Genomic DNA, 57,671 nt, shown 5'->3' with positions numbered 1-57,671 from the left:
CGGTGTACATCCTCCTGTCGAACCTCGGGTGGGTAAACACCTACCAGGGGCTGATCGCGCCCATGATCGCCAACCCGCTCGGTATCTTCCTGCTCCGCCAGCACTTCATGAACCTCCCGTCCTCGCTGGGCGACGCGGCGAAGATAGACGGCTGTAACGAGTTCCAGACCTTCTACAAGGTCTATCTCCCGCTCGCCAAGCCGGCGCTGGCGACGCTCGGCATCTACACGTTCGTGACGACCTGGAAGAACTTCGAGTGGCCGCTGATCATCGCGAGCGACGAGTCGATGTATACGCTGCCGGTGGCGCTGTTCGCGGTGCGGAATCAGTACTTCACCGAGTGGGGACTGGTGATGGCCGCGGCGGCGGTCATCGTCCTCCCCGTCATCGTCGTCTTCATGTCCGCCCAGCGGTACTTCATCCGCGGGATGACGCTCAGCGGCATGAAGGGGTAACGGGCCGACGTCACGATTCGACGTCCGCGTCCGGGGCGACGGCCGCCGCGCCGTCGCCGACCACCGCCTCGAACGCGACGACCTCTATCACGCCGAGGACGCCCACCAAAAGCATCGGCACCGTCACCGGAACGTACCTCGCGACCACGAGGAGACCGGCGAGCGAGACGAGCCAGAGGACGGTGTACGAGACGTACTCGGTGAAGGACTGTCCGGTCAGCCGAAGCGCACGAACCGCGGACGGCGGCGGCGACGTCCGCGCGCGAAAGCTACCGACCCGGAGCGTCACCGCTAGTGCACCGACGACGCCGTACGCGCCGAGGAGCGCGAGTAACAGGAGGCCGCCGTCGTTTCGCGCCGTCCCGACGACGTAGTAGAACGCAGTCACTCCGCCGACCGAGAGCAAGAGGAGACTGAACGGGAGACCCGTCTTCAGATTCCGGCGGAAGGCCTCGACGAACAGACGAACTCGTCCGCGCTCCGTCGGCGGCGCGCCGGTGTCGCGACGGGTGACGACTGTCGTCAGCACCTCGACGGCGGCCAGTATCGCCGGACCGACGGTGACGAGCGGCAGGGACGCCACCGCCGTCAGCAGGCTCGCAACGACGATAGTGAGCAGTTCCGCGTAGAGCACGCGGATGACCGTCGTCGCCGTCGCGACGGGACTCGGCAAGGACTCCGACATTCGTCCCGGGTATCGTCGTCTCCCGGGATAAAGAGAACGGTCCGGACGACCTCGGGAACGACCGTCGCCGTCGTCTGGTCGTTCTCGTACGTAGTGACGTTCGGCCAGTCGCGCCGTTCCCGACGGCCGGGTACAGGCACCCGGCCAGTTTCGGCGACCGTTGCATCTCACAGGAGACGGGCATCGAGCGGACACGACGGAGTCGAACTCGCGAAACGACGCGAGCGTCTGCGGCGTCTCTCCTCCCTCGTTTAGTACAACCGATATTGTATAAAACCGGACTCAGACGTTTGCTCCGTTCGACAGTCGGCTCTCGTCGGGACGGAATGAAAAACCTCCGATACAGCCGTCTAAAACTCGGAAAAGATCGAATTCGAAAAGTACGGCGTCCGAGGACGAACGACGATTCGAGATTAGTCGTTCACGTTGGCCTGGACCTCCTCACTTCCGGGATTTTCTCCCGCCTCGCGCTCCGTAACGTCCGCTTCTGTTTCTCCCTGCGTCGCACTTCCGTCGTGCTCGCCGACGTCGAACTGATTCACAAGTTCTTGGAGCGACTGCGCCGAGGCGGACACGTTCTGGATGTTCTGTCTGACTTCGTTTATCGAGGCGGTCTGCTCTTCGGTCGCCGCCGAGACGGTGCTCGTCTGCGAGGTGGTTTCCTCGCTCACGCTCGACACCTCGTCGACCATCGAGACGACTTCCTCCGTGGACGTCGCCTGCGCCTCCGTCGATTCGGATATCTCCTTGACGCCGTGTTCGGCTCGCTGACTCGCGTCGGCGATGTCGTCGAACATCTCGATGGCGTTCTCGATGGTTTCGGCGCCGGTTTCGACGCGCTCCTGCATCGACTGCATGTCTTCGACCGTCTCGTCGGTGTCCTCCTGAATCTCGCTTATGAGCTCTTCGACGTCCTCGGTGGCGTCCTCCGCCTCGTTCGCGAGCGTCTTTATCTCGTTTGCGACCACCGCGAAGCCCTTTCCGACCTCGCCCGCGCGCGCGGCCTCGATGGACGCGTTGAGTGCGAGGAGGTTGGTCTGTTCGGTGATGTCCGTTATCAGCTGGACGATGTCGTTTATTTCGTCGATGCGCGATTCGAGACCCTCGACCTGTTCGACGGCGGCGTACGTCTCCGTCTCGATGGCCGAAATCTCGTCGGTGGCGTCGGCGGCGTGCTCCCGGCCGCGTTCGGCCAAAGACACCGCCTCGTTCGCCGTATCGACCACGCCGTCGGCCGACGCGGCGACTTCTTCGATGGTCGCCGAGAGGTTGTTCATCTCGTCGGACGCCGCCTGCAGTTGTTCCGTCTGCTGTTGCGCCCCGTGGGCGATCTCCTCGACGGATTCGGCGGTCGCCTGACTCGCGGACTCTATCTCCTCGGCGCTCGCGACGGTCTCGTTGCTGACCTGCGCGAACTCGTCTGCGACCTCGTGGACTTCCACGAGACTCTGTCGGACCTTCTCGATGCCGTCGTCGATGTCGGACATGATGGCCCCGAACTCCCCGGGGAGGTCGGTCCGGATGTCGCGGTCTAACTTCCCGTCGCCGAGGTTCTCGCTGACGGTCCGGAGTTCGGCCACCTGCTGTCTGAGGTTCCGTTGCATCTCGGAGAACGCCTCGACCAAGTCTCCGATTTCGTCGTCGGACGCCTCGATTTCGCTCTCGTCCTCGTCGAAGCGACCCTCCGCGAGCGCCGTCGCCCGGTCTCGGAGTTGCACGATTGGCCGGGAGAAGTACGTCGCCGCCCGGTATCCGATGGCGACGACGCCGACGCCCATGCCACCGATAAGCAGGAGGAAGATGTTCCGAGCCGAGGACGTTCTGTCGCTCAGTTCCTTCCCGAGGGCGACGCTGGGGGCCGTCACGTCCTCCTCGGGAACCGTCGCGAGGAGCGCGAACTGCTTGTCGCCGAACTGAAGCGGCGCGTACCCGACGTAGTAGTTCTCCTCACCGTCGCTTCCCTGCTTCGCGTAGGTGCTCAGACCTCGCTCTCCGGCGAGTATCCGAGACTGCGCGACGCCGGCGAGCGACCCCGCGTACTGCTCGTTCGCGATGTTCGACCCCGACGCGACGACGGACTCGTTCGGGTGACTCAGAACCCGTCCGTCGTCGTTCACGATGCTCAGGTGGCCGCTATCGCCGACGGTGACGCCGTTCGTGAGCGTCGAGAGGATGCTGTAGTTGAACCGGAGCGCGATGGACCCCGCGAACTCCCCGCCTTGGTACACCGGGGTCGAGAGGTACATCGCTTGCTCGCCGTCTATCGTCTGGACGCTTCCGACGTGAACCTCGCCTTTCGCGAGGTTCTTGCTCTCCGTGAACCAGTCGGAGTCGGCGTACGAGACGCCCTCGACCGATTCGGTGACTACCTCTCCGTTCTCCCTGTGGGCGCGGATGACGCCCTCGCCGCTCTCGTCGGTCAGGACGATCTCCTCGTACGCGGGCACTTCGCCGCCGTCGATAGAGACCGAACGGGTGTTCAGGTAGCTCCGGAACGACGCGTTGATCCTATCCTTCGCGCTCTCTCGTGCGGTCGTCTGGAGCTCGTAGTAGTAGACGTTCGGCGCGAGCACCCAGTCGAAGTCCTCGTGGTAGGTGTAGGCGATGAACTTCCGTTCGAGGGGGTTCCCTTGCTGGGTGGTGTCTTCCCAGTCGTACTCGGCGATTCCCCACTCCTCGCCGTTCCGAACGCCGGAGTTCGACTCGATGGTCGAGTCGACGCCTTCGAAGACCGTCAGTGAGGCGTCCTCTCTGAGGTTGTACCCGTCGCGGAGACTGTGGTGAGCGACGACGTTCGAGTCTCGGTCGGTGATGTAGGCGTACCCGGTGTCGCCGATGTAGCCGGGGTGGAACATCTTCGAGAGGGTGCCGGACGACTGCACTCCGTCGCCGTTCGTCCCGGTGAGTATCCGCTCGACTTTCTGCTCGACCTGTCGCTGTTGCTCGGGGGTGAGTTCCTCCCACCGCTTGCCGTCGTACTGCTCTTCGAGGACGGTCTGCTTCGTACTCTCGACGGTGCTGTGCATCTGCAGCGCCATGTGACCGAGCTGGGTCTGACTCTGCCGTTGGACGAGGTCCCACTCGCCGGCTTTCGCCGCCTGATAGTTTTGCACCGGCGAGGAGTCCGCGAGCGAACGCGCGTCCACGCGTCGCACGTCCATGACGTTCTGAATCTGCTCTTGCCGCGCGCTGACCGTGTTGTTCAGTTCGCCCGTGACCTGTTCTTCCATGTGGGTCGTACTCTGCTCTTGGGCGTACGACCCTATCTCCTGCATCTCGTATATCCCGGTTCCGCCGACGACTGAAACCGGAATCAGCGAGATGGCCAGACAGAGTGCGATGAGCTTCGTTTGTATCTTCATGTCTTCTCCCGTTTCCCGCCGTTCGTCCGACGTCCGAATCGGATATCTCGGATGCTGGTCGCTGTGACCGCATCGGTCGACTCGTCGCCCGGAATCGTATCTGAGTCGCGCACTAGATACCCAGTATTATATCTCACATATAACGTCGCGGGTGCGAATATCTCTCGTGATAATGGCCCTGTAGGCACCCGACGGCGGTTCTGAGGGGCTACCTCTCTCGAATTGGGCAGTTGGTGCGCTATCCGCGGGCGGAAAATCGGAGCTGAGCGTCGCCGTCGTCGTCGGGTCGATTCGACTCCGTCGGCCGAGGCGGCCGACGCGCCGAGGGCCGGGGGAAGACGCCGACGCCCCACCGAACGACGCGGGCGGACAGAGGAAGGGACGATGCGCCCGCCGAACCGGTCTCGCGCCTCAGCCGGGCGGGAACAGCAGGTTCCAGTACCACAGTTCCCAGCAGAGTCCGAGCAGCGAGACGACGACGAGCGCGTAGTGGACTCCGCTCGTCCGACTCCACTCCCCGGCGCTCGCCGCCCGAACGCCGACTCCGACCGCCGCGAGCGTCCCGAGCGCTCCGAGTATCGGACCGGCGAACAGCGCACGAAACGTGAGCGGAGGGTCCGAGAGCACCGCGAGCGGCGTCGCGAGGAAGTGGCCCGCTATCAGCGCCAACGCCGCGAAGATGACCACCGCGGAGCCACCGGCGACGAGTCTCGCCCGCGTCGTGCGGCGTCCGAGGAGCGTTCGCCACCCGCCTCCGGCGACGGCGTCCTGGTCCGCGCGAAGATACCGGTAGAACGCGGCCGCGGGCCACCCGACGACCGCAGAGAGCACTCCGAGGACCGTACAGAGCGCGAGTATCCCGTGGAGCCGGAGCCGTTCGAGGCCGTCGACGCGGTCGTACGCCGTCGGGCTGCCGCCGAAGAACAGGTACCGAATCTCCCCGTCGCGTTCGCCGAACGCGAGTCGCTGCCCTCCCTCGACGGCTTCGAAGACGAGCGGCTCGATTTCGACCCACCGCCGCGCGGTGTCTCCCTGTTCCGTAACGAGCGTCCCGTCCGACTCGACGCGAACGTCGACCGTCGGCGCGTTCAGGACGGAGGTCACTCGGTCGTGCCACGTGAACGATCGTTGCAGCGACCGGTAGGTCCCCTCGATAGCGTCGGCGCGCGACGGCGTCCCGTCGGGTGACGGCGACGACTCCTCCGGGTCCGGGAGCACCTCGCCGAGCACGCGGTCGACGACGTCGCCCGCGGCGGTGCTCCCGGCCGGGGCGTTGAACGACACGAACAGGCCGAAGTCGTACTCCGGGACGAGTACGAGGTGGCTGTAGAACGACATCGTCGCCCCGTTGTGCCAGAGCGTGCGAACGTCGCCGCGGAACTCCTCGAGAAGTCCGAACGCCATCCCGGACAGTTGCTCGTGGTGCGTCGCCCATCGGTCGTGCATCGCGTCTATCGTCCCCGGTTCGAGAACCCGTTCGCCTCCCACCACGCCGTCGTTCAACTGGAGTTCGAGGAACCGCGCCATGTCGGCCGCGGTCGCCGACATCGCTCCGGCCGGTCTGAGTCCGAGGAGCGGAAACTCGCCCCCGCGATACGTTCCGGTCGGGCCGTAGCCCGCCGCGTGCGCGTCGGCGAGGGGTTCGGGGAGGGGCTGTCGGAAACTGCTCTGCGACATGCCGGCCGGCGTCAGGAGCGCGTCGTCGATGGCGCGGTGAAACGGCTCGTCCGCCGTCGCGGCGAGTACCTGCCCGGCGAGCGCGTACCCGTAGTTCGAGTAGGAGCCGGCGGTACCCGGCGGTCGTACGCGTTTCTGGGCGTCGTCGCGGAGATACGACTCCAGCGATCGGAGTTTCTCGGCGTCCGGAATCCACATCCCGCGGTTCGTCGCCTCGAACCCGCCTCGGTGGGTGACGAGTTGACGGAGCGTGACCGGCTCCTCGTCGTCCCCGTCGATGGGGACGTCGACGTACTCGGCGACGCCGGCGTCGGGGTCGACGTCGCCGCGTTGGACCAGTTCCGCAAGCGCCGTCGCGACGACCGGTTTCGACACCGACCCGATGCGGAACGGCGTGGCGTTCGGGTCCACGGCCGTCCCGTCGGTCCGGTCGGCGACTCCGTAGCCTTTGGTCAGGGCGGCGCCCCCGTCTGTCACGACGGCGACGCTGGCTCCGGGGATATCGTACTCCTCTAAGCTCGACTCCATTACGTCGTCGACGAGCGGTTCGAGTTCGGACTGGACCGCTCCGTCGGCCGCGGATGTCGACCGGGCGTCGGCTGACGCCGTCGCGGGGACCCCGGCGACGGCGGTGCACCCCGCACCGGCCCCGGCGAGAAACCGCCGGCGGGAGAGGGACTGTCGCATCGTGTCTGTGGCTCACCTGCCGACGGGAAGTACCTTCGGAGCAGAGAATTACTCTTCCGCGGATTATATGTCGCTTCGGTGACATCGGGGAGTCATGACCGACGGTAACGGCGACGATTCGCCCGGACCCTCCGCACGCGCCGACGAGTCGGCGGCCGGCACTGACGAGTCGGTCGACGCCGACCCGTTTTCCGTACTGAGCAACGAAACGCGTCTCCGAATCCTCGATACGCTGTACGAGCAGACGAACGCGACGGGACTGGCCGACGGTTGTTCGTACTCGACGCTCCGCACGCGCGCGGCGGTGGCCGACAAGGGGAACTTCAACTACCACCTCGACGTGCTGCGAAACGGGTTCGTCGAGAAAGCCGGTGACGAGTACCGACTGACGTTTTCGGGCTTCGAGACGGCGAAGATGCTCCGCGCGAGCGCGTGGCGCAGTCACGAGTCCCGCGGCCCCGTCGAAATCGCGCGCTCCTCGCCGCTGGTCGACGGCGACCCCTTGGTTGCGACCTACGAGGACAGTCTGGTTCGGGTCCATCCGCCCGACGGCGACCCGGTGTTCCAGATAGCGGTCAGGCCGGCCGGGGCGACGCACCGCGACGTGCCCGGACTCGTCGACGTCATGTCCGGCCTGCTCGAAGAAGCGATAGCGAGCACACAGCATGGCGTCTGCCCTTACTGTCACGCCCCGCCCGAACGGTCCGTCGTCGCCGCCGACGGGCGGTGGACGTATCGCTTCGTCGCGGATTGCCCGGAGTGCGGTCCGTTGTTCGAGGTTCCGGTCGGCGCGGCCGTCGTTCGCCACCCCGCCGTCGTCTCGTTTTACTGGCGTTGCGGCGTGGACGTCCGAGAAGAGCGCGCGTGGAATCTCGACGTCTTCGGCGACGACGCCGTCACCCCGCTCGCGGAAGACCCCCTCCGGCTGCAACTAACCGTCGAGAGGGACGATGCGTCGCTGACGCTGACGCTGGACGCCGCCGGGACTGTCGTCGAGTCCGTCGTCGAGTGAGTCGCCGACGGCACTCGTTCGAACTGCGGGACCGCCGTGACTGAAACTGCGCTCTGAGCCTCCGAATTATTTATCACTAACCGAGAGTATCAGGGTGTATGACTGGTGTACTGAGAACGGATCTGCTGGGAACTCCGGTTGTCGGGTCCGACGGGTCGAAGGTAGGAACCTTACGGAGCGTCACGATGGACGTTCGAACGGGTGAACTGCGGCAGTTCCTCGTCGATTCGGAGTCCGAACGGCCCACTTCGTTCGAACGGAACGGAGACGGCTACCTCGTGATTCCCGCGAGTCGTGCACAGTCGCTGTCCGAGCATCTCGTCGTCGAACGGGGCGGCGGTCGGTAGTTCCGCGCCCCGCCGTCAGTAGTCGCCGAGGACGCCCAGTCGGCGGGCTCTGCGCTGGATGACGTGGAAACCGGCGAGTCCGAGAGCGAAGTACCCGCCCGCGACGGCGACGAGAATCGCGAGCGACTGAGGGCCGAACTCCCAGAGCGGGATACCACCTCGGACGGACTGCTGTAGCATCGTACTGCCTTGGACGACCGGGAGGTACCGTAGCCACGGAACTTCGAGTACCGGGGCCCCGACGAGGCCGAGGATGACCAGAGAGAACAGTTGCACGAAGCTGCTGATTCGCTTGTAGAGCACCGCCAACCCTCCCATGACGAATCCGACGCCGACCACAGAGAGTACCGTACACGCGAGTATCACGAGGACCGTCAAAACCGGAATCGTCGGTCGCATTCCGGTGACGAGAAGCATGACCCCGAATATCAACACCGACACCGCGAACGACCGCACCACTCGCGCGAACGCCTTCATCAGCAGGACGCGCTCGAAGCCGAACGGACTGAGGAAGTGACGTTCGAGCGTTCCCCAGGACGCCTCTTGGCTGATGATGCTCACGATGCCCTCGTACGACTGTCCGGCGAGCGACCAGAGGAAGTAGCCGACGACGACGCTCCCTATCGACCCTGCGAACGCCTCTCCGAAGACGGCCCGCCCGCCGAAGAACAGTAACGCGAACATGAGAAGTTGACCGATTACGACGCCGGCCGCGTTGACGGGGTAGCGGAGCCAGTTCACAACTTCGCGGTAGAACACCGCGTACGCGAGATTGGAGTAGCTCGCACCCCCGCCGGACGAAGAGCGCATCACGATTCCTCGCTCGTTACTTCGAGGAATATATCCTCTAACTCCGGCTGTACCGTGTCGACGGAGTTGAGGGTGACGCCCGCCGACCGTAGCTCGTCCATCAACCGATAAAACGTGGCGCTGTCCGCGGTGAGACGGAACTGTACCCGGCGGTCGAACCGCGCCACGTCGCTCACGCCGTAGCGGTCACGCAACCGTTCCACCACCTCTCTGTCGGCACCGCCGACTTCGAGACGGTACTCCTGCGTCTCGAACTGCTCGAGCAGGTTCTCGACGTCGTCGTCGACGATTATCCGACCGTCGTTCATGATGATGACGCGGTCGCAGACGTCCTCGACGACGTCCATATCGTGGCTCGAAATCACGACGGTCAGTCCCCGGTCGTCGACGATACGGTTCAGTTCCTGTCGAAGCGTCGCCGAACTCTCGACGTCTAACCCGAGCGTCGGTTCGTCGAGGAACACGACGGACACGTCGGCGGAGAGTACGCTCGCAAGCGAGACTTTCTGCTTCATCCCCCGGGAGAGGTCCCGGACCGGTTCGTCGGCTTTCTCGGCCAAGTCGAACGTCTCGAGGAGTTCTTCGTGCCGACGCGCGACGGCTTTCGGGTCGTCGCCGCCGACCGTCGCGAAGTAGCGGAGGTTCTCTCTGGGGGTGAGTCGCCAGTAGTCGTTCCGGGCACCTTCGAGCATCGCATCGACCCTATCGAGCGCCTTCCGCGGGTGCTCCGAGATGTCGGTTCCGTCGATACGAACCGTTCCCGAGTCGGGCCGTACGAGGCCGAGTATCGACTTCGTGGTGGTCGTTTTCCCCGCGCCGTTCGGTCCGAGTAGCCCCACGACCGACCCCGGTTCGATGGTGAACGAGACTCCGTCGATGGCGGTCACCGTTCCGTCTTCGCTCTCGAAGGTCTTCCGCAGGTCCTCCACCGCGATAGCCGGCACCGAGTCCGTGACTGTCTCCGTGAGCGCCATCGTTCTCTTCCGAGAAGAGGGTGCTGGAGGGACCATATATTTGTCGGTGAGCTTTCACTTATCGGCGTCCTCCCGACGCCGACGCTCGACTCGAATCGTGGATATCCGAGTCTCACCGTCGCGACGTAGGGCTGTCGCCGAGAGTAGAATCTCGACTGTTGCCACTCACGCGGTACCGAGACGCACGGTTCGGGCTTCGCATCCGTTTCGGAGTTGCTGTCTCTTCTCGGTGGGGCTTACAACAGGCTCGTCAGGGAGTTGAGAACCGGGACGAGAACGACGAGTCCCGCGATAAGCGCCGACCGCCACACGGCGAGGTTCCGAGCGTCGCGTATCGCGTACGTCAGCAGATATCCGATCCAGAGGTACCCCGCGACGCCGACTATCGCGTTGAACGCGACCATCCAGAACGGGAGTTGCATCTGAGTCGGCGTCACGGTCGCCGGTCCGCCGACCAGCGCGAGAATCCACGACGAAGTCGTCTTAACCGCGTTCATCAGCAAGAGCGGTAACAGCGCCCAGCCGATGTTCGCCGCGACTCGCGAGAGGGGTCCGGACCCGCCCGCGAGGGCCGACAGTACGTACACTATCGTCGTCGAAGCGACCCAGATTGTGACGGCACCGAGCAGTCCCCCGAACAGAACCGAGAAGACGAGCATCTCGGTCGTGAACTCGACCGGACTGAACTGGTCCACGTAGGGTACCGCACTCGCGACGGCGACGATTCCGGTGAGAAGCAGGATCATCGCGGCGCTACTCAGGGACGGCGACCGCTCCGCGAAGAACTCTCGCGGCTCGAACAACGGTGTGGAGGGCATCGCTAACCGGTTCACCCGACGAGAAAGTTAATCTAGGGGTCACGTTCGCGGTGTCGAGTCCCGGTTCCAGTACGCGAGTGGCGGTACGAACGACGAGGATTCTCGGTACCGAGTCGCTACCGCTCTAAATCGAACAGCAGACCGCACCCGAAAAGCGCCACCGTTACGAGCGTACTCGTCGTCAGGTGGACGGCTGCGAACTCCGACGGAGCGAAGTGGGAAACGACGGTTCCGCCGATGATGTGGCCGACCGGGAGTACGACCATCACGATCGTAGCGGCGTAGCCGGGGTGGATGTTCGATACGCTTCCCGACGGGAGGGCGCTTCGGAGCACATGACCACTACCGATATCGATCACAAGAAAATACTCAATTGGAGCGCCTTCCCCCTGTACCCGCCGAAGCGAATCAGTCACTCGGGAGGGGCGTTTACGTCTCGGAGAGTTGCTGATAGATGTACGCGTACAAGAGGACGACGAGAGCTACCACAAGTCCGAGATTGACGCTATTTAGTCCGTACACTTCCGGAAATGCCGACGACCCACCTCCCAGTCTCCACACGACGAGTACAACGACCATGTACGCACCGAACAGGTAGTTCAACAGTCGTTCGGTATCCATGGTCTGTTCTACCTCCGCCGTACGTGATAGTTTTTCCCGTACTGGACGGTTCTGTTTCCTTCTCCCTCCTCTAACCTGATCCGTGAATAGCCTCTCGATGTAACACGAGCAATACGAGTCCACCCCCGAAAACGAGGCTGTAAAATAGGTATCCCAACGCTGCGGGATAGTATCCAAAGCTACTGATATTCCGGAGTGAAAGCAACGGCGTACCTCGGTAGACCAACGATATAATGCCGACCAATCCGCTTCCGCAGACGACCCATCCATAGCACTCTGCAGTTCCCAACGTGTTGATGGGGTAGATACGCTTTTTATTATCCGCTGTCCCTCTCTTCGACGGCTGAGACCACGAAACGGTTCGTCGAATACCCCTAACGGCGTCCTTCGCTCGGTGAGCAACTGGATTTGGGCCGATGCTGGATCAGTTAACGCTGTGGCGAACGTAGAACCTGCGTTTTGCCGCTGAAATCCGAGGGTACCCTCGAAAGTGGCGTCCGTCAGAAGATCAGACTAGCGCTCGCGATGCAGACGATCTGAATCCTACTCCCGAGGTTTCGTCCGAAACGCGACAGACCGAATCGACCGATCGGTAGACGTGCTCACCGATAGTCGGTAGTCAAACGGAAGCTCTTCTGAGTCGAAGAGAGCAGAGAAGACTCAGAGCGAGAAATAGCCCCATCAGCCAGAAGACGTCCGTGTCGACCCGGGAGGAAACCGTCCAACGGCGAAAGAGACCGAACAGTCACAGCCTTGATGCGTAGGCCAGCATCGAGAACGTAAATCGAAGTTTTCTGATCCGACTCCCCTCCGGTCGGCGTATCCAGACCCCCCGATTGCGAACGGAGCAACTCCGATGAGAACGATGACGAGATCCGTAGCAGACGTTGTGAAGTCTTCGAGGAGATACGTTAACCTCTCACTTGCTGAAGCTACTCACCGCATCGAGGCGACACGCGAACCGTTCGAGGAACTCGCCGAATGGACCGTCGAGGTGAACGACCACCCCGCGTCCTCTTGATGAGATGAACCGACTGACCGACGAAGCCGTCGAGTAGGCGAGCGGACTGTCCTCAGGTCGTTGGACGATTCGCTCGCAGAACCGTCTCCAATATTGGGAAAATAACGCAATCCATCGACAAGTAACTCGCCGACTCCTCACCACTGAGATGTAAAACCGCTGACCGTCTTCACGTGTGAAACCACTTTTGGTAGCTTTCGAGCTATATAGCCGATCAGAGCGTTCGATTCCACTCGAAGGACGGCAGATCGAACCATATAGAATCGGTCCAAAATCTACACTCAATAGATGTGAGATTCGGTGAATCCATAACGAAACGCAGCTCCTAGGTTAGTTCAGTGGTGTACGAAATTTGGACGTCACGGACGGCTATTATACCGATACTATTGTATATTATACTCAATACTAGATCCAGAATTGTGATCGTGGTCACGTCGATCCTCGCTCCAGCGGAGACGCGTTTGAACTGTCTTCGGGAAGATATCCGAGTTGCATGAACACGCTCGCTTCAGTCAAACGCTGCCAGTGACGATACACCTTCGGTGCGTTGTGCTGTACGACCCGTCACCGGACACCGAGGGCGTCTCGGCAGTCGGAGAGACTCACAATCTGACAGCAGTACTACTAGAATCCGAGACTGGGACCGAACCCGGAGTACTGTTCGGAAAGAGCAGCAAAGGCACGAGATCGAGAGCCGAGCGTCTGCCTCTCTGACGCACGGTTCAGAAATCGTAGCCGGTCGTGATTCCTTGGATGAAGCGTTCTTGGGTGAGTGCGAACAGGATCAACACCGGAAGCGAGGTGAGGATGCTCATCGCCATCAGTCGATTCATCGCGAACTGTCCCTGCGTTCCTTCGAAGGTGGTGAGGCCGATGCTAATGGTGTAGAGCACTCGGTCGTCGAGGAAGACCAGCGCCCAGAAGAACTCGTTCCACGCGAAGACGAACACGAAGATGGCGGCGATGCCGATTGCCGGCTTCGCCAGCGGGAGGACGATTTTGAGGAAGATCTTCCACTCCGGAATTCCCGCGATTCGGGCCGCGTCCTCGACGTCACTCGGGAGCGTCTGGAAGAACCCGCTCAACAGGAACGTGACGAACGCGGAGAACAGCAGCGTGTACGCGACCATCAGACCGACGAAGGTCCCCGTGAGGTGGAGCTGAGCGAACTGTATGAACACCGGCAGGATCAGGATCTGCGGGGGGATCATCAGGAACGCCGTGATCGAGACGTAGATTAGCCGTTCCCCGAGGAAGTCCCGGCGCGCTAGAGCGTACGCCGCGGGGGTCGCGACGGCCAGCTCCAGTATCACCGTGCCCGTCACGACGACGAACGTGTTGACGAACCACTGGACCCACGGGCCGGACGTGAGCGCCGTTATCGTCGGCTGGAGGGTCGGATCGCTGGGGATGATCTCCGGCGGGAAGGCGGAGAGCGCCTGACTCGTCTTGAGAGCAGTGGAGACCATCCACAGCAGGGGAAAGGCGATTAGGAGGGTGGTCGCGATCAGAACCGCATACTTCGCGATCAAGTCGACGTCCAATCGTTCGCTGAACCGCGATTTCGAGTTATCGCTTGTTGCCATCGTTATCACCTCGAGTACCAGAACACCGCACCGCTCAGTGCGATCGATATCAGGAACATGAGCACGCCGATCGCCGCCCCGCTACTGAAATCGCCGGATGCGAACGCGACGCGGTAGAAGTACACGCCCAGCGTCTCCGTTGCGTTGCCGGGCCCACCTTCGGTCATGACCCAGATCGCGTCGAAGCCGCGGATCGCGCCGATCATCCCGAGGATAGTCGTGATGACCAACGGCGTCTTCAGCAGTGGCAGGGTGACGTGACGGAACGTCTGCCACCGCGTCTTGCCCGCGATCCGAGCGGCCTCGTAGACGCCGTCCGGAATCGACTGGAGTCCCGCCATGAATATCAGCATGTTGAATCCGACGTTCTTCCACACCGTGACGACGATGACCGTCGGCATGGCCAGCGTCGGCGAACTCAGCCATCCGATCGGAGTTCCGATGACTCCGATCTCCATCAGGAACGAGTTTACGATCCCGAACTCGGTAAACATCCAACTGAAGAGGACCGACGCGACGACGATAGGGAGGACGTACGGCAGGAAAATGACGCTCTGGAAGAGCGTCTTTCCGCGGATCTCTTCCGAGTTCAAGATCAACGCCAACAGCAGTCCGAAGCAGATGGAGACCACCGTCCCCAGCGAGTAGACCGCTGAGTTAACGAGCGCGTTCCAGAAACGGCCCTCGGTGAGCACGTTCGCGTAGTTCTTGATTCCGACCCACTCGACCTGCGTCACCGTCGTGAAGTCGGTGAAGCTCATCCACAGCGAGTAGGCGACCGGGTAGAGGACGAGCGTCAGGTAGATCAGGATCATCGGGAGGACGTACACGTACGGTTTCCAGTCGACCTCCCGCATGAGTGTAAGGCGGTGATCGAGCTCCCCCGTCTCGCGACCGACGCCGTCAGCCATGATCCCACCTCCGTTCGGGGTCCGGTCGGCCGGGCATTCGATCGCTTCGTCGGCTCGATTCCTCGACGCGTCGGGTCCGTATTCGGTTATACATCGTCGAATACCTCGTTGTTCACTTCGGTCGCGGCCGCCGAGAGCGCCCGTTTCGGGGTCGCGCTCCCGCTAAGCGCCCGCGACCACGCGTTGGTAAAGATCAGGTCGATCTCCTCGTAGTTGGGGTACTTCGGCGTGTTCCCCTGTTCGAGCGTCTTTCGATACCCCTCAAGAAGCGTGTCGTACGGTTCCTCGGTGGCGAGGCCGACTTCGAAACCGCGCTTGCGCCCGGGCATGAACCCGAGCTCCCACGTGGTCTTCATCCCCTCCTCGGAGTTCACCCATCGAAGGAAGTTCTCGCCAGCTCGCCTGTCCTCTTGGGGGAGAGACGTCGTAATCGCGAGGTTGTTGCCGCCGAGGAAACTCGAACGGGTTCCGCCTTCCGGTTTCGGTAGCATCGCCGTGCCGAGGTCGTTCTCGAACAGTTCTCGGTTGGAATCCGCGATGTTGTTCAGCCCCAACCCTCCGGTGAAGATAATCGACAACTGGCCGTTCGAGAACATGCTGTGCCAGTCCGTCCAGTTTGTCGACAGCGGGTCGGTCATCAGCCCGCTGTCGTTGATGTCGACCCAGTATTCGAGCGCCTCGACGGAGGGCGTCTCGTCGAACATCGCCTCCGTCCGCGCTTCGTTGACTATCCGGCCCCCGTTAGCCCACACGAACGGATAGCCGAAGAAGCCGGCGAGACCGGTCGTGAACGCCGCTCCGAGGGGGGGACGGTTCTTGTCGAGCCCCTCGTCGAGCGTTTCGAGCGCGTCGCGGAACGCTCCCCACGTCGCAGGCGGGTTCTCCGGGTCCAGCCCCGCCCGCTCGAAGTGCCGCTTGTTGTAGAAGTAGAGGCTGGTGTCGAGCCAGAACGGGACCCCCTGTCGTTTCCCGTCGTACATGCCGTACAGTTCGGCGACGTCGCCGAGGAAATCCTTCCGGTAGGGGAGCGACTGGTAGAACCCCGAGAGATCCTCGAGAACCTCGATCTCCGCGAAGTAGGGGAACCGAACGACGTCGAGTCCCAACACGCCCGGAACCCGTGCGCCGGCTTTGACCTTGGTGATGGTGTCTCTGTACCGGCTGTCCGTCAGCGTGAAATCGACGTCTAGCCCGTCTGTGGCGCTGTTGTAGTTTTCGGCGTACAGGTCGGCGGTGTCCTCTCGGTCGCCGTAGGTGATCGTGCTCGCCGCGTTCTGCTTCCTGATCGCCCTCGCGATACACCCCGAGGTCCCGACCATCGCCCCAGCGCCGACCGCTTGCAGTAGTCGGCGCCGGGGGTAGCCGTCTGTCATCTGTTCCTCCATCACAAATTAACATGGATATCATCCGGGATAAATCATTCGTCTGACTCGATTGGGCCCGGTTTCGTAGGGGGCTCCGGGCCGAGACGCCGACGATAGAGGGTCCGTGCCTAACCCTTACGAAAAATACATGTAGAATGCGCGTGTGAACTGGAACTATGCGAGTCACGTTAGATGCTATCAATAAGCGATTCGGGGATACCGTGGCGGTCGACGACCTCTCCCTGACGATCGAAGACGGTGAGTTCCTGGTACTCGTCGGGCCGAGTGGCTGTGGAAAGACGACTTCCCTCCGCATGATAGCGGGACTGGAAGAGCCGACGGACGGCCGCATCTACTTCGGAGACCGCGACGTGACGGGAGATTCCCCGCAGGAGCGCGAAATCGCGTTCGTCTTCCAGGACTACGCCCTTTACCCCCACATGACCGCGAAGCGGAACCTCTCGTTCGCACTCGAGGACGAGGGCGTGCCGGAAGACGAAATCGAGCGCCGGGTCGAGGAGACGGCGACGATGCTCGGTATCGACGAGCAACTCGACCAACGGCCCGGCGAACTCTCGGGCGGCCAGCAACAGCGGGTCGCCCTCGGACGGAGCATTATCCGGGACCCGAAGGTGTTTCTGCTGGACGAACCGCTGTCGAACCTCGACGCGAAGCTCCGGATGAAGATGCGCGCCGAGCTACAGTCGCTCCACCAGAATCTGGAGACGACGATGATCTACGTGACCCACGACCAGGAGGAGGCGATGACGATGTCTGATCGCATCGCGATCATGAACAAGGGGACGCTCCAGCAGGTCGCCCCCCCGGAGGTGGCGTACAACCAGCCCGCCAACAGGTTCGTCGCCGGGTTCATCGGCAGCCCGTCGATGAACTTCCTCGACGCGACCCTACGAAACGGACGCATCGTCGCGGACCCGTTCGCCTTCGAGTCGCCCCTCGACTCGGAGGACGTCACGGAACTGGGCGTCCGTCCGGAGGATCTCACCGTCGACTACGATCCGTCGGACGCGCAGGCGTCCGCGACCGTCGAGGTGTTCGAGCAGGTGGGCTCGTCGAACATCGTCTATCTGCAGGTGGACGGACACGAGGAGAGCGTCGTCGCCGAGACCAGCGCCTCGATGAAACTCGAACCCGGTGACACGGTCGGGGTCTCGGTCGACACCGAGCGCGTGCACCTCTTCGACCGAACCGGAGACGCGATATACAACCCGCCCCTCTACGAACGGGCGCCCGAGGCGTCCGTCTGAGGCCGTTCCGATCCTGCTGGGGCGACCGTCACCGTTCCGTCTCCGTGTGTACTCTCTGTCGACCGTCCGCGTCCGTCCGTTGCCCCCTGCAAAAAACATATCCGGCACGACAGTGAGTTTGGAGTGTACATACATGACAGACCGTAGTGGGGCAGCCGCTACCCCGATCGATTTCGCCGAGGTGGAGATCGACGACGAGTTCTGGTCGTCGCGGATCGAGACGAACCGAAACGTTACGATCGAGTACCAGTACGACCAACTCGAAGAGTCGGGCACGCTCGGGAACTTCCGGCGGGTCGCCGACGGGAAGTCGGGCGGATTTCGGGGGATGTGGTTCCAAGACAGCGACGCCTACAAGTGGATCGAAGGGGCGAGCTACGTCCTTGCGAAACGCGACGATCCCGCCCTGAAAGAGAAGGTCGACGAGGTGATCGGCCTCGTGGCGAGCGCTCAGCAGGCGGACGGCTACCTGAACACCTACTTCTCGCTAGTCGAGCCCGACAATCGGTGGACGAATCTCCACATGATGCACGAACTGTACTGTGCTGGCCACCTCGTCGAGGCCGCGGTCGCCCACTACCGCGCGACCGGCGAACGTTCGCTGCTCGACGTTGCGATCGATTTCGCCGACTACATCGACGACGTGTTCGGCGACGAGGTCGACGGCGTCCCCGGTCACGAGGAGATCGAACTGGCGCTAATTCGGCTCTACCGCGTGACGGGGACCGACAGGTACCTCGACCTCGCGAGGTACTTCCTCGATCGCCGGGGCGGGGACGACCGACTGGAGTGGGAACTGACCCATCCCGACGAGATCGGAGGGTACGAGTACGACGACGGGGCGTTAATTCCCGACTCGGAATCGCCCGAGGGGGTCTTCTTCGACGAGAACGGGGCGTACGACGGGCGGTACGCGCAGGCGCATCGGACGCTTCGCGACCAGAAGTACGTGGAGGGCCACTCCGTCCGCGCGATGTACCTGTACGCGGCCGCGGCCGAACTCGCCATCGAGACGGACGACTCCTCCCTCGTCGAACCGCTCGAACGTCTTTGGCGCAACATGACCGAAAAGCGGATGTACATCACCGGCGGGATTGGCCCCGAACACGCCCACGAGGGGTTCACCGAGGACTACGACCTCAGGAACGACAGCTACGCAGAGACATGCGCCGCCGTGGGGAGCATCTTCTGGAATCAGCGGATGTTCGAACTCACGGGCGAGGCAAAGTACCCGGACCTCGTGGAGCGGACGCTGTACAATGGGTTCCTCGCCGGTGTCTCGGCCGACGGGGCCGAGTTCTTCTACGAGAACCCCTTAGAAAGTAGCGGCGACCACCACCGGAAGGGATGGTTCACCTGCGCGTGCTGTCCGCCGAACGTCGCTCGACTGCTCGCGTCGCTCGGAAATTACCTCTACGCGCGCGGCGACGACGGCGTGTACGTCAACCAGTACATCGGTAGTTCGGTGTCCGTGACGGTCGACGGAGCCGAGGTCGAACTCACACAGCGGAGTTCGCTCCCGTGGGACGGTGAGGTAGAACTCGGCGTGACCGCACCCGAACCGACCGAGCTCTCGGTGTACCTGCGCGTGCCGGAGTGGTGCGAGAACGTCCGCGTCACGGTGAACGGGGAGTCAGTCGATGCGGAGAGCGACGAGTACGTCGAGTTGCGTCGCGAGTGGGACGACGACCGCGTAGCGCTCTCGTTGGAACAGTCCGTCGAGCGGATGGTGGCGCACCCGGAAGTGGAGGCCGACGCGGGGCGGGTCGCACTCGTTCGCGGACCACTCGTCTACTGCGTAGAAGACGCCGACAACGACCGGCCGGTGTACCAGTATCTCCTCCGGACGGACGCCGATCTGGAGACCGACCGCCGCGAGGACCTCCTCGGCGGCGTGGTGACCATCGAGGGCCCGGCGGACGTTCCGACGCTTTCGGAGTGGGGCGACGACCTCTACTTGCCGGTCGAACGGACGGACACCGAGACGGCGATGCTGACCGCGGTTCCCTACTACGCGTGGGACAACCGCGACCCCGGTGCGATGCGCGTCTGGTTGCGAACCGACCGGTGACGGGACAGACGCTCTCACCGGACGGACTGGGGAATCGCCCGACTACTCCTCTTTTACTGAACCGTCGCGTGCCCCGCAACCGCCGCGCGTAGTGCCCTTCTCGAAACGCTCGATAACTCCGGACCGACTGCGCCGGTCGTTTAATCAGGTTAAACTATCGGGCGGCTGAGCGTTCCGGGCCCCGACGTCATCGTCTCTCTGGGAAGGAGATTACAGTTATAGTAGTGTAAAGCACAAGTCCGCCGATCCGTCTCCGGGCGAGTCGATGGCGGTTCTCGTCAGGTCCCGTCTGAAACAGTGAGACGTATTTAGATATCTCACCGCGATCGTGTTTAACCTTGTTAAACGGATGTGGCGGCAGAGGTGACGATTATGGTGCGGTCCACCTCCCGGTTCGCCCGTTTGACTGCGACAGACACCTTCATGAGACAGGGGATCGAACTACGTCCGAGCAGATGGACGCCCCTCGACCCACGCACGAGACTCTCCGACCGATTCCGTTAGCTGACGTGACGATCGACGACGAGTTCTGGAGCCCTCGCCTCGACACGAATCGGGTGATCACGCTCGAACGCGTGTACGATCACCTCAAGACTAACGGGTGTTTCGACAACTTCCGTCGGGTCGTCGGGGAGGCGGGCGGGGAGTTCGAGGGGCAGATGTTCATCGATTCGGACGCGTACAAGTGGCTGGAGGCAGCGAGTTACACGCTCGCGACTCGCGAAGCGCCCACCCTCGAACGGCGGGTGGAGGAACTCATCGAGCTCATTGATCGGGTACAGGCGCCGGATGGTTACCTCCACACTTACTTTCTGCTCGCGGACTCCGCGACGCGGTGGACGAACTTCACGGTTATGCACGAACTGTACTGCGCCGGCCACCTCGTCGAGGCCGCCGTGGCCCACTACTCCGCGACCGGCGAGGATTCCCTTCTGTCCGTCGCTCGCCGGGTCGCGGACCACATCGACGATCGGTTCGGTCCCGACGGCGCCGATCGGATCCCCGGCCACCCGGAGATCGAACTCGCCCTCGTGAGGCTGTTCCGCGTCACGGGCGAGCGCCGATACCTCGACCTCGCCGAGTACTTCGTCAATCGTCGGGGGCGCGACCCTTCTCCGCTGGCGGGCGAACTCGGCCGCCTCGAAGAACTCGCCGACCCGACGATTTACGAGCGTAACCTCGACTCGATCGAGTCGGTCCGTCGGACGTACTGCGACGACACGGGCGCGTACGACGGGCGGTACGCCCAAGATCACACCCCCGTGCGAGAGCAGGAAGCCGTCGAGGGGCACGCCGTCCGCGCGACGTACCTCTACGCCGGCGCCGCCGCGCTGCTGCGAGAATCGGCCGACCCGGAACTGTTCGACGCTCTGGAGCGCCTGTGGACGAACCTGAGGACGCGACGGACGTACGTCACCGGCGGCCTCGGTTCCGATTTCGAGCGCGAGGCGTTCACCGCCGACTACGACCTGCCCAACGAGTCCACCTGCGCCGAGACGTGCGCCGCCGTCGGGAGCGTCTTCTGGAGTCAGCGGATGTTCGAACTCACGGGCGAGGCGAAGTACGTCGACCTCGTAGAGCAGACGCTGTACAACGGCGTTCTCTCGGGCGTCTCGCTCGACGGGACCGAGTTCTCCTACCGGAATCCGCTGGAGACGCGAGGAGATACCCACCGCGAGCAGTGGTTCTACTGCGCGTGCTGTCCGCCGAACGTCGCTCGACTGCTCGCGTCGCTCGGGAAGTTCGTCTACGCCAGATCGAACGATTCTGAATCGCTGTACGTGAATCTCTACGTCGGGGGCGCGGTCGAGACGTCGCTTGCCGAGACACCCGTCGCCCTGACACAGGAAAGCGAACTGCCGTGGGCCGGCGACGTCGCCCTCGACGTGTCCGTCGCGGAACCGGTGGAGTTCACGGTCAACCTCCGCGTGCCCGAGTGGTCCGACGAGGCGCGAGTGGCGGTAAACGGGGAGCCGATCGACACCGAAGCGACCGACGGGTACGTCTCGATCGAACGTGTCTGGTGCGACGGTGACCGCGTCGACGCGACGTTCCCCCCGACGGTCGAAGTACTCAGAGCACATCCGGACGTTCGGGACGACGTCGGCCGTGTCGCTCTGCGGCGCGGACCGATCGTCTACTGTCTGGAGGCGACAGACAACGCTGAACCGGTCCACCGACTAATACTCGCGGGCGCCGAGTCGGTCCGAGCCGTACACTGTCCGGAGTTGCTCGGGGGTGTGACGGTCCTCGAAGGCGAGGCCGCGACCGAGCGAATGGAGGAGTGGCGGACGGAACTGTATCGACCGATCGAGGAGATCGACCGCGAAGCGACCGCGTTCAGGGCAGTACCCTACTACGCGTGGGACAACCGCGACCCCGGCGCGATGACCGTCTGGATGCGATACGCGTGACGCCGTCCCGAGCTCTGACGGAGGTGCCGCCCTCAGTGCACTTATATCGAAACCCGCGTCACTCGTATCGCAGCTTCGTTTCGATACGCTCCGCGGTTGCGACGACTTGCCGCTGAACGTCGTTCAGATACTGGCCTTCGATCCGTTTGGTAGGACCGGTGATGCTCACGGCGCCGACGGGGGCGCCCCCGCGCAGGACGGGCGCCGCGACGGACCGGACGTCGACCGGCACTCGCCGAGACTCGGCGCGGGAGCTCTTCCGGAGGGGCGGTGCGACCGAGCTCGCGTTCGCGCCGGTCCGGTCGTCCGTCACCGCGAACCCGTCGCGCCGTATCTCCCCGAGGTCCGCCGCCTCGGCATCGACGTGAGCGCCGGTCGAGGCGGCCTCGGCATCGCGGCCGTCGGGGAGGTACGCCAGTATCGCCTTCCCGGCCGCGGTCGAGCGCATCGGAACCGTCACCTCCGGAGTGAAGTCCCGAGCGACCTTCTCGCCTCGCTTCGAGTAGGCGACCACGACGCGTTCGCCCTCCGGAACGACCAAACTCGCGAGTTCTCCCGTCTTCTCGGCCAGCGCGTCCACCTCGTCGCGTCCGTTGACGTACGCATCCGTCCCGCGCTTTATCCGCTCGCCGTACTCTACGAGTTTGAACGTCAGCCGATACCGATCGCCGGATTTCGTGACGAACGCAAGCTCCTGTAGCGTCCGCAGGTGGACGTACACGGTACTCTTGTGGTACGACGTATACTCGGCGAGTTCGGTCACCCCGGCCTCCCCCAGTTCGACGAGCGCACCGAGGATAGCGAAGGACTTCTCGCTCGACTGCAGAGTGGTGGGGTCGTCTGCGGTCATACGCACTCCTCGTCCGGTCGACCAATAAACGGACGGGTCATCGGGAAGAAGTGCCATCACCGTCGCTGATCGTCTCCCGGTGAGAACATCCGATGGAACAGGGTGGCCGCATCGACTCGTGCACTAGTCGCTTCGCTCGGACTTCGGCGGACTCGACAGACGTACCTTACGGAATCCGATGTCCCTACAGGGAACCTCCCGGTTAGTTCAGGACGTGATAAACATTTCTTCTTGTATTCGGTTGGCGATCAGACGACGTTAGATTCGATAACGTGCTTCTCTCGATTCACGTATTTAAATCTGTGTTTCCGGACCGGAGTCCGGAGTGTTGTCGTCTGTATTTGACCTGCAGTTGCTCTAACCGTATTCTGTCGAATGGTCGGCGTGCTAAACTTATAATCCAGGAGTACATTATGAATTGTGGAGCTGACAGAATAAGTACGACCGAGGCCCGATCAACAGCGGATACGATCGATGTACGACTCGGCGGTTACAGGAAGCGATCGAACGCGGATTCCGTCCTGTAGAGGATTCGGGGGTCCTCGACGAAGGGTCGAAACCCGGCATCTACACCTTCTGTCCAAAAACATTTGTACAAAACGGTGGCCTCGCACGTGGATTAGCGTGCGATAGGTCGTGTAGCCGCACCTCCGTCTCTCGATTTTGGGAGTCCGTCCGGCGTTCCCGTCTCTCGAACGCCGACCGAGCGTCGTCCGTCACGCGGGTAGAACGTCGCCGCGAACCGCCCGTCACTCGAACGCCGGAATGACCTCCTCTCCGAACAGTCGAATCTGGTCTTCGACGAGTTCCTTCGGCATCCCGGAGTGGTGGAACCGAAGCGTCAACTGGTTCAGCGCGAACCGTTCCCGCATCGACTCTATCTGCTCGATTACCTGCTCGGGCGTCCCGTAGATGAACCGGTCGTCGGCGAGTTCCTCGAACTCCTCGACGGAGTCGGCGGTCATCAACGGGTGGGAGAACTCGCCGCCGTACTCGTCGATGTACGTCCGGTGGAGGTACTCCTTCCGTTCCATCACCTCTTCCTCCGTCTCGGCGATGACCGCTTCCCGCATCAGCGGATGATCCATCGACTCCCAGTCTTGCTCGGAGCGTTCGACGTGTTCCCGTTGGAGTCGCTTGCGGTCCTCGACGGTTTCGAGGTCCGCGACGACGCCCGGTACCCACGCGTCGCTGAACTTCACCGACCGAGAAATCTGCTTGTCACCCCACCCGCCGATCCACAACGGCGGCCGGGGCGACTGGACGGTCTGCGGGAGCGGTTGCCAGTCTTCGACCTCGAAGAACGGACACTCGAACGATATCGGCTCGTCGGACGAGAGGAACTCGTCGATGAACTGGATGCCCTCTATCATCCGCCCGGCGCGTTCGTCCATCGGCACGTCGAAGGCGTCGAACTCCTTTTCGACGTAGCCGAGGCCGACGCCGAGCGTCAACCGCCCGTCGGAGATGTTGTCCAACATCGCCGCTCGCTGTGCCACGTGCAGCGGATGGTAGAGCGGGAGGATGAGGACGGACGTGACCAACTCCAACGTCTCCGTCCCCGTCGCGATGCTCGTGAGTCGCGTCAGCGGGGACGGCCAGTAGTTGTCGCCCTCCGTCGCCTGATGGTCGTTCACCCAGCAGGTCTCGAAGCCGACCCGTTCCGCCACTCGACACTGTTCGACGACGCCGTCCCAACTGTCGCCGCCTTCGACGGGAAAGATTCCGAACTTCATCGCTCGTTCGAACGTGCGCGGAGATAGTATTTAAACGTTCGTGACGGTTCGATCGCCGGTCGTCGACGCTTCGCGCACCGACGTTCAAGCGACGGCCTCGTCGGATGAGGCGAACCGTACACGAAGTGCCACGTCGTGAACGACACCGCGTCCGACTACTGCTCGCGAGCCGATTCTGCGGGCTCTACCTCCCCCCAGTTCACCGTGGCTCCCTCGTTCGGGGCGGCCCAGTCCACGGCGTTTCGAACGACCCGCCGGACCTCGTCCTGGTAGAATATCGGATACTCCTCGTGGCCGGGGCGGAACGCGAAGATGCGCCCGCGCCCGCGGCGGTAACAGACGCCCGAGCGGAACACCTCGCCGCCCTCGAACCACGAGATGAACACCGTCCGGTCGGGTTCGGGGATGTCGAACGGTTCGCCGTACATCTCGGTCGAGGGAATCTCGAAGCTCTCCCCGAGTCCGTCGGCGATGGGGTGGCCGGGGTCCGCGACCCACACCCGTTCGGTCTCCCCGCCGTGGCGGTACTTGATGCGGCAGGTCGTCCCCATCAGTCGCTTGAACGGCTTGGAGTTCTTCCCGGAGTGGAGCGGAACGAACCCCGTGCCGTCGTGGACGGCCTCCACGACCCGTTCTGCCACGTCGTCGCGCACCTCGTCGTTCGCGCAGTGGGACCACCAGACGAGAACGTCCGTCCACTCCACGACGTCCTCCGTGAGGCCGTGTTCCTCCTCCTGTAAGGTCGCCGTCCGCACCTCGTAGCCGTCCCCCTCGAAAATCTCGGCTATCGCGCCGTGGATTCCGTCGGGGTAGCGTTCCGCGACGTCCGGTTCCTCTCGTTCGTGGACGTTCTCGTTCCACACGGTGACTCGAACCGTCATATCGGCACCTCTCGGCGGGAATGTATAAGGATTGGTGGAAACGAGCGCGGTTCGGTCGACGGACGAGGACGTCCGAGTGCCGATTCCGCGCCGATTCGTTCCTCCTAGCCGAACGCCCCGTTACGATTCTACTGCTGTAACGTGGCCTTCCGTCCGACCATCGCTCGTCTCGTAGCGGTTTCCTGGGGCTCAATCCGCGAAATTCGTCTCCGTGGGCCGCCCGGCGGACGACGAACGCCCGTCGAACGCCGTTCCCGTGAGGGGAACGAACGGTCCGCCTCTCGGCGGTGAGGAGGTACCCCGTCCCCGATACTCGCCCTCGCGCCGGCCGGTGCATTCGTCGCAGGTGGGTGGCGTCTCCGTCGTCCGGTTCGTTCCCCCGACGAAAATATACTTAAGTGGTGCGAGGTGCACACCTATGCTATGACAAGCCAAGACATTGGCGAACAGTCGCGGACGATTCGTTCCGTGGAGATCGCCTTGAACGTCATCGACGTGCTCCAACGTCGGACCGACGTCGGGGTGACGGAACTGGCCGACGAGTTGGGTCACTCGAAGAGCACCGTCCACAGCCACCTTCGAACGCTCGAAGAACGGAAGATGATCGTCCGCGATGGCAACAGCTACCGGCTGAGCCTCCGCATTCTCGACATGGCGACCTACGTCCGCGACCAAGTGGGGAACTACGAGGTCATCGAGGACGAAGTCGAGTCGTTGGCCGAGGAGACCGGCGAGATAGCGCAGTTCGGTATCGAGGAGTTCGGGCGCGTCTCGTACCTCTGTAAGGCGACGGGGGACCGGGCCGTCGAAACCGCCTCCCGCGTCGGCACCCAACAGCCGATACACTCCACCTCACTCGGGAAATCCGTGCTGGCGTTCCTCCCGGAGGAGGAACGCGACGCCATCGTCGACGGCATCGACTTCGTGCGGGTGACCCCCAACACGATAACGTCGCGGACGGAACTCGTCGAGGAGTTAGCGGCGATCAGAGAGCGCGGATACGCCTTGGACGACGAGGAGAACATCGAGGGTCTCCGCTGCGTCGCCGCGCCGGTCAGAGACGGGAACAAGGTTCTCGGCGCGATAAGCATCTCCGGCCCGTCGAGTCGGTTCACCGAGAGCGTACTCCACGGCGAACTCGCGGACTACGTTCAGCGAGCCGCGAACGTCATCGAACTCAACACGAAGTTCTCGTAGCGGATTCGACTCGGACGCGAGAATGATTTATGGGCCTGTGTTCGCATACCTCGTGCATGGAGATAACCGACGTGAGAGGGTACGCTCTCTCCTCGCCGATAGACCCCTCGCAGGACCGGGCGTTCTGCGGCGGCACCCGCCGATTACACAAACGCGACGTCGTCCTCGTCGTCGTCGAGACGAGAGACGGGACGCGGGGCGTCGCCACCGCCGGCGCGAGTAGTTCCGCGATGCGCGAGTACTTCGAGGGCGACTCGCAGGGCACGTTCGCCGATATCGTCAACGGGGACGTGGCCGACGCACTCGAAGGCCGACGCATCGACCGAATCCCGGACGCTCACGACCGCATCGCCGACGCCGGACTCCCCGGTCGTCTCCGGACGGAGGCCGTCTCGGCGATAGACGTCGCCCTCTACGACATCCGCGGGCGTGAACTCGGAGCGCCGGTGTACGAACTCCTCGCCGACGAGTACGGGAGCGACCCGACGACGGAGATACCCCTCTACGCCAGCGCCGGGATGTACATGGAACCGGAGGGGTACGCCGAGCAGGCGGCGACCATCGAGGAACTGGGATTTATAGGCTACAAGTACCGCCCCGGTATCGGCCCCGACGGCGACCGGCGGACGGTCGAGCTGCTCGCCGAAACGCTCGACGAGACGGAACTGATGCTCGACGTCCACACGTGGTGGAAGATACGCGACGCCTACGACGACGACACCGTCGGCGAACTGGTCAAACACGCGGCGGAGTGCGGCGCGTACTGGATAGAGGAACCCGTCGAACCCGACGATTACGACGGGTACAGGTCGCTCGCGGAGACGGGCGCGCCGTTGGCCGGCGGCGAGAGCGAGGAGTCGGCCGCGGGACTTCTCGAACTCGGACGCACGGGTGCGGTCGAGTACCTCCAAGGCGACGTGCGTCACCACGAGGGGTACACGGGCTGTCGAGAGGCGGTCGAGTTCTGCCGCGGGCGCGACGTGGAGTTCGTCCCGCACAACTTCGGGACGTGGCTCGGCCTCGCGGCGAACGCCCACCTCGTCGCCGCCGCGCCCGAAGTGGGACTCCTCGAGTACCCGGTGTTCGAGAACGACCCCGTACTCGACGCCGAACCCGACCCCGGAATGTACCAGTTCGACGTGGCGTTCGACATCATCGAGGGGGTACCGGCCGTCGATGACGGCGTGTTGACCCTCTCGGACGACCCCGGACTCGGCGTCGAAGTGGATTTAGACGTGGTCGAGCGGTACCCGTTCGTCGAGGGTCCGTGGACGGAGTTCCGCTACGACGACCGGGAGTGACCGACCGCGGCGCGTCTGCGTCACACCTGCGCCGCGAACCGATTCGGAACCGAGCGGGTCGTCGCCGCGAACACCTGCTCTCGACCCAAACTATAACTCGCCACTCTCTGAGTGAGAGGACATGGAAGTGACCGATGCAGAGACGATTCCCGTCTCCTCGACGCTCCCCGAGGGCGAGGCGATGGGCGACGCGCGGGGGTTCGGACGGACGCGCGAGACGACGCTCCTCCGCATCGAAACCGACGAGGGGACGGTCGGATGGGGCGAGGCGTTCGCGCCCGGCCGAATCGCCGAGGCGACGTTCGACGAACTGTTCCGCGAGGATGTCGTCGGGATGGACCCCTTCGAGGTGGAGTCGCTTGCGGAACGCTCGTACACTGACCCGTACCACTTCGGCGGCGACGTGTTCGTCCAGAGCGTCCTCAGCGCCGTGGACGTGGCGTGTTGGGACGTCATCGGCAAGACGGTCGGCCGGCCCGTCCACAAACTGTTGGGCGGCGAGACGTGTCACACGCTGACGCCGTACGCCTCGACGATGTACTTCACGGAGCGCGACCGCCCCATCGCTGAACCGATAGAGGAGGCGGTCGAAGCGGGGTTCGAGGCCGCGAAGATAAAAATCGGCGCGGGCGTCGAGAGCGACGTCGAACGGGTTCGGACGGCGCGCGAGATACTCGGCGACGACGCCGCGCTCATGGTCGATATCAACGGTAACTACCGGCCGGAGCAGGCCGTGAAGACGGCGAAGGCGATAGCGGAGTACGACATCACGTGGATCGAGGAACCCGTCCCGCCGGAGAACGAGACGGGGTACCGGGAGGTGAAGCGCCGAATCGACACGCCGATCGCCGCGGGGGAGGCCCACTACGGGCGCTTCGAGTTCAAGCGCCTCGTCGACGACCGGACGGTGGACATCGTGCAGCCGAATCTCGGTCGCTGCGGCGGACTCTCCGAGGCGCGGCGGATAGCCGACATGGCGACCACGGAGAACGTCGCCGTCCGGCCCCACATCTGGAACAGTGCGGTCGGGATGGCCGCCGCCGTCCAGTTCGCCGCCAGCATTTCGACGTACCCCCACACGCGAAACGTCCCGGAACCGATGATGGTCGAGTTCGACCGCAGCGACAACCCTCTCAGGAGCGACCTGCTCGAAACGCCGTTCGACCCCTCCGGCGGCGTCCTCGACGTTCCGCAGGGACCGGGCCTCGGCATCGAGGTGGACGACGACGCCCTCGAACGCTACCGGGCCGACGGGTAGCGCGAACGGGGGACTATCTTTAACTGTCTCGCCGCGGTGACTGTGGGTATGCAACGCGGACTCGTGGTTGTAGACGACAGTGACTCGCACAGAACGCTCCTCCGAGAGGCCGCCGAGTGGGCGCGGGCGAACGACGGGGAGTTGGTACTGCTCTCCTATCTCACGCCGAAGGAAGTCGAAGAGAACCTCGACGCGGTCGAATCGATAGAGCGCATGGAGGGAGAGAAGTACAGCCAACCGAGCGCGCTCGACGCCGCGCGGCGGTTCGGGCGCGACTTCGTCGCCGAAACTATCGGCGAGGGCGCAGTCGGGTACGAAATCAGCGCCGCGGTAATCGAGGAAGACGAACTCGGCGAGACGATACTCCAAACGGCGACGGAGGCGGCGTGCGACCACGTGTTCATCGTGGGGCAGAAGCGCTCTCCGACCGGGAAAGCGCTGTTCGGCGACGTCACCCAACGCGTCATCCTCAACTTCGACGGGTTGGTGACGACGCTGATGGAGTGAGCGCGGACCGAACGAGACGCCGGGTGGACGGACGAACGGACGGACGGCGCGGGAGAAGGTGCGCCGAGACGCCGCCGCCGGGACAGGAGTCAGTAGTTCTCGTACACCGTCTTCGTCGAGGTGAAGAAGTCGAGTCCGGCGTCGCCCTGTTCGCGGTACGTGTTCGTCGAGGACTGCTTGTAGCCGCCGAAGGGGACGTGCAGTTCGAGTCCGGTCGTCTTCTCGTTGACCTTCGCGACGCCCGCCTCCACGTCGTCGACGAAGCGCTTGGCTTCGGTCATGTCCTGCGTGACGATGCTCGCCGAGAGGCCGTAGTCCACGTCGTTGGCGACTTCGACGCCCTCCTCGTAACTCGATACCGGAATCACCGCCAACACCGGCCCGAACACCTCCTCCTGTGCGATGCGCATCTCGGAGGTCACGTCCGAGAACACCGTCGGTTCGACGAAGTAGCCGTCGTCGTACCCGTCGCCGGTGAGGCGTTCGCCGCCGGTTTCGAGCGTCGCCCCGTCGGCGACGGCCACGTCGATGTACTCCAGCGTCCCGTCGAGTTCGCTCTCGGTGACGTGCGGGCCCATGTCGGCACCGGCGCTCCCGTCGCCGACGTCGAGCGATTCGGCGTAGTCGACGATTGCGTCGACGAACTCCTCGTAGACGTCCTCGTGGACGATGGCGCGGGAGCAGGCGGTGCAGGCTTGGCCGGTGACGCCGAACGCTCCGTTCCCGACGATATCGACCGCCGTCTCGAAGTCGCCGCTCGGCATCACGACGGTGGGGTTCTTCCCGCCCATCTCGCACTGGACTCGCTTGAGGTCCTCGGCGGCCTGTCGGGCGACGGACGTCCCCACGGCCGTGCTCCCGGTGAACGACACCGCATCAACGTCCTCGTGGCTAGCCAGCGCCGACCCGACTTCGCTGCCCGACCCGGTCACGTAGTTGGCGACGCCGGCGGGCAGGCCCGCCTCTTCCAGCGCTTCGAACAGCGCGCGGGAGACGCCCGGGGCAGCCGACGCGGGTTTGAACGCGACGGTGTTGCCCGTCGCGAGTGCGGGCGCGAGCTTCCACGCCGGGATGGCGATGGGGTAGTTCCACGGCGTGATGAGCGAGACGGTTCCGAGCGGTTCCGGCTTGGTGTACAGCTGTTTGTTCTCGGCGCCGGCGGACTTGACCGTGCCGCCGAGGTCGCGCGCCTTCTCGCCGTAGTACCGGAAGATGTCGATTGCGCGCTGTACTTCGCCGCCGGCCTCGCCGTGGGTCTTCCCCTCCTCGGCCGTGAGCAACTCCGTCAACTCCTCCTTCCGGGACTGGAGAATCGCGGACGTCTCGCTCAGTATCGAACCGCGCTCCGGCGCGGGCGTCGACGCCCACTCCTCCTGTGCGTCGACCGCGGATTCGATTGCGGCCTCGGCGTCGTCGCTCGTCGCCGATTGGTAGACGCCGACCACTTCGGTCGTGTCGGCCGGGTTCCGAACCTCGAACGTCTCGTCCGACTCGGACGCTTTCCACTCTCCGTCGATGTAGATGTCGTACTCTGCGGACATACGCGTCTATCTCTGCCCGTGCTACCCATACCAATGTTTTGGTGACGGCGGCGACGAACGCGCGACGCGGAGGCGACCGAACCCCAACCAATATATGCTGTCATTCCGTACCACACTACCAATGAGCTCAGTTAGTGACTCCGGCGAGTCCAGCGGATGGGGTCGCCGACGGCACGGCGTAGTCGGGACGATTCGCAACTCGGTGACGCTCACCATCGCGGTGATGGGTCTCCTCTTCTTCCTCGGGGGGTACCTCATCAACACCGGAATCTGGGCGGCGATGCTGGCCGTCTGGGGGACGGCGCTGTTCCTCTTCGGCGTGACCACGTACGGGATCATCTGGTGGCAGCGACGGTGACGCGCCGACTCCGTCGCGTCCGTGGTGCGTCGCCCCGTCTGGACACCGATACCCGACTACCGGCGCTGAAGCTGCGAGATGTCGTGTTCTCCCGGTTCGCGGTGTAACGAGAGGTCGTCCAGTTTTCTGACGGTGAACTCCCCGAGGACGTTCACCTCACATCCCGCTTCGAGGTGGCCGCCGACCGTCCGTTCACCGTCGAACGCCGTCACGTGGAGGTGCGGTTCGCCGTCGGCGACGATGCCGCCGACGTTCGTCACCTCCCACGACCCGTCGAGTCGCAGGTCGGCGTTCCGGTCGGTCTGGTCCTCCGGGAGGTCGGTCCGGTCCACGTAGTGGATGTTCAGGTTGCTGAACGTCCCGATGCCGGAGACGACGACGCCGGTGTCGACGTCGTGGTCCTCGCAGGCGTCGGTGAGCGATTCCAGCGCCATGTCGCCGCGGTCGAGACGGACGAGTACGTGCCCGTCGTCGGATTCGAACGTCTCCATTCCACGCTACCGTGCGGACGGGACGCGAATAAATCTTCACCCGGTCGGCGCGCGTTGCAGATACGACTGACGCGACGGACGCGACGGACGCGACGGACGCGGCGAGTCGGCCACACCGGCGAACTACTATGTGGGACGCGAACGTCGTCGCCTCCATGTCCGAACGACTTTCTGGACGAGTCGCCGTCGTCACCGGCGGCGGGAACGGAATCGGCGCGGCGACGTGTCTGCGACTCGCCGAGGCCGGTGCCTCGGTCGTCGCGGTGGACCGCGACGCGGAGGCCGCCGAGTCGACGGCGGAAACCGTCGAAACCGAGACGGGGCGACGCGCCCTCGCCGTCACGGCGGACGTGAGCGAGGAGGCGCAGGTGCGGCGGACGGCCGAAACCGTCGAGGCGGAGTTCGGCGGCGTCGACGTCCTCGTGAACAACGCCGCCGTACGCGTCGAACCGCGTCCCGTCACGGAGGCCGACGAGGAGAGTTGGGACCGAATCATCTCGGTCAACGTGATGGGCGTCGCGTTCTGCTCGAAGCATCTCGTCCCTCTCATGGACGAGGGCGGGGCCGTCGTCAACGTCGCCTCTAACGGCGCCGCCGTCGCGCGCCCGAACTGGTCGCAGTACGACGCGACGAAGGGAGCGATAGTCTCGATGACGAAGGACATGGCGTGCGACCACGCCGCCGACGGTATCCGGGTCAACGCCGTCTCTCCCGGATGGGTCATCACGGAGTACCACCTGCCGGACGACGAGGACGAGGCGCGGCGCTTCTTCGAGGAGCGAACGACGCCGCATCCCGACGGCCCGGGCGTACTCAAGCGCGCGGCCGAACCGAGGGAAGTCGCCGACGTCGTCAGCTTTCTCGCCTCCGACGAGGCGTCGTTCGTCACCGCGACGAACGTCCCCGTGGACGGCGGCGTCGCGGCCGTCGGTAAGGGGTTGTCGTGGGCGGCGTACGAGGGGTCGTCGGCGAGCGACGACGCGAACTGAGAGGCGGGCTCCGCCGACGGTGGATGGACGTCGGCGAGGAGACGTCGGCGAGGAGACGACGGCGACGACTCATCCGCCGCTAGACGCGGCGATTAGTCGCTCTGACGGTCCATCTCGTCCGTGATGGGGTCGCTGTGCCAGTACTCGTGGTTGTCGAGGGTGCGGAAGCACGCCGCTCGGTGACTCTCCTCGTCCGACGCCTCGTAGGAGCCGGGACTCTCGGACCGACAGACCTCCCGCGCCTCGGGACAGCGCGTGTGGTAGCGACATCCGCTCGGGGGGTTTGTCGGGTCCGGGATGTCGATCTCGCGGATGGGCGAGTCGTCCACCTCGTCGGCCGACCCGTCGCGGTGGAGTTCGGGCGTCGCCCAGCGGAGCGCCTTCGTGTACGGGTGCTGTGGGTTGTTGATTATCTGCTCCGGCGGGCCGATTTCGACGAGTTCGCCGAGGTAGACGACGCCGATGCGGCCGCCGGTCTTCTCGGCGATGTACCGCGCGTTCGCCAAGTCGTGGCTGATGAACAGGTACGACGTGTCGAACATCTCCTGCAGTTGTATCATCAGGTCCATCATCTCGACGCGGAGCGACACGTCGAGCGCGCTCACCGGTTCGTCGGCGAGGATGAGGTCCGGGTTCATCAGCATCGCGCGGATGATGGCGACGCGTTGCTGTTCGCCCCCGCTCAGTTGGTGCGGGTAGCGCTCGAAGTAGTCCTCCGGCGGCGACATCCCGACGTGGTCGAGGAGACCGAGGATGCGCTGCTTCCGGTCGTTGCCGTCTAAGTCGTCGTGCCACCGCTTGAGCGGTTCTTCGAGGCTCGTCTTGACGCGTCGGTGCGGGTTGAGCGAACTGCCCGGGTCCTGGTGGACTATCTGGAGCGACCGGCGTATCTCGCCCCACGAGAGGTCGTGGTCCCCGTTCCCGTCGTGAACGTCCCAGATGTCCGTCCCGCGGTAGTTGATGCTCCCGCCGGTCGGTCGCTGGAGTCCGACGGCCGCCTTCCCGAGCGTCGTCTTCCCGCACCCGGACTCGCCGACGAGGACGACGGCGTCCTGCTCGTAGATGTCGAGGGAGATGCCGTCGACCGCTTTGACGGTCTCGGGGTCCGAGAAGATGTCGAAGAAGCCCTTCTCCTTCTCGAAGTGCACCTCGACGTCGTCCAAAGAGACGAGCGGTTCCGCTCCCGCGGTCCGCGTCGCCTCCGTCAGCGGCGCGACCGAACTCTCCGCGAACCCCTCGTCCGTCTCCTCCGTCATCGGAATCGCGTCCGCGGAGTCCTCCCAGTGGTGGCAGTGGACGTGGTGGTCGTCGTTCACCGAGTACGGACCGGGGTCCGTCGTCTCGCAGGTCCCGTCCGAGAGCGGACAGCGCGGGTGGAACGAGCACCCGGCCGGGACGTTCACCGGGTCGGGTGCGCTCCCTTCGACGGGCCGCATCTCGTCGATGGACGACTCCAGATTCGGCGTCGACTTCAGCAACAGCCGCGTGTACGGGTGCGCGGGGAACTCCAGAATCTCCTCTGTCGGCCCCAACTCGGCGATTTCGAAGGCGTACAGCACCGCGATTCGGTCCGTCAAGTCCGCGATGAGCGGCAGGTCGTGCGTGATGAACACGATGGTGAGGTCGTACTCCTTCTGGATCTGCTGGAGGAGCGAGATGATGGAGCGCTGCATCAGCAGGTCCAGCGCCGCGGTCGGTTCGTCCATCACGAGCACCTCGGGTTCGAGGATGAGAGACAGCGCGATGAGCGCGCGCTGTTTCATCCCGCCGGAGAGTTCGTGCGGGTAGGAGTCGAGCACCCGTTCGGGGTCGAGATACAGGTCGCTGAGCAGTCGATGCGCTCGCTCCATCCCTTCCTCGACGTTGTAGTCGTGCGCGGTCAGCGTCTCGACGAAGTGCGTGCGTATCTTCCGAACGGGGTTAAAGGAGCTCATCGCGCCTTGGAACACCATCGACACCTGTTCCCAGCGGAACTCCTTGAGCCCCTGTTTGTCGAGGTCGAGAACGTCCACCGGCGCGCCGTCCTTCGGGTAGTAGGTGACCTCGCCCGTCAGGACGCCCGGGTCGACGATGGCGTCCAACAGCGCGGACGCGAGCATCGACTTCCCGGAGCCCGATTCGCCGACGACGCCGAGCACCTCGTTGCGCCGGATGTCCAAGTCGACGCTGTCGAGCACGCGCGAGTCGCCCCGTTCCATGTCGAACGAGACGGACGCGTTCTGTATCTCCAGTATCGTCTCTCTGTGCGACGTATCGCGGTCGTACTCAGTCTGTGAAACCGTCATGGATTAGATCCCTCCTCCGCCCATGTTCGCGAGGTTGGGCCTCTGTCCGTCGTCCTCTTCGTCTCCGTCCGCCGCGTCCGAGACGTTCTCGTGGCGCGCCCGGACGCGGGGGTTGAACACCCGGTCGAGCGACTGTCCGAGCAGTATCAGCCCGACCGAGATGAACACGATGGCGACCATCGGCGCGATGAACCAGTGCAGGGCCTCGGGCCGGAAGTGCGCGTCCCCTTTGTACGCCAAGTTGAGCGTCACCCCCCAGTTGAGGTTCTCGAACGGGAGGACGCCGAGGTAGTACAGCGCGGCCGCCTCGAAGATGACCCGCCGGGCGGCGTTGGTCAGGTTGATGACGACGAACGGCATCAGGTGCGGCACGATCTCCTTGAACACTATCTTCGGCGTGGGGACGCCGATGGCGCGTGCGGCCTCGACGAACGACTCCTGCCGGAGCGTCAGCACCTGCGACCGAATCGCCCGCGCCAGACCGCCCCACGACGCGACGCAGAGCAGAATACCGATGACGTACGGGTTGCCGCTGATGGGGAGCAGAAGCGCCAACACCATCACCAGCGGGAATCCGGGGATGTTGATGAACACGTCCGTGATGGAACTCAGCACCGTGTCGGTTATTCCGCCTTTGTACCCGGCGATAGCGCCGACCGACGTCCCGACGACCACGGTGAAGATGGCGCCGGACGCTATCATCTTCAGCATCTCTTGGGTCGCGTGGACGGTCTGGGCGAACAGGTCGCGGCCCATGTCGTCGGTGCCCAGCGGGTACGCCCAGTTCTCGAACGGTTGCGCGAGGGCCGGCCCCTCCGCGACGTAGGCCGGTTCCACCAGCACCGTCCCGACGGTACCCATCAGCACGTATATGAGGACGATGGTGAACCCGATGCGGGCGCGCCAGTCGCGCCAGATGATGGAGATGGGCGCGTGCACGTACGCGTCGTACAGTTTCTCGTAGCGCTCGCGGCGCGTCTCGTCGTACTGCGAGACGACGTCGAACGGCGAGTTGACGTTTCCGCCGTCGGTTCGCGCCGCGTCGTCGGATTCGCTCGACTGTTCGTCTTCGTTCCAGATGTCGTCGATGGTGTGATCGGTCATCGTTGTACTCTCCTCTTCTCGGGCAGACGGTCCGTGCGTCCCGCCGAATCGGACGGTCTGCGGCCGCCCGTACGCTCAGTACGATTCACTGTTCTGTCCTCCCGCGCGCGGGTCCACGAGCCCGTACGTCATGTCGGCGATGAACAGTGCGGTCACGACGGCGACGGTGATGAGGACGAATCCCCCCATCATCAGCGGGTAGTCGCGCTGGTACATCGCCGACAGCAGGTAGTAGCCGAGTCCGCGGTACTGGAACACCTGCTCCAGTACGACCGACCCGCCGAACATCTCGCCGATGCTGATGAGGAACGACGTGTACATCGGCAGGACGGCGTTTCGCGCGACGTACTGCGTCGAAATCGTCACGTCGGAGAGCCCTCGGAGGCGCGCGACGCGGAGGTAGTCCGCACCGAGGACGCGGATGCTGTTCCCGCGCATACCGAGTGACGCGACGCCGGAGGCGACGAGCATCGAGGCGACGGGCAGCGCGGCGTGTTCGATGATACCTTTGATGAACGGCCAGTTGAACCCGGCCGGGACGCCGGTCGGCGCGCGCCCGCTCGTCGGGAACCAGTTCAGCCGGTACGCGAGGAATATCAAGAGGAGGAACGCTAACACGTAGTACGGGATAGACCCCATCAGAATGGCCCACGAGGTGAGACCGACGTCCAGCTTTCCGCCCTCCCAGTACGCCATCAACGCCCCGACGACGATTCCGATGAAGAAGCTGATGAAGAGCGACCAACTCAGAACGAACAGCGTCCACGGCATGGCCTGCGCGAGGATTTCGGCGACCGGCTGCGCGTAGTACGTCGATTGGCCCAGATTCCCCGAGAGTACGTCGACCACGTAGTCGACGTACGCGACGGGAATGGGCTCGGTCGGGTCGACGCCCAACCGGAGTTCGACGAGTTGCCGGGCTCGAACCGGGTCTACTCCCTGTTGCTCTAACTGTCTGACCATCGCTCCCATCGGGTTCCCGGGCATCAGTCGCACCAGGACGAACGAGAGGGTCGTGACAGCCCACACTGTGAACACTGTTTGTCCCAACCGCCGTACACGCCAGTCCATTGAGGCCATGGTATGCTTACGCATAGGGTTCATTTACCATCCTAATTAATGTTGCCCATTGTTCAGGTAGGAACCGGTCGCGTACCTAACTGGTTGTGAGGCGTCGGTACGATGGAGGGGAGGAGAAACCGCGCGGTCTGCCGATTACCTCCGACGGGCCGTCACTCGAAGGGGTCCCACTGGGTGTATATCAGCACGACGCTCGCGAGGAAGGTGAGCGCCACCGGGATGAGGGTGAGTTGAGCCATGACGTACGACCGAGTGCCGGGGTCGAGGTAGAGAAACGAGAACCCCAACAGGAGCAAGAAGAGTACGTCGATCCCGAGTACCGTCCGCGATGCGGATTGTAGTATCCCCATACACGAGCAAGCGGTGCGAACGTAATAAACGTTCAGCCGCCTTTCGGTGGATTCGGCTCGACGCCGAACGGGTGAGACGACGCCGAAAGCGGACCGTTCAGTCGCCGACGTAGCGGAGCGTCCCGTCTTTCATCTTCGGCGCGATGTAGAGGGCGTCGTCGACGCCGTTCAGGATGCCGTCTCTGACGTCCATCTTCCAGTTCGTGGAGTTGTACGCGCCGGCGTCCGGTTGGTACATCATCTCCGCCTCGGGGAGAATCTGGTTCCACCACCACATCAGCTCTTTGTGGTACTGGGAGTCGCCCGTCTGCTGCCACTTGCGGATGTGCTCTTCGACGTTGATGGTCTTGGTTCCGCTACTGCCCTCGGGGTCGCCGACCGGCATCGGAACCTCCCGCTCGGGCTTGTAGTGCGTTATCGACTGCACCCAGTCCGCGACGAGGCCGAGCGACCACAGCGCGGTGACGCCGTTCGCGGAGGAGCCGTCCGGCATGATGTCGTACTCGCCGTTCATCCGCCGTTCGTCGAACGTCGCGTCGTCGACCTGCTCTTGCGTCACGTCGATGCCGAACTCGGTGAGGTTCCGCTTCAGCACCGAGATGTCGGGTCGGTCCGCGCCGTTCATGATGTTGAGGGTGAACTTCTCGCCGTCGGGCGTCATCCACGTGCCGTTCTCCTTGGAGTACCCCTCCTGTTCGAGGAGTTGGGTGGCGCGTTCGGTGTTGTTCTGGCCGTACAGCGTGAAGTCTTTGACCCACTCGGTGGATTCGTGCTCGCCCGCTCGGAGCACCTTGCCGGGGACGCGGCAGGGGGCCCACTCGAACATCCGATTGACGCCCTGAAGCAGCGACTTGACCTGTTCGCGGTCGAAGACGTGCGCGACGGCCTTCCGGACGTTCGGACTCTCGAACGGCGTGTCGTACCCCTCGACACCGTGCCCGCAGTTGAACGCGAACAGTTTGTTGCTCGAACGGCCCTCGCGGAACAGTTTGTGACCCTCCGGCAGTTGTTTCTTCACGTCGTCCTTTACCGGGAAGCCCTTGTGGGCCGCGTCCACTTGCCCCGTCGAGTAGGGCTGGGTGGGCTTGTTGGTGGAGAACAGGTTGAGGGAGAACTCCTCGAAGTTGATGTTGTCCGAGTGGGGGTGGTCCTCGTACTTCGTCATCACGACGACGTCGTCGCCGACTTCGGAGACTTGGAACGGCCCGTGTCCGATCGGATCGTCGGTTATCTTCGGGTACTTCGTCGTCGTAATCTCCTCGATGACGGTCGACTTCTCCTCCTCGGACCCGTTCATCAGTTTATCGTGCCACTCGCTCCACTGGTCGTCGTCGTGTTTGGTGAACACGCCGCGGGCGAGGTTGCCGTTGTAGATGCCGATGGTGTTCTGGACGGCGAAAATCTCCGAGAGCGGGTCGTTCAGCTTGATTCGGATGTGCTGGTCGTCAACCGCCTCGACGGAGTTGACGAGGGGGTCCGACTCCTCCTCGCCGGAGGCTTGGATGGCCAGTTCGATCTGCTGTTGCATCACCCAGTCTTGGGCGACGAACTGGTCGCCGTTGTGCCACGTCCACTGGTCGCTTATCGTGACTTCCAGCGTGGTGTCGTCGCTCATCTCCCACGACTCGGCCATGAGCGGGTAGGCCTCGTTCTTCGTCGGACTGTAGACGGCGAGGCGGTCGAAAACCGCCGCGCCCGGGTGCCAACAGCCCGTCTGGGAGGGGTTCCACGGGTTGAAGTGCCGCTCGGTCGGCGTCGCCCCGCTCGTCAACGGGTCGAAGACCCTGAAGCGGTTCCCCGACGACCCACCGCCCCCGGCCGAATTGCCGGCCGTGCCGGCGCCGCCACCGCCTCCCCCCTCGGGTGCGGGAGTCGTGTTCTGGTTGGAACACCCGGCGAGTAGCGCCGCACCGCCGACCGTTCCCATTTTCAGAAATCTCCGTCTACTGCTCGTATCGCTCCGCCAGTCACTAGAGTCTGGCATGGTATGACAATGCGAGTTGTACCATAAATATCTAACTATTGTTAATGCTATTGAGGGGGCGACGGATTCACCCGGCATCTCGCCCGCGAGACGGTTCCTCGACGGGTGAGGTGGTCGTTCGCCCCGCCGAGTGATTCGTTCGCACCCGTTCCCGCGTGCGTCGCATCGGACCGCCGCGGACGGTTTCGCGGGTGCCGCCGCTTTCCGTGGACTCTCGTCGTTCTCCGCGGGGACTCGATCTCCCCTCGGTACACCCGTCATACCGTTGGACCGTCGAACGTTCGTGAGGGGGGAACAGACGGGGCGGGGAAAGCGGGTTCCGGTAGTGCTGGAATAACAGCTGGTAACGAACGCCAACCGCGGCGGTGCGGACGAGCGAGACGTTACAGACATACTGCTGTGATGGTTCGGGAGAGGCGAGCGTACGGAGACGGAGCGTCCGAGACGAAACTGCCGACGCCGAACATCGCCGACGTTCCGGACTCGAAGTCGGTCGAAGATACCGAAAAACCTTCACGCAGGCTCTGAGATCCGGGTGTTCCGCAGAGAAAAACGCGAGCCGGACCTCCGAACCGTCCGGGGCGGGTCGACGGCCGAACGGGAACTACCGTTCGCCGATTCCGTGTCGTTCGACCGAAACAGACCGTCGATTCGTCCGAAAACGGCCGGCGTGTGGCCTCGAACGGGTTCTCCAGTCGGGAACGGTTCCGTCGGTACGAGCGCTCGGTTCTGGGCCCGACTCCCCGCGGAACGCGGGTTCGGACGCCGACGGCACCTATTCGACGACCACGTCCGTCGCGGTGTCGTCCGTCTCGACTCGTCCTTCGAGGGCGGCGTCGTTCCCCGAGAGCGAGATTCGTCGCGTCTCCGGACCGTACGCCCGCAGGAACGCGCCCTCGGTGTCGGGGGCGCGGCACCCGTGGACGCGCGTCGTCCCCACGTCCGTCACCGTCACGACCGAACCGCGCCCCTCGCCGCGGAACCGCAGTCCGTCGAGTTCGACCGACTCGACTTCCTCGAAGGCCATCGCGGGACTCTCGGGCGTTCGTATCTCGACGTTCCGGAACGAGACGTCGCCCAGCGACTTGCAGAAGAACGTGTGCGACGCGTCGTAGTTCTCCGCCATCGCGGGGGAGACGTCCGTGGCGTCCAACGGTCGCGTGGCGTCTATCCGCACGTCCGAGAACGATATCCCCTCGAACGAGCGTTCGGGGAGGCCCGCGAAGAACCCGGCGTACGACACGTTACGGGCGGTCACGTTCGAGAAGTGGACGTTCCTGACCGTCGGCGTCCCGTCGTCGACGGGCACCGGGTCGCTGTCGATGTCCGTGAAGTAGTAGCCGTTGACGACGAACGGGCACGCGACGCGCCGCATGACGATGTTGTCGAATCGGAGGTCCTCCACGACGCCTCCGCGGCCGCGTTGCGTCTTGATCCGCACGCCGCGGTCGGTGCCGGTGAAGGTGCAGTTGCTGACCGTCACGTCGCGCACGTCGCCGGACATCTCGCTTCCGACGACGACGCCGCCGTGGCCCGCCTCGACGGTGCAGTTGGTGACGGTTATCTGCGCGGCCGGGCGGCCGACCGTTCGCCCCTCCTCGTTCTTCCCCGACTTGATGCAGATGGCGTCGTCGCCGGCGTTGATGTACGTGTCGCTGATTCGGACGAAGCGCGAGGAGTCGATGTCGATGCCGTCGCCGTTCGGCGCCCCTTCGGGGTTCTCGACGTTCACGTCGTGTAGCGTGACGTTCTCGGAGTAGACGACGTGGGTGTTCCAGAACGGGGAGTTACGGAGCGTGACGCCCGAGACGGTGACGTTCTCCGACTCAGAAATCTGAAACAGCGGCGGTCGGAGGGTGAAGCTACTCACGTCGTCCCGCTTGTCGTTTCGCGCCTCGAACTCGGCCAGTCGCTCCGTGAGTCCGTCGGGGTACTCCGACTCCGGCGTGTCGTAGAACTCCCACCAGTAGTCGCCCTGTCCGTCGATGGTCCCGCGGCCCGTGACCGCGACGTTCTCGGCGCCCGCGACGAACAGACAAGGGTGGAAGCCGACCTGGTTCCACCCCTCCCACCGGCTCTCGACGGTCGGAAACGCCGAGTAGTCCCGGACGAACCGGAGCGTCGCGCCCGCGTCGAGGTGGAGCGTCGTGTCGTCGCCGACTCGTAGCGGTGCCGTGCGGTACGTTCCGGGCGGGACGCGCACCGTCCCGCCGGTTTCGGCGCAGTCGTCCAGTGCGTCCTGTATCGCCTCAGTGTCGAGTTCCGCGCCGTCGCCCGCGGCGCCGTACTCCCGGACGTCGAACGTGAACGTGTCTGACTCGGACATCAATCGATGGTTTCGGAGTGCGGACATAAACGTTACGTCGGGAAAAGAGCGGAGAACCGCCGGACCGCGCGCGGCGAACGCCGTCTCGGTTACACCGGCAGTTCGTCGAGTTCGACGCGGCGGCGTTCGTCCCACGACCGGTGGCTCGCCTCGGTGAGTTGGACCCCCCTCGCTCCGCTTCGGAAGTCCCACGGGAACGGTTCGTCGGCGACGACGTGGCGGATGAACTCCGCCCACTGCCGCTTGAACGCGTTCTCGAACTCGCCGTTGTCGGGTACTCGTTCCCAGTCGTCGGTGAAGTCGTGTTCCGTCGGCGTGTCGGGGTTCCACTCGGGCTTCGGCGTGTTCGCCCGGTGTTGGGTCTTACACTCGCGAAGTCCGGCGACGGCGCTTCCCTCCGTCCCGTCGACCTGAATTTCGAGCAGGTCGTCGCGGTTGACCCGCACCGTCCACGAGGAGTTTATCTGCGCGACGATATCGCCTTCGAGTTCGAGGATGGCGTAGGCCGCGTCCTCGGCCGTCGCCTCGTACTCGTTACCCTGTTCGTCCACGCGGCGGGGGATGTGCGTCTTCCCGAGGCAGGTGACCGATTCGACCCGCCCGAAGAGGTTCTCCAGCACGTAGCTCCAGTGGGAGAACATGTCGTCGATGATTCCGCCGCCGTCCTCCGCGCGGTAGTTCCACGACGGGCGCTGTGCCGGTTGGTCGTGCCCGGTGAACACCCAGTATCCGAAGTCGACGTCCACGGAGAGCACCTCGCCGAAGAACCCCTGATCGAGCAGTCGCCGGAGTTTCTGCAGTCCGGGGAGCCACAGTTTGTCCTGCACGATCCCGTGTTTGACGCCGCTCCGTTCGGCGGCGCGAGCGACCTCCAGCGCGGTGTCTAAGTTCGTTCCGAGCGGTTTCTCGCAGTAGACGTCCTTTCCGGCCTCGATGGCCTTCAGGAGCGCTTCCGGTCGCCGTGGCGTGACCTGCGAGTCGAAGTAAATCTCGTCGTCGCCCTCCAAGCAGGATTCGAGGTCGGGGTCGGCGGTCCAGCGCTCGACACCGTGTTCCTCGCTCAACTCCCGAAGTTTGCGCTCGTTCCGTCCGACGAGCAGCGGATTGGGCATCACCCGCTCTCCGCTCGGTAACTCGACCCCGCCTTCGTCGCGGAGGGCCAATATCGACCGGATGAGGTGTTGGTTCGTTCCCATCCGTCCCGTTACGCCGTTCATGACGATACCTATCTCTCGCATGTTCGTGTCACGTCGTTGCAGTGTGGGGATAAATAGCGTTGGGGTTACGGTAACCGACACCACGCCGGTCTCCGACTCCGCGCTGTTCACCGGCCGTCTCGACGGAAACGCGACGGCGTTACCGTTCGACCGCTTCGGTGTGGGCGGCCAACCACTCGCCGAAGCCGTCGCTCGGAACGTCCAGTTCGCGTGTCACCGGACCGAACGACGGGTAGCCGCCGACTTCGTCCTCCCGGTCGATGACTTCGCCCTCCTTGGCTTTCGTCTGCCGGACGATGGACTCGTCGTAGGAGACGCGTTGGCCGGGACGGGCGCTGGCGGCGTTCAGAACGTTGCCGAACGTCCCCTTCGGCGCGTCGAACCCCGACGGCAGGACGGGCGGTTCGTCGGCGACGACGAGTCGTTCGTCCGGGCTCTCGGAGAGCATCTCGACGGACCCCTGCGTCACGTTCTCCTCCAAGTACACGAGCGCCTTCAGGACGTCGTCCTCCTGATTGAGACCGACGACCGGGTCGTCGAGGGGGGTGTTGTCGCCCGGCCGGTAGACGTTGCGGACGAGACTGACCTGCGTCGGGTACTCCTCGCCCGCGTTGGACTCGGCGTCGTCGCCCAGTCGAACGGCCGTGTCGTAGTTGTACACGACGTTGTTCGCGACGATGCTCCGAGTGCCGCCTTTCAGACGCGGGTTCCGGTCGTTGTTGTGGGCGTAGAGGTTTCCGAGGATGGCCATCCCCTCGGTGTCGTGGCCGACGAGGCTTCCGTTCGAGTGTTCGTCGCCGTCCGGGTGGAGAGTCGGCGCCGCGAGGCCGTGGGCGACGAGATTGTTGCTGAAGGTGATATCCGAGGCGGTGTCGCCGCAGGAGAGGTTCTCGTCCGTCCCCCACGTGGCGGTGCAGTGGTCCACGATGACGTTCTTCGCCTCGTCGGCGATGGTTATCGAGTCGGCGGCGTCTCCCTCACCGCTCGCACCCGGGGCCGTCTGCGTCCCGGCCCGCGACCTGATGTGCTGGACGACGATATTCTCGCCGTCGATTTCCATGGTTCCCTTTATCAGCGTGATTCCCGGACCCGGCGCGGTCTGCCCCGCGACGAACATGTTGCTCGCTTCGGGGTCGAGTTCCCCGTTCGCCTCCGAGAGGTCGATGACGCCGCCGACTTCGAAGACGACGACGCGCCCGTCGCCGTCGACGTCGCGTTCCATCGCATGCTTGAACGACCCCTCGCCGGTGGCGTCGAGGTTCGTCACTTTCACCACCGACAGGTCGGTCCCGGCGGTCCAGTCCGTGTCGGCGAACCCGTCTACCGGATTCACCGCCGAACCGGGCGACTCCGCGCCGAGGGGTTCGTCGGGCGTTACGACCGTCTGATTCGAGGCGGCGGCCGCGGTACCGGAAAGCGCCGACCCTACGACGATGCCGCCCGTCAGTGCGAGTGCGCTTCGTCGACTGATAGTTCGCTCTGCGCTATCGCTCTCTGTACCGTGCCGTGTGCTGTCTTCCGACATGCAGCGGAAAATACACGCCATCGCTACATATACATAACGATTAATATAACTAAAACAGGTCTAGTGCGGCGAGATATCGAGATGCGAGTAAACGGTTCGGGCTCGCAGGTGGTACGTCGGACTCGACTACTCGGGCATCGGACGAGACGCTCAGAGGTTCCGTTCGACGAACGGCCAGACGCCGGCTCCGTAGAATCGGTGACCGCCCTCGCCGACGAACAGACTGCACTGCTCTTCGGCCCCCGCGCCCCGATAGATTTCGCGGATGCGGTCGAACGCGCGTCTCGTCCCGGCTTCCGGAAAGATGGGGTCGTCGTCGCCCGCGACGACACAGAGGGGTCGCGGTGCGACGAGGCCGGCAACGTCCCCGATTTCGCCGAGTCGCCGAACGCCGGGGACGTAGTTACAGAGACAGTGGTCTATCGGAACGATGGAGTGGTCGAACGAACAGACGGACGCGCAGGGGGCGGCCGGAGAGAGCCGTTCGTCGAGTGCGGCCGAAAACAGCGCGACCATCCCGCCTCCGGAGTGACCGGTGACCGCGATTCGGTCGTCGTCGAGTTCGGGGCGGCGTTCGACGAACTCGACGAGCCTGAGCGCGTCCCAGACTCGCTCTCCGACCAACGACCGCCCGACCAGTTGTGCGGTCTTCTGCCACCGGGTGCACGCCCGTCCCCCGTCCGTCGAACCGCTTCCCTCTTCGCCTTCCTCTCTCCCCCGAGCCAACTCCCCGAACGCGCGCATGTCGGGTGCAAGCGCCGCGAACCCGCGTTCGACCGCCTGCCGCGCGATGTCGCGTCGCTCCTCGGAGACGCGCCGCCGGTCGGCGTCGCTCTCGACGACGCCGGCGGCGAGGTCCTTTCCGCTCTCGGCGTGGCCGTGGAGGGCGAGAACGACGGGGTACGGCGGGTCCGCCGAACTCGGAAGGAGCAGGTGGAACGGCACGCGGAACCCGCGTTCCGTCTCGACGCTCCACGTCTGTCGCTCGTAGTTCTGGCCCGCTCCCGCCTCCACATCCCGCGTCTCCCGTCGTCGCGGGTCGAGGTCCGTCGCCCCGTTGTCGCGTATCACCGGGAATCCGAGGACCTCGCGCAACTCGTCGCGGAACGTCTTCTGCCACGCGGTGAACGTTATCCCGGTCTCGCCGCCGTACGTACACACCTGCGTGGTGCTCTCGGAGACGTGGCCCGTCCACTCGCCGTAGTCGAACTGGTGGTCGACCATCGTTCGGCACGAACGTTGCGAGCCGCCGATAAATCACTGTCGGCGGTAGAAGTACGGTACGACGAGGCGCGTCGGTCGCCTCACTCGAAGATATCGGCGGCCGCGGGGTAGAGTTCGTCGAGGGCGACGCGTTCGTTCCGACGCCCCGACTCGTAGGCGGCCATCGTGACGACCAGCGCTTTGAGTCCGTCGCGGGCGGTGGCCGGCGGAACCTCGCCCGTCTCTATCGCGTCGAGGAACGCGGTGCCCTTGCTCAGTCGGCGGTCGTAGCCGTGGTACGGGCTCTTTTCGGTCCCCTCGGCGTCGATGACGTAGCCGGTTCGGTCGTCCCACTCCCGGCCTTCGAGGTAGACCGCCCCCTCTTCGTCCCAGACGTGGACGTGTTCGCGGGTTCGGGCGACGACGCCGGTGTCGGAGACGTTCGCCACCGCGTCCTCCTCGAACTCGACGGTGGTGGAGGACTGCCGGTCGAACACCTGCTCGTCGTCGTGGAAATCGACGGACGCGTAGACGTGCGTCGGGGAGAGTCCCGTCGTCCACAGAATCGCATCGACGATGTGCGTCCCGACGTTCAGGAGGTGACCGCCGCCGCTCAGGTGGGGGTCCATCCGCCAGCCGTCCATCTCCTCGTAGCACGACCGCCAGTCGTGCGTTATCTCCCCGGTGACGAACCTCGGTTCCCGGTCGCCCAACGCCCACCGCTTCCGGGCGAGTACGTACGCCGGATTCAGATGCCGCTGGTAGCCCACCATCACCGTCCGGTCGCTCGACTCCGACCGCTGCATGACCTCGTACCCGTCCTCGACGCTCGTCGCGAGCGGTTTCTCACAGAGCACGTGCAGGTCGCGGTCGAGTGCGGCCGTCGTCTGCTCGTAGTGGAGTCCGTTGGGCGTCGCTATCGCCACCGCGTCCAACGCCTCCGAGTCGAGCATCTTCTCGTACGATTCGTACCGAGCGGACTCCGGGACGTCGAGTTCGCGTCCGGCGGCCGCGAGACTGTCGCCGTCGACGTCCGAAAGCGCGACGAGGTCCGAGCGGGGCAGTTCGACGAACTGGCGGCCGAGTCTCCGTCCGAGGCTTCCGAGGCCGACGAGTCCGACTGTAACGGGGGAAGATTCAGTCTGGCTCTCCATGGGAACGGTTACTCATACAGAAATCCGACCAATAACTGTTTTGCCGCGCCGAGTCGCTCGCCGCCGATTCTCTCGCTCCGGTTCTCCTCCCACTTTCCGTCGCGGCGTCGCCGTCAGCGACCCGACGCGCCCGAAACCGGCCGACTTCGTCTCCCCCTCCAAAGATTTTATGTTCGAGCACTCGCTGTATCGGATATGCCACTTTCCAAGAGCGGTGTGCGTCAGCACCTGCGTGGCGTCGCTGCCGGACTCCTCACCCCGTTCGATGACGAACTCCTCGTCGAACACCCTAAATTGGAAGCGAACGCGAACGCGCTTTACGACGCCGGAATCCGGACGTTCCTCGCGTCCGCGAACATCAGCGAGTACCACTCGCTCTCTCAGACCGAGCGGGTAGACGTGACGGAGACGGCCGTCGACGCGCTTCCCTCGGACGCCTGCGTCCTCGCCGGCGTCGGCGGGAGCACGCCGGACGCACAGGAGCTTATCCGAGCGTACGACAGAATCGGCGTGGACGCGATGATGGTGATGCCGCCGGACCACACCTACATCCACGAACGCGGACTCATCCGCTACTACGAGAAACTCGACGCCGCGACGGAGACGCCCCTCGTCCCGTACGTCAAGGGGTTCGACCCGTCCGTCTCGTACCTCCGCAACCTCGCGGACGTCGACGGCGTCGTCGGCGTCAAGTACGCCATCGAGGACGCGGTGAAACTCGGCGCGGCGACCAGTTCCTCCCCCGACGACGTGGTGTGGATGAACGGCCTCGCGGAACCGTTCGCCGTCTCGTTTTGGAACGAGGGTATCGAGGGGTTCTCCGCCGGCGTCAGCAACTTCCGGCCGGAGGTCGGACTCGAACTGTACGACGCCCTCGAATCGGGGGAGTGGGAGCGCGCCCGCCGAATCCGCAACATCAGCCTCCCCTATCAGAACTTCCGCGACGAAACCGGGGAGAACAACACCATCGAGGGCGCGATAAGCGTCTCCGCCGTGAAGAAGGGACTCGAACTCGCCGGCCTCCACGGCGGCGACGTTCGCGACCCCATCGAACCGCTCTCGCCCGCGGACGAACGCCGCGCCGAGGAACTCTACGAGCAACTCGACGACGACATCGAACGTGTCATCGCCTGACGCGGAGCGACGAGGGCGACGCCGGAACGACTGCCGCACCCGAACGAGCGCGGAAACTGACCGCCACCCAATGATACCGACCGAGACAGCGGACCGAACTGCACCGACGAGAGCATGTTCGAAGTAGAAGCGACCGTCGACGCGTCGAGCGTACCGTCGTGGGCGCGCCGACAACGGGAGTTGTTCGACCTGATGGCGGACGTCGCAGACCGGTTCGTCGCGGACTACACCGGTCCCGAGTACGAACCGTTCTGGCCGCCGAAGGACCACGTCGGCGTCGACGGCTTCGACGACGTCGTCGAGGGGTTCTACAACTGGCCGTTGCTGTACGCGATGGGCGGCGACGAACGACTCCTCGACCACGCCCGACGCCTGTACGAGGCGGCACTCGAACGCGGCGCGGAGACGAGTACGCCGTTCGGTCACCCGATGGTCGTAGACGAGTTCGAGCAGTGCCGAGACTGGTTCCACATGGGCGAGGGGAACCTCTACACGTACAACATGGGTCTGGCCGCCCCCGACGACGAGACGGTCGTAGACCGGGCCGAACGGTTCGCGGGCCTCTATTTCGAGGAGTCCGATACGAACAACTACGACGGCGAGAAGCGACTCGTTCGCGGCCCGATGAACGGAAGCATGGGCCCCGACTACTGCGATTTCTCCGCGTACGAGCACCACCCGTACGGCGCGGACTATCGGTGGGCGCGACACGGACTTCCGTGGCGGGACCTGGAGTTCGACGAGGCGGCGGACCTTCTGGACCCGGACAACGAGGAGCGACTGTTCGAGGTGTTGAACGACCGGTGCGCGAAGGGGGACATCCCGCTCAACCTCAACGTCACCAGTCTGATGACGAACGCCTACCTCCACACCGGCGACGACAGGTACCGGGAGTGGGTCACGGACTACCTCGCGGCGTGGCGGGAGCGAACGGCGGAGAACGGCGGGATAATCCCCGACAACGTCGGCCGGTCCGGCGAGATAGGCGAGTACACCGACGGGTCGTGGTACGGCGGCTACTACGGGTGGTCGTGGGGCGGGTGGCACTACGTCGGTATCGGCCCCACCGTCGCCGCCGAGAACGCGGTTCTGCTGGAGGGCGACCGGGAGTACCTCGAGTTCCCCCGGTCGCAACTGGACGTCCTCGTGGAGAACGGAATCGAGGTGAGCGAGGACGACGTCCACAGCACGCTCTACATCCCGCACAAGTACGGCGGCGAGGGCGACTACCACTACGCCGCCTCGGGCGTCCTCACGGAGGACGACGGCGAAGTTCTCTGGCGCGACGGCTGGTACGAGTTTCGGCCGCACAGGGACGACCCCTACGCCGTCCACCTCTGGTACATGTCCATGAGCGACGAGGACAGAGCGCGGGTCCGCCGACTCCGCGACTGGGGGAAGCGCGACTGGAAGCGGGTCGACCCCCGTGCCTCCACGAAGCACGGCGACGGCCACGAGTACGCGTGGCTGGCGTACCTCGACGGCGAGTTCCCCGACTACCCCGACCGGATTCTCGAAGCGACCCGCGAACACGTCCACGAGCGACTGGACCTCATGGAGGCGGAAGGGAACGAACCCACGACGGTCGACGAGGACTACCTCCGCGACCGGAACCCCGTCTTCCACAAGGCGTTCCTCCAACTAACGATGGGTGCGCCGCAACCCGTCTACTACGGCGGCCTCGTCATGGCGCAGGTTCGGCACTTCGACGCCCGCAGAGAACGGCCGGGACTCCCCGAGGGCGTCGCCGCACTCGTGGAGGACGTATCGCGGGACGGAGTCGAACTGACCCTCGTCAACGCGGGGGGGACGAACGAGGAGGTGGTCGTACAGGCGGGCGCGTACGGCGAACACCGATTCGCGTCGGTCGAAACCGACTGCGACCGCCGGCGCATCGAAGACGCGGAGAGCGCCCCGAACGCGGGAAGTGCCGACGGATCCGACGAGTCGAACGCGATGCGGGTGTACCTCCCCAGCGGGCGTCGAATCTCCGTGACGGCGGAGTTGGACCGCTTCGCGAACGACCCGAGTTACGCTCCGCCCTGGGACGCCACCCGATAAGAACCGGCGGAGTTTCCGCCCGATAGCCGCCTCGGCGGACGTATCGAACGGTCTCGGAGACCTGTGACTCGTTCGAGGAGGCGACGGCGTTCGTTCCGCACACGGGAACGGAACCCACGCAGACCTGTAGTGAGAGACCCCGTTCGTCCGTTCTGACGCCGACCCGACGGTGGCGAGTCGAGGATCTCCTCCGGAATCGACCCTTCTTCCGGGCCAAAAACGTTCCTCTGTCGGGAACTACGAATCTGCTTTCGTCCCCGCCAGTTGGAAATTTTCTCTCTCTGTGACCGTGACTCGATATCCGTTACGCCGTTAGGACTGTAACGCGCGTTCGACACCTCTTTTCGGGCCGTACCTCCGAGCGTTCGATTCGTCGAGTGAGCGGTCGTTTTTGGCCCGCTCGGTCGCTGAAACGGACGAACGAAGTGAGTTCCCGAGACGGGAACGGAAAAGGAGCGTCGAAACGTCGTCTCCGAACCGGAAAGGCGGCGAGGGGGGCGTTCCGGCACGAAACGAAGCATCTCGAAGCGTTGCTCGAACGCCGGTGCGGGTCGGAGATTCGGCCGACGCTCGGACGGAGAGCGCAGTCGAACGGTCGAGAAGAGCGGAGACGCCGGTTGCCGGCGGCGTCTCTCGGCGCTTACAGGCGGTCCATGTCCTGGAGGATTTCGCGGAGACGGTCGCGTTCCTCCGGGTCGAGAGTCTGGGCGGGCGGACGGACGGTGTCGTGTTCGAAGACGCCCTGCATCTGGAGGGCGGCTTTGATGCGGTTGCGGTTGCGGCCGACGGGTTCTCCGAACAGGAAGTTCGTCAGCGGGAGCATCTCGGAGCGGAGTTCCCTCGCGCGTTCTATGTCGCCTTCCCGGACGGCGCGGAGTTTCTCGACGTGCATGTCGGGGACGAGGTTGGCGTAGGAGATGAGGGCGGTTTCGGCCCCGAGGAGGTAGGAGTGATAGAGGAACACGTCCTCGCCGGTCATGAGGGTGAACTCGTCGCGGTAGGGTTCGAGGGCGCGGACGGTCTCCTCGTAGCGAGTGACGTCGAAGGTGGCGTTCTTGAGGGCGACGACGCCGTCTAGCTTGCAGAGTTCGACGTAGGCGCTGACCGGTTGGGCGATGTCGCCGAAGTTGCCGAACTGGAAGGCGATGAGCGGGATGTCCACGGCGTCGGCGATGTCGCTGTAGTACTCGACGATTATGTCGGGGTCGCCGTGGCTGTAGACGTCGATGGGGACGGGCATGAGGGCGTCGGCGCCGGCCGCTTCGGCCCGCCTCGCCTCTTCGACGGCCATAGCGGTGCTCTCGCCGTGGATGCCCGAGAACACCATCGCGTCCTCGGAGGCCTCCTGATGGATTTCGATGACTCGCTCCTTGTCCTCCGGCGGAGACATCTTACACTCGCCCGAGTGGGCATTCGCGACGGTGGCGACGATACCGTCCGTCGAGGTGAGGTTACGGATGTGCCCGTAGAGGTCGTCTTCCGCGACTTCGAGGTCGGGTGTGAGTGGGGTGACGGTCGCCGGGATGACTCCACCTTTGATCGCATCTTTCACCTGCTTGTAGCTCTCTCGCATGCTTCGGTGGAACGACGCGTAGCACCCACATAATACTTTGGCTCAGAGATACCTTCGTCAGGTCTCGTGGCCTTCGCGACGGTAGCTTGACCTCCAAATCTCACCCACACGGAGAGCATCTTCGGCAAACGTTCTTGTACCGTCGGTCGTATCTTCGAGTATGTCGAAGCAGGCACACATTCGAGTCGAGGACGAATCGGTGTTCCTCTCCGGCGAGGACCGTCGCCTCGACCTCGGGTCGCTTTCGGACTTGTACGACCTCGTCGGCGGCGAGTCGTACACTATCGAGTACGACGAGCGCGCGGCGTCGGCCCCGTGGGTCGAGACGGACGACGACCGGACGTTCACGTTCGAGGTGCGCGAGGCGATAGACGGGCTACCGTTCGGCGGAGGGTACGCCGAACGCGTCGCCGACGCGTCGATGGAACAGACGGAGTCGGGCGTCCCCGAACGGACCGAAGTGTTCGCCGACGTTCTGATGCAGATTTGGGACTCGAAGGGGAATCCGGAGGAGTTGGCCGAGTTCCACGAGTAGCGTTCGGCGTCTCCGCGCGCGCCTCGTCGGTCAGAGATTCCCCTCGATAACGTCGGCTTTATCCGCGGTTCTGTGAGGGGTCTTCGGTCGAAGTAACGTATCTCCCGAGGATGTTTACTCCTCCGTGACGATCGGGCGGCGGTGCTATCTCCACCGCTCCGTCACCTATACGGTGTGGAATGGCCGAGTTTTCGGCGCGTTCCTGCTCGACAATCTACCGCGTGGTCGAGAACTCGAAGAGAAGTCTCTTCTCGCTCTCCGAAGGTATTTGTCGGTCAGGCGGCTATTCCAGAGTACGTATCGATGGTCGATTCCGCTCTCGTCTGGATTTCGATTGTGGCGGTACTGGGTGCCGGTGCAGTCGGTACCTCGGTACTGCACTACGTTCGAGAAGCCGAATTTGATTGTATCAGTTCTGCACTCGGCGCTGCGGCAGTCGGATACGGCGTCGAACTCGGCGTGGCGAACGGCCTTCTCGCTCGGAGTAGACTGTTCGATTCGCTCATGTTCGTCTGCGCCGGAATCGTAGCCGTATGCCTCGTTTTCGCCGTACAGCGGGGAGAGTACTCGTCGTGGTCGAACGGGGGTCAGTGAGGAAAGTGACTGACACGTCCCAATGCACGAAACCTGTCTCGTAAAACAGACGGGGAGTGACGGAAACGCGATGCGTAGCGCGTACGGAGGGGAGATTTAGAGTTCCTTCTTCATTTCGACGACGACGCCGGTCACGCCCGTCGATTCGTGACTCGAAAACTCGTGCGCGTACTCCCTGATTCGTTCGTAGCCGCAGTTCTCGTAGAACGGTACCGCGTTGAGGGACGCCGAGAGTCCGAGCGTCCGCACGTCCCGCGCTCGCGCTCGTCGTTCGAGTTCCTCGTAGATACGCGTCCCGACGCCGTCCCGGGCGACAGACGGGTGGACGTAGACGCCCGTAACTTCTGCATCTACGTCCGCCTCGTATCCCTCGGGAGGCGCACGTTTCAGAGACCCGAACGCCACGACTTTGCCGTCAGCCTCGGCTACGACGAACTCCGATTTCTCGGACTCGATAGCCGGGGTGTAGTCTGCGGATTCACATCCCTCCGCCCATGCATCGACCTGTTTGTCGCTGTACGCCTCGGTTCCGAGTCCTTCGATAGAATCGGAGTGAGTCGCTCGAACGGCGTCGGCATCGGATGGCCTCGCGTCGCGGATTTCCATGAGAGACGGTTGCTGTGGCGTGAGTATAATGTTCGGGATGCGAGTTCGTGTCGGGCGATTCGGTTCCACCGCGGTCGAGGCTGAATTAGCCGTCCGGTAGGACGTCGAACCGAACAGACCGACCAATCGCTATCGCCTTCCGTGACGCCAATCGCGTAGATTACGCCGGGCAAGCCGCTTAGCGCTAGTACCCGAACATCATCGCAATGGTAGTCGCAGTGTACCCGCGAACGAGACCGGAGCCCGCTTCAAGGACGGCGGCGACTCTGTCAGACGGTCAGAATTTCTAAGGAAGTCGTTTTCGATGGACCGATCGAGCTACGGGATTAGAATGCCCTGCATCAGTGACTATGAGATGATGACCACTTGCTACCGTGAATGATTCCAAACCGTTTCTCTAAGACCGTATTCTCACTCACGAATTGGATGTTGGAATGTAACTTTCTATTTCTTCGATACGGTCTATACACGGATGAGACTCGTGAATTGAGCAGTCCGGGTCCAGATGTACGGTATCGAAGTCAAGCTCGATAGCTGGTTGAATATCTCTTGCGTATGAGTCGCCAGTCACTAGAACATCTCCATCGGAGAACTGTTTGTAGATACTATATTTACTGTGCGAATCCGCATCCTGATATGGGTTGTAGATCGCAGAGACATGTTCGCTAACTCCGATCGTATCTATCATTTCTCGAATATAGGAATGAGGGGCGAGTGAGGTTATAATAATCTCCGATTCTACTCTCGAAAATATCTTGGCAAGAGCCTCGTTCTTTTGTACAAAGTCGGATGGCGTTATCTCGTAAGAGACGTTCTCAAAATAATCATCGATCGTGAGTCCGATAGAGGTGAACCCGTCGTAGGGATGCTGAAATTCGTCGGAGAGATTCTGGTAAAACGACTGGGGTGATCTTTGGTCGAGGTTCGATTGCTCTGCTATCCAGTCTATCGTAAGTTCAGTTCTATAGTCGATGAGTTCCGGACTCTGATACAGTGTACTATCTAAATCGAAAACAAGCGTGTCATACACTTCTTTTCACCAGCGTTACCTGTTCACCCGACTGCTTTATCTATTAATGTTTCGGTGAGTGGTACTGAGATATCCTGACGCTGCTCAAGAAGCAGACAGGGATTCGGTAGACTACCGTCCCGTTTTCCTGTCTGCCAAATGGCGAGCAGCTAGTCTCTTCTGAGTCTTGCTGTTCAGTAGGTCTCACTCGAAAATACGCGATCTCCGAAGACGTGTCTCTCCACTCTTGAATTTGATATAGCGAAATACGGTATATTAGTACCGGACGAGACGGAAGAATAGCGATTTCACCGAGTAGATGGGACGTATCCACGAAATCGCATTCCGAACAATCCACTTTGGCTTAATGAAGTAAGCCCAAGTGGGATTGGGCGGGTCGACGCTGTACCGGTATCCGTATGTCGTCACCTCCGAGAATCTCCGGGTTCGACCGGGAAAGCGGCGAGACAGCATCTCTACGGGACGTACAGGCGTCCACGAACCGGTGTTCCGCAGCACCGACGGTCCTGAAGGCGAGGTTCTACTTCGAGAGCACCGAGTATCTCGCCGCTGGGGAACGGTGATTCGCGGGCCTCATGGCATAGATTTTTTCCCCTCCGCGTGAAAGGTCGGATACCGATCCGATGTCACCAGACCCTGCATCAACAGCTGAACGTGTTGCATCGCATCTCCGCTCGCTTGACGTCGACGGGCAGTCGTGGATCACCGGCGTCTCCATCAACGGGTTGCTCGCAGAGGGAAGCGAGGAATCCGTTCGCGCGGCCAAATCGCTCGTCGATAGAGCGGTCGCGACACAGGACGACGACGGCCAACTCGGCTACGGTCCGAGCTACCCCATCGAAGTGTTCAGCCACGGCCGAGAGTACGAGGCGAGTTGGGAGTTGACCGTCAAGAAGTGCATGAACACGAACAACACCACCGCTATCGGACACGGCGTCCTCGACTTCTACGAACGGACGGGCGACGACCGGTATCTCGACGCGGCCGCCCGCGAGTACGAGTCGCTCCGCTCGTTCGACCGAACCGAAGACGGGGGAATCCCGCACCACGACCCCGAGGTTGCGGGCATCAAGTCGCTGTGGATCGACTCGGTGTACATGATGTGTCCGTTCTTCAGTCGATACGGCGCGGCGGCGGACGACGAGGACGCCTACGACGAGGCGGTCGAGCAGTTACTGGTCCACGCCGACCACCTCCGCGACCCTCGAACCGGACTGTTCCGCCACATCTGGGTCGAGACGCCCGACCACTACCCGCAGGGGACGTTCTGGGCGCGCGGGAACGGGTGGGCGGCCGCCGCGGCCGTCGACGTCCTCGAACGCCTGCCCGACGCTCACCCTCGCCGAGACGAACTCGTCGACCTGTTCGCGGACCACTGCGAGACGCTGCTCCCACTGCAGGACGGGAGCGGGTTCTGGCACAACCTCGTCGACGACACCGACACGCCGTTGGAGTCGTCCGGCACGCTGATGTTCGCGTACGCGTTCGCCCGCGGTATCGAACAGGGGATTCTCGACGAGTCGGAGTACCGCCAGCCCGCGGCGGACGCCCTCGAAGCGGTCACCCGCGTCGTCGACGACGAAGGGGCGGTGAGGCGAATCGCGGGGCCGCCCGGCGGACCGGAGGCACCCCTGACGGTGACGCCGTACGGACAGGGCTGGTATCTCATGGCCGCGTCGGCCCTCGACTGAGCGACCGCACGTCCGTCTGAAGCGGATTTTTAACGGGGCGCGTGGAAGAGAGCGTGTGATACGCAACCGAGACGCCCTCGCGAGTAGTCGCGACCACGAACTCGCGCTCGACTGCATCGAAGCCGCTATCGACGCGGCGGCACCGGAGGCGGCCGTCCGGTCGAACGTCGGACTCGACGGGGACGTACTCACCGTCCGCGGCACCGACTACGACCTCGCCCGGTACGACGAGGTTCTCCTCGTCGGCGGCGGGAAGGCGGCCGGCGGCGTCGCCCGGACGCTCGAGTCGATGCTCGGAGACCGACTCTCCGACGGACTCGTCGTCACGAAACAACCGGTCGAGGCGGAGACGGTCCGCTCCGCTGTCGGAGACCATCCCCTCCCCTCGGAGCGCAACGTGGCGGCGACCGCTGACCTGCTGGAACTCGTCGACGCGGCCGACGAGCGAACGCTCGTACTGTCCGTGCTGACCGGCGGGGCGAGCGCGCTTCTCACGGCCCCCGCGGGCGAACTCGCGGTGTCGGACCTCCGAGAGACGACGGAGCGACTGCTCGAAGGCGGCGTCCCCATCGGCGAGATCAACGCCGTCAGAAAGCACCTCTCGACGAGCAAGGGGGGACAACTGGCAAGCCGGGCGTCGCCCGCGACGGTCGTCGGACTCCTCCTCTCGGACGTGGTCGGCGACGACCCCTCCGTGATCGGAAGCGGTCCGACGGTCCCCGACGAGACGACGTTCGACGACGCTCTCGCGGTCTTCGAGCGGTACGATATCGACCCGCCGGCGGCCGTTCGGGGCTACCTCGCTTCCGGCGCGGACGGGGACGCCGCCGAGACGCCGTTCGCGGACGACCCGGCGTTCGACGCCGTCGAGAACCACGTCGTCGGAGGCAACGCCACCGCCTTGGACGCCGCGCGGTCGGTCGCCGCCGACGCTGGCTACGAACCGTTGCTTCTCTCCTCGCGTCTGCGGGGCGAGGCGCGCGAGGCGGCGAAGACGCTAGTCGCCGTCGGCGAGGAGTGCGCGGCG

46 protein-coding genes (2 of these 46 cut by a window edge) are annotated in these 57,671 nt (G+C 63.8%); 17 read left to right on the top strand and 29 right to left on the bottom strand.

All coding sequences use genetic code 11. The features are described 5' to 3' along the window. On the top strand, positions 1-455 hold the 3' portion of the coding sequence (locus tag BLS11_RS17160; protein ID WP_092539022.1) for a carbohydrate ABC transporter permease. Its footprint begins 406 nt before the window's first position; only the last 455 of its 861 coding nucleotides appear in the window; its start codon lies beyond the left edge, outside the window; its stop codon occupies positions 453-455. Between the two features lie 10 nt (positions 456-465). Here the strand turns inward: BLS11_RS17160 and BLS11_RS17155 are convergent, their stop codons facing one another. The 3 genes from BLS11_RS17155 to BLS11_RS17145 all read right to left on the bottom strand — a co-directional run bounded on the left by BLS11_RS17155 (position 466) and on the right by BLS11_RS17145 (position 6,866). Further along, on the bottom strand, positions 466-1,140 hold the full coding sequence (locus BLS11_RS17155; protein ID WP_092539021.1) for a DUF624 domain-containing protein: 675 nt from the start codon (positions 1,138-1,140) through the stop codon (positions 466-468). 413 nt (positions 1,141-1,553) lie between these two features. Beyond that, a complete protein-coding gene (locus tag BLS11_RS17150; RefSeq protein ID WP_092539020.1) occupies positions 1,554-4,502 on the bottom strand; it encodes a methyl-accepting chemotaxis protein in 2,949 nt (982 codons plus the stop codon). 411 nt (positions 4,503-4,913) lie between these two features. Next, positions 4,914-6,866 carry a serine hydrolase domain-containing protein gene (locus tag BLS11_RS17145; protein ID WP_092539019.1) on the bottom strand — a complete coding sequence of 651 codons (1,953 nt, stop codon included), beginning with the start codon at positions 6,864-6,866 and terminating at the stop codon, positions 4,914-4,916. 94 nt (positions 6,867-6,960) lie between these two features. Here BLS11_RS17145 and BLS11_RS17140 point away from each other — a divergent pair, with 94 nt between their 5' ends. Both BLS11_RS17140 and BLS11_RS17135 read left to right on the top strand, forming a co-directional pair. Further along, positions 6,961-7,878: an ArsR/SmtB family transcription factor gene (locus BLS11_RS17140; RefSeq protein WP_092539018.1), complete on the top strand. Its 918-nt coding sequence runs from the start codon at positions 6,961-6,963 to the stop codon at positions 7,876-7,878. A gap of 98 nt (positions 7,879-7,976) precedes the next feature. Further along, positions 7,977-8,225, top strand: coding sequence for a PRC-barrel domain-containing protein (locus BLS11_RS17135; RefSeq protein ID WP_092539017.1), 249 nt, complete (start codon positions 7,977-7,979; stop codon positions 8,223-8,225). Between the two features lie 15 nt (positions 8,226-8,240). Here the strand turns inward: BLS11_RS17135 and BLS11_RS17130 are convergent, their stop codons facing one another. The 8 genes from BLS11_RS17130 to BLS11_RS17095 all read right to left on the bottom strand — a co-directional run bounded on the left by BLS11_RS17130 (position 8,241) and on the right by BLS11_RS17095 (position 16,351). Beyond that, positions 8,241-9,035: an ABC transporter permease gene (locus BLS11_RS17130; protein ID WP_092539016.1), complete on the bottom strand. Its 795-nt coding sequence runs from the start codon at positions 9,033-9,035 to the stop codon at positions 8,241-8,243. Then, positions 9,035-10,009, bottom strand: coding sequence for an ABC transporter ATP-binding protein (locus tag BLS11_RS17125; protein WP_092539015.1), 975 nt, complete (start codon positions 10,007-10,009; stop codon positions 9,035-9,037). The genes BLS11_RS17130 and BLS11_RS17125 overlap by 1 nt, the downstream gene beginning before the upstream one ends. Before the next feature lie 236 nt (positions 10,010-10,245). After that, positions 10,246-10,827 carry a YIP1 family protein gene (locus BLS11_RS17120; protein ID WP_092539014.1) on the bottom strand — a complete coding sequence of 194 codons (582 nt, stop codon included), beginning with the start codon at positions 10,825-10,827 and terminating at the stop codon, positions 10,246-10,248. Between the two features lie 116 nt (positions 10,828-10,943). Next, a complete protein-coding gene (locus tag BLS11_RS19550; protein WP_175454490.1) occupies positions 10,944-11,093 on the bottom strand; it encodes a hypothetical protein in 150 nt (49 codons plus the stop codon). A 163-nt stretch (positions 11,094-11,256) separates the two neighbouring features. Further along, entirely contained in the window at positions 11,257-11,448 is a 192-nt protein-coding gene (locus tag BLS11_RS17110; protein WP_092539012.1) for a hypothetical protein, read from the bottom strand. Positions 11,449-13,191: 1,743 nt separating this feature from the next. After that, complete coding sequence (locus tag BLS11_RS17105; protein WP_092539011.1) at positions 13,192-14,055, bottom strand: carbohydrate ABC transporter permease; 864 nt, start codon at positions 14,053-14,055, stop codon at positions 13,192-13,194. 5 nt (positions 14,056-14,060) lie between these two features. After that, positions 14,061-14,966 carry a carbohydrate ABC transporter permease gene (locus tag BLS11_RS17100; protein ID WP_217629038.1) on the bottom strand — a complete coding sequence of 302 codons (906 nt, stop codon included), beginning with the start codon at positions 14,964-14,966 and terminating at the stop codon, positions 14,061-14,063. An 86-nt stretch (positions 14,967-15,052) separates the two neighbouring features. Next, positions 15,053-16,351, bottom strand: a complete 1,299-nt coding sequence (locus BLS11_RS17095) for an extracellular solute-binding protein (RefSeq protein WP_092539010.1) — start codon at positions 16,349-16,351, stop codon at positions 15,053-15,055. A 155-nt stretch (positions 16,352-16,506) separates the two neighbouring features. Between BLS11_RS17095 and BLS11_RS17090 the strand changes: the two genes are divergently transcribed. The 3 genes from BLS11_RS17090 (at position 16,507) to BLS11_RS17080 (ending at position 22,083) form a co-directional block, all read left to right on the top strand. Beyond that, positions 16,507-17,598: an ABC transporter ATP-binding protein gene (locus tag BLS11_RS17090; protein WP_092539009.1), complete on the top strand. Its 1,092-nt coding sequence runs from the start codon at positions 16,507-16,509 to the stop codon at positions 17,596-17,598. A gap of 133 nt (positions 17,599-17,731) precedes the next feature. Further along, positions 17,732-19,669 (top strand): glycoside hydrolase family 127 protein, encoded by a 1,938-nt coding sequence (locus BLS11_RS17085; RefSeq protein WP_092539008.1) that lies wholly within the window; start codon positions 17,732-17,734, stop codon positions 19,667-19,669. Between the two features lie 509 nt (positions 19,670-20,178). Beyond that, positions 20,179-22,083: a glycoside hydrolase family 127 protein gene (locus tag BLS11_RS17080; protein ID WP_245699004.1), complete on the top strand. Its 1,905-nt coding sequence runs from the start codon at positions 20,179-20,181 to the stop codon at positions 22,081-22,083. Positions 22,084-22,141: 58 nt separating this feature from the next. On the opposite strand, the gene BLS11_RS17075 is transcribed toward BLS11_RS17080, so the two are convergent. From BLS11_RS17075 to BLS11_RS17065, 3 genes are all read right to left on the bottom strand, one after another. Next, positions 22,142-22,933: an IclR family transcriptional regulator gene (locus BLS11_RS17075; protein ID WP_175454489.1), complete on the bottom strand. Its 792-nt coding sequence runs from the start codon at positions 22,931-22,933 to the stop codon at positions 22,142-22,144. A 749-nt stretch (positions 22,934-23,682) separates the two neighbouring features. Next, entirely contained in the window at positions 23,683-24,669 is a 987-nt protein-coding gene (locus BLS11_RS17070; RefSeq protein WP_092539005.1) for an LLM class flavin-dependent oxidoreductase, read from the bottom strand. A gap of 155 nt (positions 24,670-24,824) precedes the next feature. Continuing rightward, complete coding sequence (locus BLS11_RS17065) at positions 24,825-25,550, bottom strand: ThuA domain-containing protein (protein ID WP_092539004.1); 726 nt, start codon at positions 25,548-25,550, stop codon at positions 24,825-24,827. A 423-nt stretch (positions 25,551-25,973) separates the two neighbouring features. Between BLS11_RS17065 and BLS11_RS17060 the strand changes: the two genes are divergently transcribed. The 4 genes from BLS11_RS17060 to BLS11_RS17045 all read left to right on the top strand — a co-directional run bounded on the left by BLS11_RS17060 (position 25,974) and on the right by BLS11_RS17045 (position 29,813). After that, positions 25,974-26,747 (top strand): IclR family transcriptional regulator, encoded by a 774-nt coding sequence (locus tag BLS11_RS17060; protein WP_092539003.1) that lies wholly within the window; start codon positions 25,974-25,976, stop codon positions 26,745-26,747. 56 nt (positions 26,748-26,803) lie between these two features. Further along, complete coding sequence (locus BLS11_RS17055; protein WP_092539002.1) at positions 26,804-28,048, top strand: mandelate racemase/muconate lactonizing enzyme family protein; 1,245 nt, start codon at positions 26,804-26,806, stop codon at positions 28,046-28,048. 121 nt (positions 28,049-28,169) lie between these two features. Beyond that, a complete protein-coding gene (locus tag BLS11_RS17050) occupies positions 28,170-29,306 on the top strand; it encodes a mandelate racemase/muconate lactonizing enzyme family protein (protein ID WP_092539001.1) in 1,137 nt (378 codons plus the stop codon). Between the two features lie 48 nt (positions 29,307-29,354). Further along, positions 29,355-29,813, top strand: a complete 459-nt coding sequence (locus tag BLS11_RS17045; RefSeq protein WP_092539000.1) for a universal stress protein — start codon at positions 29,355-29,357, stop codon at positions 29,811-29,813. Positions 29,814-29,902: 89 nt separating this feature from the next. On the opposite strand, the gene xacF is transcribed toward BLS11_RS17045, so the two are convergent. Beyond that, the gene (xacF, locus tag BLS11_RS17040; protein ID WP_092538999.1) at positions 29,903-31,354 is read right to left on the bottom strand and encodes a 2,5-dioxovalerate dehydrogenase; all 1,452 of its coding nucleotides are present in this window, start codon (positions 31,352-31,354) and stop codon (positions 29,903-29,905) included. Between the two features lie 121 nt (positions 31,355-31,475). On the opposite strand from xacF, the gene BLS11_RS17035 reads away from it, so the two are divergent. After that, positions 31,476-31,712, top strand: a complete 237-nt coding sequence (locus BLS11_RS17035; protein ID WP_092538998.1) for a hypothetical protein — start codon at positions 31,476-31,478, stop codon at positions 31,710-31,712. Between the two features lie 56 nt (positions 31,713-31,768). On the opposite strand, the gene BLS11_RS17030 is transcribed toward BLS11_RS17035, so the two are convergent. After that, positions 31,769-32,203: a PPC domain-containing DNA-binding protein gene (locus BLS11_RS17030; RefSeq protein WP_092538997.1), complete on the bottom strand. Its 435-nt coding sequence runs from the start codon at positions 32,201-32,203 to the stop codon at positions 31,769-31,771. A gap of 155 nt (positions 32,204-32,358) precedes the next feature. Between BLS11_RS17030 and BLS11_RS17025 the strand changes: the two genes are divergently transcribed. Further along, the gene (locus BLS11_RS17025; protein ID WP_092539110.1) at positions 32,359-33,192 is read left to right on the top strand and encodes an SDR family NAD(P)-dependent oxidoreductase; all 834 of its coding nucleotides are present in this window, start codon (positions 32,359-32,361) and stop codon (positions 33,190-33,192) included. Positions 33,193-33,284: 92 nt separating this feature from the next. On the opposite strand, the gene BLS11_RS20035 is transcribed toward BLS11_RS17025, so the two are convergent. The 10 genes from BLS11_RS20035 to BLS11_RS16975 form a co-directional block, all read right to left on the bottom strand. After that, positions 33,285-35,477 carry an ABC transporter ATP-binding protein gene (locus tag BLS11_RS20035; protein ID WP_092538996.1) on the bottom strand — a complete coding sequence of 731 codons (2,193 nt, stop codon included), beginning with the start codon at positions 35,475-35,477 and terminating at the stop codon, positions 33,285-33,287. 3 nt (positions 35,478-35,480) lie between these two features. After that, the gene (locus BLS11_RS17015; RefSeq protein WP_092538995.1) at positions 35,481-36,581 is read right to left on the bottom strand and encodes an ABC transporter permease; all 1,101 of its coding nucleotides are present in this window, start codon (positions 36,579-36,581) and stop codon (positions 35,481-35,483) included. 75 nt (positions 36,582-36,656) lie between these two features. Next, positions 36,657-37,652, bottom strand: a complete 996-nt coding sequence (locus BLS11_RS17010; RefSeq protein ID WP_092538994.1) for an ABC transporter permease — start codon at positions 37,650-37,652, stop codon at positions 36,657-36,659. A 161-nt stretch (positions 37,653-37,813) separates the two neighbouring features. After that, positions 37,814-38,011 (bottom strand): hypothetical protein, encoded by a 198-nt coding sequence (locus BLS11_RS17005; RefSeq protein ID WP_092538993.1) that lies wholly within the window; start codon positions 38,009-38,011, stop codon positions 37,814-37,816. Between the two features lie 97 nt (positions 38,012-38,108). Further along, complete coding sequence (locus BLS11_RS17000; protein ID WP_092538992.1) at positions 38,109-39,995, bottom strand: ABC transporter substrate-binding protein; 1,887 nt, start codon at positions 39,993-39,995, stop codon at positions 38,109-38,111. Positions 39,996-40,770: 775 nt separating this feature from the next. Continuing rightward, complete coding sequence (locus BLS11_RS16995) at positions 40,771-42,321, bottom strand: glycoside hydrolase family 28 protein (RefSeq protein ID WP_092538991.1); 1,551 nt, start codon at positions 42,319-42,321, stop codon at positions 40,771-40,773. 89 nt (positions 42,322-42,410) lie between these two features. Further along, entirely contained in the window at positions 42,411-43,559 is a 1,149-nt protein-coding gene (locus BLS11_RS16990; RefSeq protein ID WP_092538990.1) for a Gfo/Idh/MocA family protein, read from the bottom strand. A gap of 118 nt (positions 43,560-43,677) precedes the next feature. Then, on the bottom strand, positions 43,678-45,063 hold the full coding sequence (locus BLS11_RS16985; RefSeq protein WP_092538989.1) for a hypothetical protein: 1,386 nt from the start codon (positions 45,061-45,063) through the stop codon (positions 43,678-43,680). Between the two features lie 150 nt (positions 45,064-45,213). Next, positions 45,214-46,287, bottom strand: a complete 1,074-nt coding sequence (locus tag BLS11_RS16980) for an alpha/beta hydrolase family protein (RefSeq protein ID WP_092538988.1) — start codon at positions 46,285-46,287, stop codon at positions 45,214-45,216. 80 nt (positions 46,288-46,367) lie between these two features. Beyond that, on the bottom strand, positions 46,368-47,420 hold the full coding sequence (locus BLS11_RS16975) for a Gfo/Idh/MocA family protein (RefSeq protein ID WP_092538987.1): 1,053 nt from the start codon (positions 47,418-47,420) through the stop codon (positions 46,368-46,370). A gap of 195 nt (positions 47,421-47,615) precedes the next feature. Here BLS11_RS16975 and BLS11_RS16970 point away from each other — a divergent pair, with 195 nt between their 5' ends. Both BLS11_RS16970 and BLS11_RS16965 read left to right on the top strand, forming a co-directional pair. After that, positions 47,616-48,554 (top strand): dihydrodipicolinate synthase family protein, encoded by a 939-nt coding sequence (locus BLS11_RS16970; protein ID WP_092538986.1) that lies wholly within the window; start codon positions 47,616-47,618, stop codon positions 48,552-48,554. A 114-nt stretch (positions 48,555-48,668) separates the two neighbouring features. After that, a complete protein-coding gene (locus tag BLS11_RS16965; RefSeq protein ID WP_092538985.1) occupies positions 48,669-50,615 on the top strand; it encodes a DUF8034 domain-containing protein in 1,947 nt (648 codons plus the stop codon). Positions 50,616-51,255: 640 nt separating this feature from the next. Here BLS11_RS16965 and BLS11_RS16960 read toward each other — a convergent pair. After that, positions 51,256-52,188, bottom strand: a complete 933-nt coding sequence (locus BLS11_RS16960) for a dihydrodipicolinate synthase family protein (protein WP_092538984.1) — start codon at positions 52,186-52,188, stop codon at positions 51,256-51,258. A gap of 160 nt (positions 52,189-52,348) precedes the next feature. Between BLS11_RS16960 and BLS11_RS16955 the strand changes: the two genes are divergently transcribed. Beyond that, entirely contained in the window at positions 52,349-52,723 is a 375-nt protein-coding gene (locus tag BLS11_RS16955; protein ID WP_092538983.1) for a hypothetical protein, read from the top strand. A 690-nt stretch (positions 52,724-53,413) separates the two neighbouring features. Here BLS11_RS16955 and BLS11_RS16945 read toward each other — a convergent pair. Together BLS11_RS16945 and BLS11_RS19135 are read right to left on the bottom strand one after the other, a co-directional pair. After that, on the bottom strand, positions 53,414-53,923 hold the full coding sequence (locus BLS11_RS16945) for a GNAT family N-acetyltransferase (RefSeq protein ID WP_092538981.1): 510 nt from the start codon (positions 53,921-53,923) through the stop codon (positions 53,414-53,416). A gap of 415 nt (positions 53,924-54,338) precedes the next feature. Next, positions 54,339-54,953, bottom strand: coding sequence for an HAD family hydrolase (locus tag BLS11_RS19135; RefSeq protein ID WP_139172818.1), 615 nt, complete (start codon positions 54,951-54,953; stop codon positions 54,339-54,341). Positions 54,954-55,576: 623 nt separating this feature from the next. On the opposite strand from BLS11_RS19135, the gene BLS11_RS16940 reads away from it, so the two are divergent. Beyond that, positions 55,577-56,644, top strand: coding sequence for a glycoside hydrolase family 88 protein (locus BLS11_RS16940; protein ID WP_092538980.1), 1,068 nt, complete (start codon positions 55,577-55,579; stop codon positions 56,642-56,644). Positions 56,645-56,699: 55 nt separating this feature from the next. Further along, positions 56,700-57,671: the 5' portion of a glycerate kinase type-2 family protein gene (locus BLS11_RS16935; RefSeq protein ID WP_092538979.1), read on the top strand. The gene runs 354 nt beyond the window's last position; only the first 972 of its 1,326 coding nucleotides appear in the window; its start codon is at positions 56,700-56,702; the stop codon falls past the right edge of the window.

This window comes from Halopelagius longus (assembly GCF_900100875.1).
GTDB lineage: Archaea > Halobacteriota > Halobacteria > Halobacteriales > Haloferacaceae > Halopelagius > Halopelagius longus.
The sequence above is the reverse complement of the archived record's forward strand: the minus strand, read 5'-3'. Positions and strand labels throughout refer to the sequence as shown.

Coding starts and splice junctions, on each gene's coding strand:
- BLS11_RS17155 (WP_092539021.1), bottom strand. CDS start 1,140: ATGTCGGAGTCCTTGCCGAGTCCCGTCGCGACGGCGACGACGGTCATC.
- BLS11_RS17150 (WP_092539020.1), bottom strand. CDS start 4,502: ATGAAGATACAAACGAAGCTCATCGCACTCTGTCTGGCCATCTCGCTG.
- BLS11_RS17145 (WP_092539019.1), bottom strand. CDS start 6,866: ATGCGACAGTCCCTCTCCCGCCGGCGGTTTCTCGCCGGGGCCGGTGCG.
- BLS11_RS17140 (WP_092539018.1), top strand. CDS start 6,961: ATGACCGACGGTAACGGCGACGATTCGCCCGGACCCTCCGCACGCGCC.
- BLS11_RS17135 (WP_092539017.1), top strand. CDS start 7,977: ATGACTGGTGTACTGAGAACGGATCTGCTGGGAACTCCGGTTGTCGGG.
- BLS11_RS17130 (WP_092539016.1), bottom strand. CDS start 9,035: ATGCGCTCTTCGTCCGGCGGGGGTGCGAGCTACTCCAATCTCGCGTAC.
- BLS11_RS17125 (WP_092539015.1), bottom strand. CDS start 10,009: ATGGCGCTCACGGAGACAGTCACGGACTCGGTGCCGGCTATCGCGGTG.
- BLS11_RS17120 (WP_092539014.1), bottom strand. CDS start 10,827: ATGCCCTCCACACCGTTGTTCGAGCCGCGAGAGTTCTTCGCGGAGCGG.
- BLS11_RS19550 (WP_175454490.1), bottom strand. CDS start 11,093: ATGGTCGTACTCCCGGTCGGCCACATCATCGGCGGAACCGTCGTTTCC.
- BLS11_RS17110 (WP_092539012.1), bottom strand. CDS start 11,448: ATGGATACCGAACGACTGTTGAACTACCTGTTCGGTGCGTACATGGTC.
- BLS11_RS17105 (WP_092539011.1), bottom strand. CDS start 14,055: ATGGCAACAAGCGATAACTCGAAATCGCGGTTCAGCGAACGATTGGAC.
- BLS11_RS17100 (WP_217629038.1), bottom strand. CDS start 14,966: ATGGCTGACGGCGTCGGTCGCGAGACGGGGGAGCTCGATCACCGCCTT.
- BLS11_RS17095 (WP_092539010.1), bottom strand. CDS start 16,351: ATGGAGGAACAGATGACAGACGGCTACCCCCGGCGCCGACTACTGCAA.
- BLS11_RS17090 (WP_092539009.1), top strand. CDS start 16,507: ATGCGAGTCACGTTAGATGCTATCAATAAGCGATTCGGGGATACCGTG.
- BLS11_RS17085 (WP_092539008.1), top strand. CDS start 17,732: ATGACAGACCGTAGTGGGGCAGCCGCTACCCCGATCGATTTCGCCGAG.
- BLS11_RS17075 (WP_175454489.1), bottom strand. CDS start 22,933: ATGACCGCAGACGACCCCACCACTCTGCAGTCGAGCGAGAAGTCCTTC.
- BLS11_RS17070 (WP_092539005.1), bottom strand. CDS start 24,669: ATGAAGTTCGGAATCTTTCCCGTCGAAGGCGGCGACAGTTGGGACGGC.
- BLS11_RS17065 (WP_092539004.1), bottom strand. CDS start 25,550: ATGACGGTTCGAGTCACCGTGTGGAACGAGAACGTCCACGAACGAGAG.
- BLS11_RS17060 (WP_092539003.1), top strand. CDS start 25,974: ATGACAAGCCAAGACATTGGCGAACAGTCGCGGACGATTCGTTCCGTG.
- BLS11_RS17055 (WP_092539002.1), top strand. CDS start 26,804: ATGGAGATAACCGACGTGAGAGGGTACGCTCTCTCCTCGCCGATAGAC.
- BLS11_RS17050 (WP_092539001.1), top strand. CDS start 28,170: ATGGAAGTGACCGATGCAGAGACGATTCCCGTCTCCTCGACGCTCCCC.
- BLS11_RS17045 (WP_092539000.1), top strand. CDS start 29,355: ATGCAACGCGGACTCGTGGTTGTAGACGACAGTGACTCGCACAGAACG.
- xacF (WP_092538999.1), bottom strand. CDS start 31,354: ATGTCCGCAGAGTACGACATCTACATCGACGGAGAGTGGAAAGCGTCC.
- BLS11_RS17035 (WP_092538998.1), top strand. CDS start 31,476: ATGAGCTCAGTTAGTGACTCCGGCGAGTCCAGCGGATGGGGTCGCCGA.
- BLS11_RS17030 (WP_092538997.1), bottom strand. CDS start 32,203: ATGGAGACGTTCGAATCCGACGACGGGCACGTACTCGTCCGTCTCGAC.
- BLS11_RS17025 (WP_092539110.1), top strand. CDS start 32,359: ATGTCCGAACGACTTTCTGGACGAGTCGCCGTCGTCACCGGCGGCGGG.
- BLS11_RS20035 (WP_092538996.1), bottom strand. CDS start 35,477: ATGACGGTTTCACAGACTGAGTACGACCGCGATACGTCGCACAGAGAG.
- BLS11_RS17015 (WP_092538995.1), bottom strand. CDS start 36,581: ATGACCGATCACACCATCGACGACATCTGGAACGAAGACGAACAGTCG.
- BLS11_RS17010 (WP_092538994.1), bottom strand. CDS start 37,652: ATGGACTGGCGTGTACGGCGGTTGGGACAAACAGTGTTCACAGTGTGG.
- BLS11_RS17005 (WP_092538993.1), bottom strand. CDS start 38,011: ATGGGGATACTACAATCCGCATCGCGGACGGTACTCGGGATCGACGTA.
- BLS11_RS17000 (WP_092538992.1), bottom strand. CDS start 39,995: ATGCCAGACTCTAGTGACTGGCGGAGCGATACGAGCAGTAGACGGAGA.
- BLS11_RS16995 (WP_092538991.1), bottom strand. CDS start 42,321: ATGTCCGAGTCAGACACGTTCACGTTCGACGTCCGGGAGTACGGCGCC.
- BLS11_RS16990 (WP_092538990.1), bottom strand. CDS start 43,559: ATGCGAGAGATAGGTATCGTCATGAACGGCGTAACGGGACGGATGGGA.
- BLS11_RS16985 (WP_092538989.1), bottom strand. CDS start 45,063: ATGTCGGAAGACAGCACACGGCACGGTACAGAGAGCGATAGCGCAGAG.
- BLS11_RS16980 (WP_092538988.1), bottom strand. CDS start 46,287: ATGGTCGACCACCAGTTCGACTACGGCGAGTGGACGGGCCACGTCTCC.
- BLS11_RS16975 (WP_092538987.1), bottom strand. CDS start 47,420: ATGGAGAGCCAGACTGAATCTTCCCCCGTTACAGTCGGACTCGTCGGC.
- BLS11_RS16970 (WP_092538986.1), top strand. CDS start 47,616: ATGCCACTTTCCAAGAGCGGTGTGCGTCAGCACCTGCGTGGCGTCGCT.
- BLS11_RS16965 (WP_092538985.1), top strand. CDS start 48,669: ATGTTCGAAGTAGAAGCGACCGTCGACGCGTCGAGCGTACCGTCGTGG.
- BLS11_RS16960 (WP_092538984.1), bottom strand. CDS start 52,188: ATGCGAGAGAGCTACAAGCAGGTGAAAGATGCGATCAAAGGTGGAGTC.
- BLS11_RS16955 (WP_092538983.1), top strand. CDS start 52,349: ATGTCGAAGCAGGCACACATTCGAGTCGAGGACGAATCGGTGTTCCTC.
- BLS11_RS16945 (WP_092538981.1), bottom strand. CDS start 53,923: ATGGAAATCCGCGACGCGAGGCCATCCGATGCCGACGCCGTTCGAGCG.
- BLS11_RS16940 (WP_092538980.1), top strand. CDS start 55,577: ATGTCACCAGACCCTGCATCAACAGCTGAACGTGTTGCATCGCATCTC.